This is a genomic window from Streptomyces sp. NPDC001714, from assembly GCF_042892755.1.
GTDB lineage: Bacteria > Actinomycetota > Actinomycetes > Streptomycetales > Streptomycetaceae > Streptomyces.
In genome coordinates, this window is sequence record NZ_JBIAUL010000021.1 from 1 (window position 1) to 57,011 (window position 57,011).

The following is a 57,011-nucleotide window of genomic DNA, read 5'->3' on the forward strand; positions in this document are numbered from 1 at the left end:
GGTTACATTCCGAACCCGGAAGCTAAGCCTCACAGCGCCGATGGTACTGCAGGGGGGACCCTGTGGGAGAGTAGGACACCGCCGAACAATCTTTGGAAGGACCCCTGGTCCCAGCGTTCAGCTGGGACCAGGGGTCCTTTTGTTTTTACAATGCTTGCGGTACCGAAGACAGGAGTCACCATGTCCACCAACTCTCCCGACGACCGACCGGAGCGCGACCAGCGGCGACGGGACAGCGGTGACCGCGGCGAGCGTGGCGGACACCGCGGCGACCGCAACGACCGTGGGGACCGCGGCGGTTACGGTCGGCGCGACGACAACCGCGGTGGTGGTGGCGGCGGTTACGGCCGTCGTGATGACCGCCGTGATGACAACCGTGGTGGCGGCGGCTATGGCCGTCGTGACGACCGTCGTGATGACAACCGTGGCGGTGGTGGCGGCGGTTACGGCCGGCGTGATGACAACCGTGGCGGTAGTGGCGGTGGCGGTTACGGCCGGCGTGACGACACCCGTGGTTCTCGTCCGGGGTTCCAGCGTGATGACCGTGGTGGCGACCGGGGTGGCTATGGGCGTCGTGACGACCGCGATCGCGGTCCTCGTCGTGACGACCGTGGTGAGCGTCCCGCCTTCCGCCGTGACGACCGGCGTGATGACCGTGGTGAGCGTCCCGCTTTCCGGCGTGACGACCGCGACGACCGTGGCGGCTTCCGTCGAGACGACCGCCGTGACGACCGCCGTGATGACAACCGTGGTGGCGGCGGTTACGGCCGGCGTGACGACACCCGTGGTTCTCGTCCGGGGTTCCAGCGTGATGACCGTGGTGGCGACCGGGGTGGCTATGGGCGTCGTGACGACCGCGATCGCGGTCCTCGTCGTGACGACCGTGGTGAGCGTCCCGCCTTCCGCCGTGACGACCGGCGTGATGACCGTGGTGAGCGTCCCGCTTTCCGGCGTGACGACCGGCGTGATGACCGTGGTGAGCGTCCCGCTTTCCGGCGTGACGACCGCCGTGATGACCGTGGTGAGCGTCCCGCCTTCCGGCGTGACGACCGCGACGACCGTGGCGGCTTCCGTCGAGACGACCGCCGTGATGACAACCGTGGTGGCGGCGGTCACGGCCGGCGTGACGACACCCGCGGCGGCGACCGTGACACCCGCGGCGGCTTCCGCGGCCGTGACGACCGCCGTGACGACCGTGGCCGTGGCCCCCGTCGCGACGACAACCGCGGAGGTGGCGGGTACGGCCGTCGGGACGACAGCCGCGGAGGCGGTTACCGCGGCCGTGACGACCGCCGTGATGACAGGCGTGACGACAGGCGCGACGACCGGCGGGGCGGCGGCCGCTTCCGTGACGAGCGGGACCGGGACCGGGACCGTGAGCCGATCAAGCGCCTGCCCATCCCGGAGGACGTCACCGGCGAGGAGATCGACAAGGACGTACGGCAGGAGCTGCAGAGCCTGCCCAAGACGCTCGCGGAGGACGTCGCCAAGAACCTGGTGATGGTCGCCCGGCTCATCGACGACGACCCCGAGGGCGCCTACGGCTACTCCCGGGTGGCCCTGCGGCTGGCCTCCCGTGTCGCCGCCGTCCGGGAGGCGGCCGGGTTCGCCGCGTACGCGAACCAGAAGTACTCCGAGGCGCTTGCCGAGTTCCGGGCCGCCCGGCGCATGACCGGCACCGTCGACCTGTGGCCGGTGATGGCCGACTGCGAGCGTGGGCTCGGGCGGCCGGAGAAGGCGCTGGACATGGCCGGCGCCCCCGAGGTGCACAAGCTCGACAAGGCCGGCCAGGTCGAGATGCGGCTCGTCGCCGCCGGCGCCCGGCGTGACATGGGGCAGCTGGACGCGGCGATCGTGACGCTGCAGAGCTCCGAGCTGGCCTCCAACTCCGTACAGCCGTGGACCGCACGGCTGCGGTACGCCTACGCCGACGCCCTGCTCGCCGCAGGGCGGGCCGACGAGGCGCGGGAGTGGTTCGCCAAGGCAGTCGAGGCCGACCGGGACGGCAGCACGGACGCCTCCGACCGGCTGGCCGAGCTGGACGGGGTCGAGTTCGTCGACGCTCTGGACGAGGAGGAGCCCGATGAGACCCCGGACGTGACCGAGAGCGAGAGCGAGACCGCGACCGAGATCGTGGCCGGGACCGAGCCCGCCGCCGGGACCGAGCCCGCGGCCGGGACCGTCGCCGAGTCCGAGGACGAGAAGGACTGAGCTCAGCGGCTGAGTGACTGACAGAGGGCAGGCCCCGACCGGGGTCTGCCCTCTCTCTTTCAGACGTCGAGCGCTCGCAGTACCAGTCCCGATGCCGGCTTCGGGCCGAAGGACGTCGACTTGCGGGGCATCGTCACGCCCTGGCGGGCCAGGTCGCGGACGACCTCCTCGCGGACCGGGTGCATGAGGACGGCCGTACCGCCGTCGCGTTCGGCCTTGGCTACCGTCGCCGCCGTGTCGTGGATGTACGCGATGTGCGCGGGCGAGTCCTCGGGGATGCGCCAGACGTGGTCGAGGAGCGTGGCGTGCAGGACGGTGGCGTCCAGGGTGCGCCAGGCGGCCGGACGGTCGTCGGGGATCGTGCGGGCCAGGAGGTCCGGGTCCGGGCGGTCGATGAGGTGGAACGCGCCGTCGCCGGCCAGCAGGAACGCGTTGCCGGCCCAGGCCGCGTCCGCCAGCGCCTCCTGGGCCGCCGACAGGGGAACGTCGAGCCGTCGTACCCGGAACAGGCCCTTGACGTGCTCCAGCGCCTCCGCCACCGGCAGGCCGTGCAGCAGGCGGTGGATGGCGCGGACGCGCAGCGGGTAGCGGGCGGTGTCCACGAGGAGGACCAGGCCGTAGTCCCAGGGGCTGGGAGAGGTGTGCTCCGCGCGTAGACGCAGGTAGGTGGCCCAGCGGTGGTGGCCGTCGGCGATCAGGGCCTGGTGGCGGGCCAGGTCGGACTGGACGAGGGCCAGCTCGGCGGGGTCGGTGATCGACCAGAGGCGGTGGTGGAAGCCGTCCTCCGTGGTGGTGGCGAGGAGCGGGGGGCGGTCGGCGACGGTTTCGATGATCTCGGCGGTCGTGCCGTTGCCCCGGTAGGTGAGCAGGAGGGGTTCGAGGTTCGCCGAGGTGGCGCGCATCAGGGCCGCGCGGTCGGCGACGACCGGGGGCATGACCTCCTCGTGCGGCAGCACCACGCCCTCGGACGGCTCCGAGACCCGCAGGGCGCCGATGATGCCGCGCTGGAGCAGGCCGGTCCCGTCGTGCTGTTCGTAGACGTACAGGCCCGGTTCGGGATCCGCGGCGAGGATGCCCTCGGCCTGCCAGCGGTGCAGGGTGTCGGCCGCCTGTTCGGTTCCGGCGCTGGGGGTACCGGCCTGGGGAAGAATGAGGCGGACGATGTTGTGCGGGTCGGCGGACTGGAGGTGGTGTACTCCGTCGGGGCGTACGACGACGTCGTACGGCGGGGAGGTGACGGCGGCGAGGCTGCCGACCCGGTCGGGGTCGTAGCGAAGGCCTCGGAACGGGGTCAGTTCCAGGCCTCGGCGCTCCGTTGCTTCCGAGTGACCTGCAGTGTTCATCCCGGCATCGTACGTGTGTCAGTGGCGTGCGGGATGATCGATGGTGCAAGGCGGGTCGACGAGAAGTGACGAGGAGCGATGGGGATGAGCCAGGGCGTCAGGACTGGTCCCGAGGGCAGCGGACAGGCCCTGAGCACGGCGTACGACACGGCGCTGCTCGATCTGGACGGGGTGGTGTACGCGGGCGGCAGCGCGATCGCGCACGCCGTGGAGTCGCTGGAGGTCGCCCGCGCGGGCGGCATGCGTCTGGCGTACGTCACCAACAACGCGCTGCGGACACCGGACGCGGTGGCCGACCATCTCACCGAGCTGGGCATCCCGACGGGGGCCGGTGACGTCATCACCTCGGCGCAGGCGGTCGCGCGGCTGATCAGTGAGCAGGTGCCGGCCGGGGCGCGGGTGCTGGTGATCGGCGGGGAGGGGCTGCGGGTCGCGCTGCGGGAGCGGGGGCTCGAACCGGTGGAGTCCGCCGACGACGATCCGGCGGCCGTGGTGCAGGGGTACGGCGGCCTCGACCTGCCCTGGGGGCGGTTCGCCGAGGCGTCGTACGCCGTCGCGCGTGGAGTGCCGTGGTTCGCCTCCAACACGGATCTGACGATCCCGAGCGGGCGTGGGATCGCGCCGGGCAACGGCGCGGCGGTGGCGGTGGTCCGGATCGCGACGGGCGCCGAGCCGCAGGTGGCGGGGAAGCCGCTGCCGCCGATGCACCGGGAGACGATCCTGCGGACGGGTGCGGAGCGGCCGTTGGTGGTCGGGGACCGCCTGGACACCGACATCGAGGGCGCGTTCAACGGCGGGGTCGACTCGCTGCTCGTGCTGACCGGGGTCACCGACGGGCGCCAGTTGCTGGCCGCGCCGCCGCAGCACCGGCCGACCTATGTCGACGCCGACCTGCGCGGGCTGCTCACCGGGCAGCCGGAGGTCACGGCGGACGGCGACGGTTTCCGGTGCGGTGGCTGGACGGCGACGGCGGGTGCCGACCGGCTGGAGCTGGAGGGCGACGGCGAGGCGCTCGACGGGCTGCGGGCGCTGTGCGCGGCGGCCTGGACAGTGGCCGGAGACGGCTCCTGCGAGCTGGACGGAGACAAGTCACTGGCGCGGCTGGGGCTCTGAGGCCCCCGCACGTGAGGGGGGCCTGTCCGGGCCGGCACCGGGGCCCACGGGGACACGGCATCGAGGCCGAATGCGAGGGTAGGCTAACCTAACTACGTGTTGGTCGACAGTCCTCCCGAACAGCGCGCGGAGACCGCCCCCGCGCCCCCGACCCGTCGGGCGATACGGGCCCTCGGGCTCCTTGTCTCCCTCGTGATCCTGCTGCTCGTCGCCCTGGCGAGCATCGCGATCGGGGCGAAAGAGCTGCCGTTGGACCAGGTCTGGCACGGCCTGTTCCACGACACGGGGACGTACGGCGACGTCGTCGTCGACACGCGGCTGTCGCGGACCGTCCTCGGCCTGCTGGCCGGTGCCGCCCTCGGCCTGTCCGGGGCGGTGCTCCAGGCGCTCACCCGCAACCCGCTCGCCGACCCCGGTCTGCTCGGCATCAACGCGGGTGCGTCGGCCGCGGTGGTCACCGCCATCACCTACTTCGGCGTCAGCACCCTGAGCGGCTATGTGTGGTTCGCCTTCTTCGGGGCGGCGGCGGTGGGCGCGCTGGTGTGGTTCCTGGGCGGCAGCCGGGGCGCCACGCCGGTCCGGCTGGCGCTCGCCGGCACGGCGATCAGCGCCGCGCTGTACGGCTACCTCCAGGCCGTGATGATCACGGACGACGCGGCGCTCAACAAGTTGCGTTTCTGGACGGTCGGTTCGCTGGCCTCGGCCTCCAACTCGACGATCCTGCAGGTGCTCCCGTTCCTCGCGGCCGGCACCCTGCTCGCCCTCGGCCTCGCCCGGCCGCTGAACGCGGTGGCGATGGGCGACGACACCGCCCGCGCCCTCGGCGCCAACCTCAACCGGACCCGGGCGCTCGCCATGCTCGCCGCGACCGTGCTGTGCGGCGCGGCCACCGCCGCGTGCGGCCCGATCGCCTTCGTCGGCCTGATGGTCCCGCACGTGGTGCGCTCGTTCACCGGCCCGGACCTGCGCTGGATCCTGCCGTACGCGACGGTCCTGTCGCCCGTGCTGCTGCTCGGCGCCGATGTCGTCGGCCGGGTCGTGGCCCGTCCCGCGGAGCTCCAGGTCGGCATCGTCACCGCGATCATCGGCGGTCCGGTCTTCATTCTTCTCGTACGACGGCGCAGGACGGCCCAACTGTGAGGACCGCTGTGAAAACCGCTGTGAAAACCGCTGTGAAGACCACGCTCACTCTGCGTACCCCCGGCGGCCTCTCGCTGCGGACCGACGTGCGCGCGCTGGTCGTCGTCGTCGCGCTGCTGCTGGTCGCGTGCGCCGCGAGTGTCGTACTGATCGGCACGGGCGACTTCCCGATCTCCCTCGGTGACGTGCTGAAGACGCTGGCCGGGAACGGCACCGCCGGGCAGGACTTCGTCGTCAACGAACTGCGGCTGCCGCGGGTCCTGGTCGGTCTGCTGGTCGGTGCCTCGCTCGGGCTCGGCGGCGCGCTGTTCCAGTCGATCTCCCGCAACCCGCTGGGCAGCCCGGACGTCCTCGGCCTCTCCCAGGGCGCCACCTCCGGCGCGCTCGTCGTCATCGTGCTGCTGTCCGGGACCGCCGCCCAGGTCACCGTCGGCGCGCTGCTCGGCGGACTGGTGACCGGCCTCGCCATCTACCTCCTGGCCTGGAAGCAGGGCGTGCACGGCTACCGGCTGGTCCTGGTCGGCATCGGTGTGTCCGCGGTCGTCACCGCGGTCAACGGCTATCTGCTCACCAAGGCCGACCTGGTCGACGCGACCCGCGCGGTCGTCTGGATGACCGGCTCCCTCGACGGCCGTGACTGGAGCCAGGTCTGGCCGCTGCTCGCGCTGTGCGCGGTCCTCGTGCCGCTGGTCCTCGCCAACGCGCAGGGCCTGCGGATGATGGAGATGGGCGACGACGTGTCGAACGCCCTCGGGGTGCGCGTGGAGCGGGTACGGATGCTGCTGATGGTGGCCGCCGTGCTGCTGACCGCGGCCGCCACCGCCGCCGCCGGGCCCGTCGGCTTCGTGGCCCTCACCGCCCCTCAGCTCGCCCGCCGGCTCACCCGTTCACCCGGCCCCAACCTGGTGCCCTCCCTCTGCATGGGCGCCGCCCTCCTGGTCACCGCCGACTGGGCCTCGCAGCGCGCCTTCGGCGCCGACCAGCTGCCCGTGGGCGTGGTCACCGGTGTTCTCGGCGGTGTCTACCTGCTCTGGCTCCTCGTCACCGAGCGCCGGGCAGGCCGGATATGAGCGCGACCCCCCAGCCGAACCACGCGTCAGCCGGCGAGCCAGACAGCAAGAGGAGCACCGTGAACCGCCTGTCCGCCGAGAACGTCACCCTCGCCTATGACCAGCGCGTCATCGCCGAGCAGCTGTCGGTGGACATCCCCGACAACTCCTTCACGGTGATCGTCGGCCCCAATGCCTGCGGCAAGTCGACGCTGCTGCGCGCGCTGTCCCGGATGCTCAGGCCGAGTGAGGGCCAGGTGCTCCTCGACGGCCAGGTCATCCAGTCGATGCCCGCGAAGAAGGTCGCCCGCACGCTGGGCCTGCTCCCGCAGTCGTCCATCGCGCCCGACGGCATCACCGTCGGCGACCTGGTCGGCCGCGGCCGCTACCCGCACCAGGGCATCCTGCGCCAGTGGTCCGCCGAGGACGAACGGGTCGTCCAGGAGTCGATGGCGCAGACCGGCGTCGCCGAACTCGCCGACCGGTACGTCGACGAACTCTCCGGCGGCCAGCGGCAACGCGTCTGGATCGCCATGGCGCTCGCCCAGCAGACCCCGCTGCTGCTCCTCGACGAGCCGACCACCTACCTGGACATCCAGCACCAGATCGACGTCCTCGACCTGTGCGCCGAACTCCACGAGGAGCAGGGGCGGACGCTGGTCGCCGTGCTGCACGACCTCAACCACGCGGCCCGCTACGCCACCCACCTCATCGCGCTCAAGAGCGGCCGGGTCGTCGCCGAGGGCGCCCCGAACGACATCGTCACCGCCGAGCTGGTCGAGGAGGTCTTCGGGCTGCGCTGCCAGGTCGTCGACGACCCGGAGACGGGGACCCCGCTGGTGGTACCGGCGGCGCGCAAGGCCCGCGTCAGGACGGCGCGGTAGGACGTACGAGACGTGTCAGGAGAGCCGGAGGAGGCAGAGGTGCTAGAGGAGCTTGCGGAGGCGGAACAGGTCCAGCAGGTTCGCGTCCAGCTTCACCCGGCCCGAACCCCAGGCGCCGGCGAAGTTCAGCTCCCCGTCGACCAGGGCCACCAGGTCGTCACCGGCCATGGCGAGTCTGATCTGCGCCTTCTCCCGCGGCGGCCCGGAGAACGTCTCCTCGACCTCGATCCGGCCGCCGGTGAGCCGGCCGGCGAAGGTGACGTCCAGGTCGGTGATGTGGCAGCTCACCGAGCGGTCCATGGCGGCGGCCGCGCGGACGTCGCCCTCGGCGCCGCCCATGCTGTGCGAGAGCTTGTCGAGTGCGGCGCGGCACTCCTCGATCGTGGCCATCGCGATCGACGGTACCCCAGCGCTTCGATGTAGCGTCGGGGCATGACCGACTCTGTGCCCGAAGGCCTGGTGGCGGCCTCGGCGACGGAGGCCGAGGAAGCGGCCGCCGTCGAACCCGAGTACGACCCCGCCGCTCCCGCCCCGCTGAACGTGCCCCGCCCCCCCACCGGCAACGCCGAGGTCGACGCACAGCTCGACCGGCTGGCCGACGCCGACCACCTCGGCACGGACGGGCATCTGGAGGTGTACGAGGATGTACACGGGGGGCTGCGCGACGCGCTGACCGCGCTCGACGCCCGCCCGGGACCTCCGGGCCCCCCGGCGCCCGCGCCGCCGGGCGCCAACCGGGCGCCCGCACCGTCGTACCACCAGAGCAGGAGCTGAACCCACCGTGGCAGGAGTCGCACGTCGCCGTCTGGACGCGGAGCTGGTCCGCCGGAAGCTGGCGCGCTCGCGCGAGCACGCCAGCCAGCTGATCGCCGCCGGGCGGGTCACCGTCGGCAAGGCCGTCGCGACCAAGCCAGCGACCCAGGTGGAGACCGCCGCGGCCATCGTCGTCCAGGCCGACGACAGCGATCCCGAGTACGTGTCGCGGGGCGGCCACAAGCTCGCCGGCGCGCTGGCGGCGTTCGTGCCGCAGGGCCTGGTGGTCGAGGGACGGCGGGCGCTGGACGCCGGTGCGTCGACCGGGGGCTTCACCGATGTGCTGCTGCGCGCGGGGGCCGCGCACGTCGTCGCAGTCGACGTCGGATACGGCCAACTCGCGTGGTCTCTGCAGAGCGATGAACGCGTCACCGTCAAGGACCGTACGAACGTACGCGAGTTGACGCTTGAAGCGATCGATGGGGAGCCTGTGGATCTTGTCGTGGGTGATCTGTCCTTCATCCCGCTCGGGCTGGTGCTGCCGGCCCTGGCGCGGTGCGTGAAGCCGGACGCCGACCTGGTGATGATGGTCAAGCCGCAGTTCGAGGTGGGCAAGGAGAGGCTGGGCAGCGGGGGAGTGGTACGGAGTCCGCAGCTGCGCGCGGAGGCCGTGCGGGGGGTTGCCGAGAAGGCGTGGGAGCTGGGGCTCGGGGTGAACGGTGTCACCGCCAGTCCGCTGCCCGGGCCGTCCGGCAACGTCGAGTACTTTCTGTGGCTGCGGGCCGGCGCACCCCAGTTGGATCCGGCCGACGTTGACCGTGCAGTGGCGGAGGGGCCGCGTTGACACAGAACCGAGCTCGTACTGTTTTCCTGCTGGCCCACACCGGGCGGCCTGCGGCGATCCGCAGCGCCGAACTCGTGGTCAAGGGGCTGCTGGCGGCCGGAGTCGGCGTCCGGGTCCTGGATTTCGAGGCCCGCGACCTGCCGCTGCCCGACGAGGTGGAACTCGTCGAGGAGGCCTCGCCGCACAGCCTCGACGGCTGCGAGCTGCTGATCGTGCTCGGCGGTGACGGGACGCTGTTGCGCGGCGCCGAGTTCGCGCGGGCGTCCGGGGTGCCGATGCTCGGCGTCAACCTCGGGAGCGTCGGGTTCCTCGCGGAGGCCGAGCGGGACGACCTCGACAAGGTCGTGGACCGGGTGGTGACCCGGGCGTACGAGGTCGAGGAACGGATGACCGTCGACGTCGTCGTGCACCGCAACGGCGACATCGTGCACACCGACTGGGCGCTGAACGAGGCGGCCGTGCAGAAGGCGGGCGCCGAGAAGCTCCTCGAAGTGGTGCTGGAGATCGACGGGCGGCCGGTGACCGGGTTCGGCTGCGACGGCATCGTGCTGTCGACGCCGACCGGGTCGACGGCGTACGCGTTCTCCGCGGGCGGGCCGGTGGTGTGGCCGGAGGTGGAGGCGCTGCTGATGGTGCCGATCTCCGCGCACGCGCTGTTCGCGAAGCCGCTGGTGACCTCGCCGGACTCGGTGCTGGCGGTGGAGGTGCTGCCGCACATCCAGCCGGGGGTGCTGTGGTGCGACGGACGCCGGACCGTTGAGCTGCCGCCGGGGGCCCGGGTCGAGGTGCGGCGGGGGGCCGTGCCGGTGCGGCTGGCGCGGCTGCATCACGCGTCGTTCACGGATCGGCTGGTGGCGAAGTTCGCGTTGCCGGTGTCCGGGTGGCGGGGGGCGCCGCACTAGCGGTCCGTGGGGGGTGGCCGGGGAGCTTCGGCGGCTGCGGGTGATTCGTGGCTTGTCGCGCAGTTCCCCGCGCCCCTTCAGGCAGGGACACCCGCCCGAGTGACAAGGGCACCTCGCACTTCTCGGCCCGGACCTCGTAAGGTCTTCCCCGTGCTGGAAGAAATGCGGATACGGTCACTCGGGGTCATCGACGACGCCGTCGTGGAGCTGTCGCCGGGGTTCACCGCCGTCACCGGTGAGACCGGTGCGGGCAAGACCATGGTGGTCACCAGCCTGGGGCTGCTGCTCGGGGGGCGGGCGGATCCCGCGCTCGTGCGGATCGGGTCCGAGAGGGCGGTCGTCGAGGGCCGGGTCACCGTGCCCGCCGGAGCCTCGGCCGCCGTACGGGCCGAGGAGGCCGGCGCCGAGCTGGACGACGGGGCGCTGCTGATCAGCCGTACCGTTTCCGCCGAGGGGCGCTCGCGGGCGCACCTGGGCGGGCGGAGCGTGCCCGTGGGGCTGCTCGCCGAGCTCGCCGACGAGCTGGTGGCCGTGCACGGGCAGACCGACCAGCAGGGGCTGCTGAAGCTGTCCCGGCAGCGGCAGGCCCTCGACCGGTACGCGGGCGACGGGGTCGCCGTGCCGCTGGCCAAGTACGGCGAGGCCTACCGGCGGCTGCGGGCCGTGGCGGTCGAGCTGGAGGAGATCGTCACGCGCGCGCGTGAGCGGGCCCAGGAGGCCGACATGCTCCGCTACGGGCTGGACGAGATCGCGGGTGTGGAGCCGCGGGCCGGCGAGGACGTCGAGCTCGCCGAGGAGGCCGAGCGGCTCGGGCACGCCGAGGCGCTGTCGTCCGCCGCGACCGCCGCGCACGCCGCGCTCGCGGGCAATCCCGAGGACCCCGAGGGCATCGACGCGGCCACCCTCGTCGCGGGTGCCCACCGGGCCCTGGAGGCCGTACGGTCGCACGACCCGGCGCTCTCCGCGCTCGCCGACCGGATCGGCGAGATCGGGATCCTGCTGGGCGATGTGGCGGGCGAGCTGGCCGGGTACGCCGACGACCTGGACGCCGATCCGCTGCGGCTCGCGGCCGTGGAGGAGCGCCGCGCCGCGCTCACGGCGCTCACCCGCAAATACGGTGAGAACATCGATGCGGTGCTGGCGTGGGCCGAGCAGGGCGCCGCGCGGCTCACCGAACTCGACGGCGACGACGAGCGGATCGACGAGCTGACCGCCGAGCGGGACGCCCTGCGGGTCGAACTGGGCGGTCTCGCACAGGCCTTGACCGATGCGCGTACCGAGGCCGCCGAGCGGTTCGCGGCCGCCGTCACCGCCGAGCTGGGCTCCCTCGCGATGCCGCACGCGCGCGTGTCCTTCGCCATCCGGCAGACCGAGGACCCCGAGGGCGTGGAGGTCGGCGGCCGGGCGGTGGCCTACGGCCCGGCGGGCGCCGACGAGGTCGAGCTCCTCCTCGCCCCGCACCCCGGCGCCCCGCCCCGCCCCATCGCCAAGGGCGCGTCCGGCGGTGAGCTGTCCCGCGTGATGCTCGCCGTGGAGGTCGTCTTCGCCGGCACCGACCCGGTCCCGACGTACCTCTTCGACGAGGTCGACGCGGGCGTGGGCGGCAAGGCGGCGGTGGAGATCGGGCGGCGCCTGGCCAAGCTCGCCAGGTCCGCGCAGGTGGTCGTCGTCACCCACCTTCCCCAGGTCGCCGCCTTCGCCGACCGTCAGCTGCTGGTCGAGAAGACCAACGACGGCTCGGTCACCCGGTCGGGAGTGAAGGTGCTGGAGGGCGAGGAGCGGGTACGGGAGCTGTCCCGCATGCTGGCCGGTCAGGAGGACTCGGAGACGGCACGGGCGCACGCCGAGGAACTGCTGGCCACGGCACGGGCGGATCGCTGACGCGGCGCTGACCGCGGGGCGGGTGACGGGGCGTCACCCGCCCCGCGGCCGTTCCCCCCTGCCGGTCGGAAGCTGCCGGCCGCTTCCCCCGCGATGACGTTTTCGTCACCCTCCCGGGTGACACGGTCCGCCGCATTGCCCCGGCCCGCCTCGGTATGTGCCTTCCCGGCGTGTCCGGAACACCCCTGTGTGCTGGCATCCTTGAGGGGGACGCGGTGCCCGGGGGAGGCGCGCGCGGTGATGCCCCCGGCCCCGATACCTTCTGTACGTTCCCTCGTGACCGCCCCACGCCGAACCAGGAGCCCCGGCCGCGTGAGCCCCGTGAGCAGCAACGCACCGCACGGTCAGTCGCCGCTGCGCACCGTGCAGGTGCTCGGCGGCGGCAACGCCGGCAGCAGCGCGCACGTGCGTTCGCTGGCCGCCGGCCTCGTCGCGCGGGGCGTGCGGGTCACGGTCTGCGCCCCCGCCGAGGCCGATCGCGCCTACGGCTTCTCGGGCGTCGGCGCCGACCATGTGCACGTGCCGCGCAGCAGCGACCCGGGATCGGTGGCGGCGCTCCGCGCGGCCTGCACGGACGCCGACCTGGTGCACGCCCACGGGCTGCACGCGTCCTTCCGCGCGGCGCTGGCGCTGAGCGGCCGCAGTACCCCGCTCGTCGTCACCTGGCACAACCGGGCCCATGCCGAGGGCGCCCGGGCGCATCTGCTGAGGATGCTGGAGCGGCGGGTGGTGCGGGCGGCCGCCGTGGTGCTCGGGACCACCTCCGACCTGGTGGACCGGGCCCGCCGTACCGGCGCCCGTGACGCCCGGCTCGCCGCCGTGGCGCTGCCCGGCCTGCGGCGGCCCGTCGACGAGGACGAGGGGGAGCGGCTGCGGCCCAAGGTACGGGCCGAACTCGGCGCCATGGGGCGGCCGTTGCTCATCGCCGTCGGCTCCCTCGACCGGCACCGAGGCTACGACTTCCTGCTGGACGCGACGCGCGCCTGGTGCCGCCTCGATCCCGTACCGCTCGTCGTCATCGCCGGCGAGGGGCCGCTACGCCCTGCGTTGCAGCGGCGGATCGAGGACGAGGAGCTGCCGGTGCGGCTGATCGGGCGCCGCGACGACGTCGCCGAGCTGCTCGCCGCCGCCGATCTGGCGCTGCTGCCCAGCAGTTGGGAGTCCCGCTCCGTCCTCGCGCAGGAGGCCCTGCACGCGCGCGTGCCGCTCGTCGCGACCGCCGTCGGCGGCATCCCCGACCTGGTCGGAGACGCGGCGGAGCTGGTCGCGTACGGCGACGCACGGGCCCTCGCCGACACCGTCGTACGCCTGCTCGACGACCCCGAGCGCTGCGCGGAGCTGCGCGAGCGGGGTGCCCGGCAGGCGGCGAGCTGGCCCACGGAGGACGAGACCGTGGCCCAAGTCCTGAGCGTGTACGACGAGTTGACGCAACCCCGGCCGCTGCCGTGAGGCCGTGAGGCCCTAGGGGGCGTGGCGGCGGGCCCGCAGGGCCAGGTTCAACGCCAGGACCACCTGCGGGTCGTCGAGGTCCGTGCCCAGCAACTCCCCGATGCGGGCGAGGCGGTTGTAGAGGGTCTGCCGGTTGAGGTGGAGTTCACGGGCCGTCTCCGCCTTGCGGCCCGCGTGCGCCAGGTAGCTCTCCAGGGTGGGCAGCAGCGGCGGCTTGGAGCGGTGGTCGTGGTCGCGCAGCGGGCCGATCGCGCGGTCGACGAAGGCCGCCAGGTCGGGGTGGTCGCGCAGCCGCCACAGCAGGAGGTCGATGTCGAGGCGGCGGGCGTCGTACCAGAGCCGGTCGGAGAGGCCCTGGGCCGCGGTCGCCGTCTCGGCCGCGTGCCGCAGGCCCGCCGAGGCCGCCGCCCAGCCGCCGGCCGCGCCGACCACCACGACCGGCGGAGCGGCTCCGGGGCGCTGCATCCCGGCGCGCTCCACCCCCGCCCTGAGCGCCGCCGCGACCCGGTCCGCGACCGTCGTCCGCTCCGCCTCCGAGCGCAGGCCCAGGAGCAGCGGGACACGGCCCTCGACCGGTCGTACACCCAGCAGGACGGGCACGCCCACCGCGGCCAGTTCCTCACCCACCGCGCGGGCCAGCACCGCCCAGCCCCCGCCGGGGGACAGGGAGTCGCCGACCCGCATGACCACCGGCAGCAGCGGGCTGCTACCGGGCTTGAAGCCGAGCACGCGGGCCTGCGCCGGGGCGTCCTCGGCGGTGATCCGGCCCTCGGCGAGGTCGGTCAGGAAGTCGCCGCGCCCGCGCGCCGCCAGCTCCTCCTCCTGGCGGGCCTGCATCAGGACGACGGCCAGGATCCCGGCGGCGCGTTCGGCGGCGATGCGGTGCACGGGCGCGAGCGGCCCACGGACGGGCAGGAGGACCAGCCGGGCGCGCACCGAACCCGTCCCCGGCCCCCCGCCGGGCACGTCCACCAGTACCACCCCGCTCGGCGGCGGCGCATCCTTGTGCTGACCGCGCAGCCCCTCCCACACCTGGAGCGGGTCGGCCCCCGCGGGTCCCGACCCGGCAGCGTACAGGAGCTGGCCGTCGGCGGTCTCCAGGAAGACCGGGTTGCCGCCGAAGTCGGCCAGGATGGCCAGCACCTGGGGGACACCGCCGCCGCCCAGCAGGGCCTCGGTGCAGCGGCGGTGCACCTCCTCGGCGCGCTGCAGGAGGGCGTAGTGGTGGTTGACGATCTCGGTGTGGATCTCCTCCGTCACCGTCACGAACGGCACCTCGCGGTGCAGCACGACGAGCGGCAGCCCGGTCGCCCGGGCGGTGTCGACGAGGGTGGCGGGCAGCCGGGAGAAACGCGCGCCCAGCTCCACCACCAGGGCGGCGATGCCCCGCTCGGCGAGCGTGCGCACGAACGCCCGCTGTTCGGCGGGGCGGGTGCCCAGGCCGTAGCCGGTGGTCAGCAGCAGTTCGCCGCCCTTCAGCAGCGAGGCGATGTTCGGTACCTCGCCCGCGTGCACCCAGCGCACGGTGCGGCTCAGCCGGTCGGCGCCCGCCAGGATCTCCGGGAGCCCGCTGCGGAGCGCGGGCAGCTCCAGTGCCCGCTGCACGGTGATCCCGGCGCCCTGGTTGTCGGGTCCGCTGCCCCTACCGCTGTCCATGGAGCGGACGCTACCTGGGTGAACGCCTTCAGGGCACCTTGCGGGGAGCGCTCCGCTGGAGTGCCGCGACAATGCCGTCTGTCGACCGTGGCGCCGTCGTGGCTGGTCGCGCAGTTCCGCCCCCCAAGCCTTCGGCCGGGGGCACCCCCAGCGCCCCTTTGGGGCGCGGCTCAGAGCGGCCTGATGGTGTGGTTGAAGCGGAAGACGTTGTCGGGGTCCCACCGCCGCTTCACCTTGCCGAGCCGCAGCGCGTTCCCCACGCCCAGACCGGCCCGTACCCGCTCCGGGCCCTCGTCCCCGACGAGGTTCAGGGGGACCGCGCCGGTGGCCCACGGCCGGACCCCGGCACGGACGTCCCGCACCCAGGCGATCGCCCGCTCGTCGTCGGCCGGGTCCGCCCAGATCCCGACGGGGTGCACCACCCAGGCCGCGTCCTGATAGGCCACCGGATACGCAGTCGGCCCCGAGGCGATCGCGCCGCCCATCGGGAACAACAGATGCTGCGAGCGGCTCGGCATCGGCATGCCCTCCGCACAGCCGCACCAGGCGTCCACCGCGTCGTCGGGCAGAGCGGCCAGACACTCGGCCGACCAGTGGTTCCGCAACCCGGACGGAAGGTCGAGCAGACACTGCGCCTCGCTGTACGGCAGCGGTCCGACGGCCTCCGCCTCGTGCGGCAGCGCGAGCAGCGGCGCGGCGACCTTGCACAGGCCCTCCTCGCCGCCCGCGTACGTCACGAGCACGGCGCACACCCGTTCGCCGTCGGCGGCGCGGTACAGGACCGCCCCGCCCACCTCGTCGGGACCGGTGCCGATCACCTCGCGGAAGGCGTGGACGACGTCCGGGCCGGCCGAGACCGGGTACCGCAGCAGCGCGACCGAGAACACCGGCAGCTCGTGCAGCCGGAGCGTGAGCGCGGTGACGACGCCGAAGTTCCCGCCGGCGCCGTGCAGGGCCCAGAACAGCTCCTGGTTCTCGTCGGCGCCGGCGTGGACGCGCTCGCCGTCGGCGGTCACCAGCTCCACGCCCAGCAGACTGTCGACGGCCAGGCCAAAGGCACGGTCCAGCCACCCCGACCCGCCGCCCAGCACGAAGCCGCCGACTCCGGTGGTGGAGGCCCGGGACCCGGTGGTGGCGAGACCGTAGGCCTGGGCCGCCCGGTCCAGACGGCTCATGACGGCCCCGCCCTGCACCCGGACGGCCTCCGTCACCGGGTCGACGGTCACCTCGTCCATCCGGCGCAGATCCACCACGAGCGCGCCCTCGGCGACCGCCGAGCCCGCGACGCTGTGGCCACCGCCGCGGATCGCGATGTGCAGATCCAGCTCCCGCCCGAACCGCACCGCCCGGACCACGTCGGCGTCGTCCGCACACTGGGCGATCACGGCAGGCCGCCGGTCGACCATGCCGTTGAACACGGTCCGGGCCGCGTCGTACCCCGGGTCCCCGGGGGCGAACACGTCGCCGCCCAGATCCTCACGAAGCTCGGCGAGAGCCGTGTGCGCCCTCGACAGGGGAGCCATGGTCACCAGCCTAAGCAGCAGCGCGCCCCAGAGGGTGCTGGGGGAGGAACTGCGCGACCAGCCACCACGTACCCGCAGACCTCCGACGACCGGCGGCGCTACCCCCCGTACGCGCCCGACGCAGTCAGCCGCAGCGCCGTGTCGATCAACGGCACATGACTGAACGCCTGCGGAAAGTTCCCCACCTGCCGCTTCAGTCGCGGATCCCACTCCTCCGCCAGCAGCCCGAGGTCGTTCCGCAGCGCGAGAAGCTTCTCGAACAGCTTGCGGGCCTCGTCGACGCGCCCGATCATCGCGAGGTCGTCGGCCATCCAGAACGAGCACGCCAGGAAGGCCCCCTCGTCGCCGGGCAGGCCGTCCACACCCTCGTCGCCGCCCGCGGTCGGGTAGCGCAGGATGAAGCCGTCCGAGGTGGACAGCTCGCGCTGGATCGCCTCGATGGTGCCGATGACCCGCTTGTCGTCCGGGGGCAGGAAGCCCATCTGGGGGATCAGCAGGAGCGACGCGTCCAGCTCCTGGGAGCCGTACGACTGCGTGAAGGTGTTGCGCTCCTTGTCGTAGCCCCGCTCGCAGACGTCCCGGTGGATGTCGTCGCGCAGCTCCTTCCAGCGCTCCAGCGGGCCGTCCGCGTCCCCGGACTCGATCAGCTTGATGGTGCGGTCGACGGCGACCCAGGCCATCACCTTGGAGTGCACGAAGTGCCGGCGCGGCCCGCGCACCTCCCAGATGCCCTCGTCCGGCTCGTCCCAGTGGTCCTCCAGGTAGCGGATGAGCTTGAGCTGGAGGAGGGAGGCGTAGTCGTTGCGGGCGAGGCCGGTCATGTGGGCCAGGTGCAGGGCCTCGGTGACCTCGCCGTAGACGTCCAGCTGGAGCTGGTGGGCCGCGCCGTTGCCGACCCGGACCGGCGCCGAGTTCTCGTAGCCGGGCAGCCAGTCCAGCTCGGCCTCGCCCAGTTCGCGCTCGCCCGCGATGCCGTACATGATCTGCAGGTTCTCGGGGTCGCCGGCGACCGCGCGCAGCAGCCACTCGCGCCAGGCGCGGGCCTCCTCGCGGTAGCCGGTGCGCAGCAGCGAGGACAGGGTGATGGCCGCGTCGCGGAGCCAGGTGTAGCGGTAGTCCCAGTTGCGGACACCGGCGATGTCCTCCGGGAGGGACGTGGTGGGGGCCGCGACGATGCCGCCCGTGGGGGCGTAGGTCAGGGCCTTCAGCGTGATCAGCGAGCGGATCACGGCCTCGCGGTACGGGCCGTGGTACGTGCAGTGCTCGACCCACTCCCGCCAGAAGTCCTCGGTCGCCTGCAGCGACTGCTCCGGCTCCGGCAGCGCGGGCGGCTGCTTGTGCGAGGGCTCCCAGGAGATCGTGAACGCGATCCGGTCCCCCGGGGCCACCGTGAAGTCCGCGTACGTGGTCAGCGCCTTGCCGTAGGTCTCCGCCGAGGTGTCGAACCACACCGAGTCGGGGCCCGCGACGGCGACCGTACGGCCGTCGTGCTTGTGCACCCAGGGGACGACCCGGCCGTAGGAGAACCGCATCCGCAGCACCGAGCGCATCGGCACCCGGCCGGTGACGCCCTCGACGATGCGGATCAGCTGGGGCGCGCCGTCACGCGGGGGCATGAAGTCGGTGACCCGGACCGTGCCGCGCGGGGTGTCCCACTCGGACTCGAGGATCAGCGAGTCGCCGCGGTAGGTGCGGCGCGCCGCGGTCGGCGGCTGGGAGTCGGCCGCGTGCGCCGGACCGAGGCGCCAGAAGCCGTGTTCCTCGGTGCCGAGCAGACCGGCGAAGATGGCATGCGAGTCGAAGCGGGGCAGGCACAGCCAGTCGACTGTCCCGTCCCGGCAGACCAGGGCAGCGGTCTGCATGTCTCCGATGAGTGCGTAGTCTTCGATGCGCCCGGCCACGTGCAACTCCAGTCGAACGGCCACGTCACCCCCCGGACAAACGGGGGGCTGTCGCTAGTGCGGTCAAGGGGGGTTGTTGTTGTGCGTCGTTGAGCGGTGAAGCAAAGCAGCCCGCCGTGCCCTGAGGCAAAACGACAGTCATAGCTCAACGAACTGCCAAGCTCTCGTTGTTCCGGGAGTTACGGGCGGGGGTGTGCCGTGTTTTCCGGCCGGGCTCGGCAGAGAGTGTCCGAGCAGGATACGACGCACGTAGATGATCTGCGTGCCGCTCCGGGCAACCTGTGTGGGCCGAACGGGTGAGCCCTGGGTGAAAAGCCGGTAAGGGAGGACCCATGTCCGTGCCGACGTGTGTACGGAGCGTGGCCGGAAGCCATCTCTCCGCGGCGCTGATACCCTGGTAGCCCGTGGACCGGTGGGCGCGAATCCCCCGAACCGCAGCGACGGCACCACCCCGGAAACTCCAGGACGGCAGCCGTACCGCATGACAGACCGCGACCACGGGAGCCCCCTCTTGGCCATGCCGCCGAAATCTACGACGACCAAGCACATCTTCGTCACCGGGGGTGTCGCCTCCTCGCTCGGCAAGGGCCTGACGGCCTCCAGCCTGGGCATGCTGCTCAAGGCCCGGGGCCTGCGCGTCGTGATGCAGAAGCTCGACCCGTACCTGAACGTCGACCCGGGCACGATGAACCCCTTCCAGCACGGTGAGGTGTTCGTCACCAACGACGGCGCCGAGACCGACCTGGACATCGGCCACTACGAGCGTTTCCTTGACCGCGACCTGGACGGCTCCGCCAACGTCACCACGGGTCAGGTCTACTCGACGGTGATCGCCAAGGAGCGGCGCGGCGAGTACCTGGGCGACACCGTCCAGGTCATCCCGCACATCACCAACGAGATCAAGCACCGCATCCGCCGCATGGCCACCGACGAGGTCGACGTGGTCATCACCGAGGTCGGCGGCACGGTCGGCGACATCGAGTCGCTGCCGTTCCTGGAGACGGTCCGCCAGGTCCGGCACGAGGTCGGCCGGGACAACGTCTTCGTGGTTCATATTTCGCTCCTGCCCTACATCGGGCCCTCCGGCGAGCTGAAGACCAAGCCCACCCAGCACTCCGTGGCCGCCCTGCGGAACATCGGTATCCAGCCGGACGCGATCGTCCTGCGCTGCGACCGCGAGGTCCCCACCGCGATCAAGCGCAAGATCTCGCTGATGTGCGACGTCGACGAGGCCGCGGTCGTGGCCTGCCCGGACGCCCGCTCGATCTACGACATCCCGAAGACCGTGCACGGCGAGGGCCTGGACGCCTACGTCGTCCGCAAGCTGGACCTGCCGTTCCGGGACGTGGACTGGCGGACCTGGGACGACCTGCTCGACCGCGTCCACAACCCCGACCACGAGATCACCCTCGCGCTGGTCGGCAAGTACATCGACCTGCCCGACGCCTACCTCTCGGTCACCGAGGCGCTGCGCGCCGGCGGCTTCGCCAACAAGGCCCGCGTGAAGATCAAGTGGGTGACGTCGGACGACTGCCGGACCCCGGCCGGCGCGGCGGCCCAGCTCGCCGACGTCGACGGCATCTGCATCCCGGGCGGCTTCGGCGACCGCGGCGTGCTCGGCAAGGTCGGCGCCATCCGCTACGCCCGCGAGAACCGGATCCCGCTGCTCGGCCTCTGCCTCGGCCTGCAGTGCATCGTGATCGAGGCCGCCCGCAACCTGGCCGGCATCCCGGACGCCAACTCCACCGAGTTCGACTCCGCCACCGGCCACCCGGTCATCTCCACCATGGCCGAGCAGCTCGACATCGTGGCCGGCGAGGGCGACATGGGCGGCACCATGCGGCTCGGCATGTACCCGGCCAAGCTGGCCGAGGGCTCCATCGTGCGCGAGGTCTACGACGGCAAGGAGTACGTCGAGGAGCGGCACCGCCACCGCTACGAGGTGAACAACGCCTACCGCGCGGAGCTGGAGAAGAAGGCCGGCATCCAGTTCTCCGGCACCTCCCCGGACGGCAAGCTCGTCGAGTACGTCGAGTACCCGCGCGACGTCCACCCCTACCTGGTCGCCACCCAGGCGCACCCGGAACTGCGCTCCCGCCCGACCCGCCCGCACCCGCTCTTCGCGGGCCTGGTGAAGGCCGCGGTCGCGCGTCAGCAGGGCGCCGTCGAGCAGGAGAATTCGAAGTAACACACCAGTTGTACGGTGGCCGGGGTGCATACCTTCAAAGGTGCGCACCCCGGTTTCTTTTCCGCACGTGGCAGGCGCGTGCGGGCACGTGGAAGGGCGGCACGGCATGACGATCAAGGACACCCCCGAGGAGTGGGAGATCCGGGCGACGGAGACCCCCTTCGTGGGCAACAAGACCTCGGTCCGTACGGACGAGGTGGTCATGCCCGACGGCACGGTGGTCCGTCGCGACTACCAGGTCCACCCCGGCTCGGTCGCCGTCCTGGCCCTCGACGCGGACGACCGCGTGCTGCTCATCCGCCAGTACCGGCACCCGGTCCGGCAGAAGCTCTGGGAGATCCCGGCCGGCCTGCTCGACATCCCCGGCGAGAACCCGCTGCACGCCGCCCAGCGAGAGCTGTACGAGGAGGCGCACGTCAAGGCCGAGGACTGGCGGGTGCTGACCGATCTGTACACCACCCCCGGCGGCTGCGACGAGGCGGTGCGGATCTTCCTCGCCCGCGACCTGTCCGAGGCCGAGGGGGAGCGCTTCGAGACCGAGCACGAGGAGATCGACCTGGAGTACGCGCGCGTGCCGGTCGACGAACTGGTCCGGCTGCTCCTCGCCGGCGATCTGCACAACAACTGCCTCGTGACGGGCGTCCTCTCACTGGTCGCCGCCCGCGGCGGCGACGGCCTCGACGCGCTGCGCCCCGCCGACGCGCCGTGGCCTGCCCGCCCCTTCGAGTCCTGAGCCCGCCCTCCGGGTGTACCGGTGTGACCATCGCCTGATCCGATCGGGCGATGTGCTCGCCGTGCTCCGCCAGGAACGTCCGCGCACGTGAACTAGGCTCGATGCGATTGAGCCGAAACGCCCGAACCGGAGCCCCGGCGGGCCTGCGTGTGCGGTGGGACGGGAGTGTGGCCCGTGACGGATCAGGCGGTGGACACAGGCGGCGTACGGCGGTCGGCGCCCGCGGCCACGGACGACCGGTTCCTGGGCCGTACAAGGGAGTTGAAGGAGCTGCGCGCCGACATCGAGCGCGCGGGCCTGGACACCATCGCCGGCCGCAAGGCCCCCCGCGCCCGGGTCCTGCTGATCGCCGGCAGACCCGGCTCCGGCCGCACCGCCCTCGCCGCGGAACTCGTCCGGCAGGTCGCCCCCGGCTACCCCGACGGGGTGCTGCGCGCCCGCCTCGCCGAGCCCGACGGCACCCCGGTCCCCGTCGAGCGCACCGCGCGCGACCTCCTCACCGCCCTGCGGCTGCCCACCCCGCCCGGCGCCGCCGCGGACGACCTCACCCACGCCCTGCGCACCGCGCTCGCGGGGCGCCGGATGCTGCTCCTCCTCGACGACGCGCCCGGCGCCGAAGAGGTCGACGTCCTGCTCCCCGACAGCCCGAACTGCCTGGCCGTCGTCGTCTCCGGCGGCCCGCTCACCGGGATCTCGGACGTCCGCCCCTGCACCCTGGGCGGCCTTGACACCAAGTCGGCCGTGGAACTGCTCAGCCGGTACACCGGCTCGGTCCGGATCACCGTCGACCCCCGGTCCGCCGAGTCGCTGGTCGAGGTGTGCCAGGGGCAGCCCGCCGCCCTCGTCCTGGCCGGCGGCTGGCTCGCCGCCCGCCCCCAGGCGGCCGTCTCCGACCTGGCCAAACGGCTGCACGCGGAGCCGGACGACGGCACCGCCCCGGCCCGGCTCTTCCGGTTCGTGCACGACCAGCTGCCGGACCGGTCCGCGCGGATACTGCGCCTGCTCAGCCTGGCCCCTGCGGGCCTGGCCGACCCGCACACCGCCTCCGCCCTGGCCGGCTGCTCGGTCGACACCGCCCGCACCACCCTGGACGAGCTGGTCCGCTTCGGCCTGCTGCACCTTCTGGACACCCCGCTGCCCCAGTACGAGGTCCCCGGCTGGCTGCACCCGCTGCTGCGGATGCAGGCCGAGAGCCAGGATCGGACCGGGGAGCTCCAGCTGGCCCGCGCCCGGATGCTGGAGCGCACGGTGCGGCTGCTGCAGTCCTGCCGGGCGATCACCGAGACCGACAACCCGCAGGCCCGCGAGAAGCTCCAGGCCCTGCCCCGGGAGCTGCGCTTCCCCACCCCCCGGGCCGCCGCCGACTGGCTGTGCGTCCGGCGTCCGGCCCTGCTGGCCGCCGCCCGCGCGGCGGTCGCCGACGGTGAGCTCGACACGCTGGCCCGCCGCCTGATGGCGCAGCTGGTCAAGGCCATGGTGGCGCACCTCGGCACCCAGGCCGCGGCCCCCGACCTGTACGGCATCCACGGGCTCGTCCTCGATGTGGCCCGGCGTCGAGAGCTGCCCCGTGAGCAGGCCGCCGCGCTGCTGAACCTCGGCGACCTGGACGCGCAGACCGGGCGTACGGCGGACGCGCTGGTGCGATATCGGTCTGCTTTGGACGCCGGACGCAGAGCAAATGACCCGTACGCAACCGGGCGCGCAATGGAATCCGTAGGTGGCACGTACCAGGAGCTGGGGGACTACGACCGGGCCGCCGACTGGTTCGGCCGCGCCCTCGCCGAACGCCTGGCCCGCGGCGAGCGGGCCGAGGCGGCCCGGCTCTACGGCCGTATCGCCGGCGCGCACACCTACGCGGGCCGGTACGGCGAGGCGCTCCGGGCGTGGCGGGCGGCTGTTTCCGGCCACCGCAAGAACGGTGATGTCCCCGCGCAGGCAAGAGCGTTGAGCGAGTTGGCCCGGGTCCAGGAGTACGCGGGACGGCCCGAGGAGTCGCTGCGCACCTGCCAGGAGGCGGTCGAGTGGGCGCGCCGCGCCGAGGACACCCGGCTCCAGGCGGCGCTCCAGCTGCGGCTCGCCGACACGCTGGAACGCCTCGGCGACTCCACCGCCGCGAGCCTGCACCGCTCGGCCGCCGAGCGCATGCTGGGTGAGGAGCCCTGGGGCCCGCTGGAGCCCCCGGACCCGGACTCCGACCCGGAACACGGTGCTAACGCCTACGAAATCCGTAGTGCATCCGGCGAAGATTGATGCAATGAAAGGCTAGACAGTCGGAACGCCTTCATTAAACTGGCTCTGCCGCCGGTTCTTCCGCGGTGTCTCCTGGTATGCCGTCGCATGCCGGGTATGTGCGTCTATGCCCCCACACCCTCTGAGCCAAGGACCGTGATCGACGTGAAGGTCGGCATCCCCCGCGAGGTCAAGAACAACGAGTTCCGGGTGGCCATCACCCCGGCCGGCGTGCACGAGCTGGTGCGCCACGGCCACCAGGTCGTCATCGAGCGCGGCGCCGGTGTCGGCTCGTCGATCCCGGACGACGAGTACATCGCCGCCGGCGCCACGATCCTGGACACCGCCGACGAGGTGTGGGCCACCGCCGACCTGCTGCTGAAGGTCAAGGAGCCGATCGCGGAGGAGTACCACCGTCTCCGCAAGGACCAGACCCTCTTCACCTACCTGCACCTGGCCGCCTCCAAGGAGTGCACCGACGCCCTCCTGGAGTCCGGCACCACGGCGATCGCCTACGAGACCGTCGAGCTGCCCAGCCGCGCGCTCCCGCTGCTCGCGCCCATGTCCGAGGTGGCGGGCCGGCTCGCCCCGCAGGTCGGCGCCTACCACCTGATGCGCGCCGCCGGCGGCCGTGGCGTCCTGCCCGGCGGTGTCCCGGGTGTGCTGCCCGCCAAGGCCGTCGTCATCGGCGGCGGTGTCTCCGGCTGGAACGCCGTCCAGATCGCCATCGGCATGGGCTTCGACGTGACCCTGCTCGACCGCGACATCAACAAGCTGCGCGAGGCCGACCGGATCTTCGGCACCAAGGTCAAGGCCGTCATGTCCAACGCCTTCGAGCTGGAGAAGGCCTGCCTGGAGGCCGACCTCGTGGTCGGCGCGGTGCTCATCCCGGGCGCCAAGGCCCCGAAGCTCGTCACCAACGAGCTGGTCTCCCGGATGAAGCCGGGAAGTGTCCTTGTCGACATCGCGATCGACCAGGGCGGCTGCTTCGAGGACTCCCGTCCCACCACGCACGCCGAGCCGACCTTCAAGGTCCACGAGTCGGTCTTCTACTGCGTCGCCAACATGCCCGGCGCGGTGCCCAACACCTCCACCTACGCGCTCACCAACGCGACGCTCCCGTACATCGTCTCGCTCGCGGACAACGGCTGGGTCGAGGCACTGCGCCGCGACGCCGCGCTCGCCAAGGGCCTCAACACGCATGACGGCAAGGTCGTCTACAAGGAGGTCGCCGAGGCGCACGGCCTGGAGCACGTGGACCTCGACACGCTCATCGGCTGAGCCGGCCCGGACCGGCAAGTCACCTTTTCGTAAAGGCGATACGTCAACAAGCCGCGTCAATCGCGCCCAACCGGCCGGACCTTGCCCGACAAGGTCCGGCCGGATGTGTGTATGGTCACTTTGCGACTTGCGGTCAACTCGCCTCGAACGTAACCCTTCGACCGATTCGCACACCGGTGAAACCTGCTGTGCGACGGCCGTACGCCCTTGACAGCGGGATGTTTCATTGCCGACACATCCTGCCGGGTCCGGCGGATTGTGTTGCTGCGAACACCCGACACGCCATAGAGTCGCCAACCGTCGGCATAGTGCCACGCTGACCTGTCTAGAAGTTTCCTGGTCACCAAGGAGGTAAGACGACTTGTGAATGAGTCGACATTTTCTCCCGGGGGTGGTCAACCAGGAATGCCGGTACGGGACCAGGGTCCCGCGGGGTTCGAGGCTGTCGGCTCCGTCGCGGTGCGTACCTTCGCAGCAGCCCGGAGTCCGCTGACCACGCGGACAGCACACCAGAGCATGGATGGCCATCACGTGAACGCCATGGCCGGCGACGGAAGTGGCGCGCCCCACAACCAATTCGCCGACTACGACGAACTGCCCGACGGGCACTTCTACGACCCCGACGCCGAGTACGAGCCCGATCCGGAGTACGCGGCCACGCTCGCGCCCGACGCGGCCCGCCAGCGCCGCGAGCGCGTCGGCCCGACCGGGCGCCCACTCCCGTACTTCCCGATCCCGGGCCCGGTGACCAGTCACGGCCCCGCGACGATCATCGCGATGTGCAACCAGAAGGGCGGCGTCGGCAAGACCACGTCGACCATCAACCTGGGTGCCGCGCTCGCGGAGTACGGCCGGCGGGTGCTGCTCGTGGACTTCGACCCGCAGGGCGCGCTGTCGGTCGGTCTCGGCGTCAACCCGATGGAGCTCGACCTCACCGTCTACAACCTGCTCATGGAGCGGGGCATGGCGGCCGACGAGGTCCTCCTGAAGACCGCGGTCCCCAACATGGACCTGCTGCCCTCCAACATCGACCTGTCGGCCGCCGAGGTCCAGCTGGTCTCCGAGGTGGCCCGTGAGTCGACGCTGCAGCGCGCCCTGAAGCCGCTGATGCCCGACTACGACTACATCGTGATCGACTGTCAGCCCTCGCTCGGCCTGCTCACGGTCAACGCGCTGACGGCGGCTCACAAGGTGATCGTGCCGCTGGAGTGCGAGTTCTTCGCCCTGCGTGGTGTCGCCCTGCTGACCGAGACCATCGAGAAGGTCCAGGAGCGGCTCAACCCGGAGCTGGAGCTCGACGGCATCCTCGCCACCATGTACGACTCCCGCACCGTGCACAGCCGTGAGGTGCTCGCGCGGGTCGTCGAGGCGTTCGACGACCACGTCTACCACACGGTCATCGGCCGCACGGTCCGCTTCCCGGAGACCACGGTCGCCGGCGAGCCGATCACCACGTACGCCTCCAACTCCGTCGGTGCCGCCGCCTATCGCCAGCTCGCCAGGGAGGTGCTCGCCCGGTGTCACGCCGAGTGAGTCTGCCCGGGGCCGACGAACTGTTCCGTACGACCGGGGGGATGGCGCTGCAGCCGTCCACTCCCAGGCGCCCGGCCAACGGCGAGGCCCGGGTGCCGGCTCCCGCGACTCCCGTGGGGGAGAACGACGACGCGGCGGCCGAGGCCGCCGAGGACGCACCCCAGTCGGTGCCCGTGCAGGGCGGCGACGGGGAGGGCGCGGAGCACGTGGCGGCGGAGGCCGAGCCGGCCGACGCCGGGGAGTCCCGCAACCGCGGGGCGTCGGCCACGGTGGCGCCCTCCGGCCCACGCCGGCAGGGGGCGCAGGAAGGTTCTGGCGCCGACGCCCAGGCCCAGCCGCGCAAGCGCGGGGGCCGGGCGCCCGCCCGGCGGCCCAGCGGGCGCGAGCGGCACGACGAGAAGATCACCGTGTACGTCTCCGCCGAGGAGCTGATGGACCTGGAGCACGCCCGTCTCGTGCTCCGGGGCGAGCACGGGCTGGCCGTGGACCGGGGCCGGATCGTCCGCGAGGCGGTCGCCGTGGTCCTGGCCGACCTGGAGTCCCGTGGGGACGCGAGCATCCTCGTACGACGGCTGCGGGGTCGGTAGTCGGCCGAGTGGGCGGTAAGCGGTAGCCTGCGACGGCTATGACCTCGAACGACGTTCCCGCTTCCGGCCCCGGCGCCGGCCGCAGGCGTGCGCTGGGGAGGGGGCCGGGGGTCTCGCCTCCGGCGCCGGAAGCGGTGCCGTCGGTGGACGAGGGGCCGGTGCCGGCCGAGGTCGAGGCTCCGGCCGAGGCCGGTGGGGCGTCGTGCCCACCCTCTCCCCCTCTCGACTTCGCTCGAGCGGGGGGACCCCCGTCGCCCAGCGGAACGCCTGCCCACAACGCCGACGAGCCCGAAGAAGCGCCCGGCGCTGTCGAACCCCGGCCCCCCGGCGCCGAGGAGCCGCAAGACGTTCCCGACGGTGTCTTCAAGGTCCGGCTCGCGAACTTCGAGGGGCCCTTCGACCTCCTCCTCCAGCTGATCTCCAAGCACAAGCTGGACGTCACCGAGGTCGCGCTCTCCAAGGTGACCGACGAGTTCATGGCGCACATCCGGGCCATGGGGCCGGACTGGGACCTGGACCAGACCACCGAGTTCCTCGTCGTCGCGGCCACGCTGCTCGACCTGAAGGCCGCCCGGCTGCTGCCCGCCGCCGAGGTCGAGGACGAGGCCGACCTGGCGCTGCTCGAGGCGCGGGACCTGCTGTTCGCGCGGCTGCTGCAGTACCGGGCGTACAAACAGATCGCCGACATCTTCAACCGGCGCCTGGACGACGAGGCCCGCCGCTGGCCCCGTACCGTCGGCCTGGAACCGCATCTCGCCGAGCTGCTGCCCGAGGTCGTCATCAGCATCGGTCCCGAGGGGTTCGCCAAGCTCGCGGTCAAGGCGATGCAGCCCAAGCCCAAGCCGCAGGTGTACGTCGACCACATCCACGCCCCGCTGGTCAGCGTGCAGGAGCAGGCCGGGATCGTGGTGGCGCGGCTGCGGGAGCTGGGGGAGGCCAGCTTCCGGGTGCTCGTCGAGGACACCGACAACACGCTGACCGTCGTCGCCCGTTTCCTGGCGCTCCTCGAGCTGTACCGGGAGAAGGCCGTCGCCCTCGACCAGGAGACCGCCCTCGGGGACCTGATCGTGCGGTGGACCGGCGGGGACGGGGGGACCCAGCCGACGGTGACCGACGAATTCGACCGGCCGCCCGAGCCGCCCAAGGAGGAGAAGGCGTGAGTGAGGAGACCACCGAGCTGCCGGCGGGGCTGCGGCCCGTCGCCGAGCTCGACCTCAAGCCGGCCCTGGAGGCGGTGCTCATGGTCGTGGACGAGCCCGCCACCGCCGAGCACCTGTCCAAGCTCCTGGAGCGGCCGAAGCAGACGATCACGAAGGCGCTGCGGGCGCTGGCCGAGGAGTACACCGCGCAGGGCCGCGGCTTCGAGCTGCGGTTCGTCGCGGGCGGCTGGCGCTTCTACACCCGCGGCGAGTACGCGCCCGCCGTCGAGCGGCTGGTCCTGGAGGGGCAGACCGCCCGGCTGACCCAGGCCGCCCTGGAGACCCTCGCGGTCGTCGCGTACCGGCAGCCGGTGAGCCGCAGCCGGGTCTCCGTCGTCCGCGGGGTCAACTGCGACGGTGTGATGCGCACCCTGCTGCAGCGCGGTCTGGTCGAGGAGGCGGGCGCGGAACCCGAAACAGGTGCGATCCTGTACAGGACGACGAACTACTTCCTGGAGCGGATGGGCCTGCGCGGCCTGGACGAGCTCCCGGAGCTCGCGCCCTTCCTCCCGGAGGCGGAGGCGATCGAGGCCGAGACCCAGGAGGGCGTACCGTCGTTCGACCCGGACGCACCCGATGCGCCGGGTGCAGACGCAGACGACTAGACGGAACTTTGATGCGAAGCAGCAGCGGCAGGAACAGCAGCGGAAACAACGGCGGGAGCCGTGGTGGCAACAGCGGCGGCCGCGGCGGGAGCAGCGGTGGCCGCGGTAACTACCGCGGCGCCGGGAACGCCCGCGACGACAAGCAGGGCGTCGGCCGGCCGAAGAAGCCGCGTCCGGAGGAGCGGCGTTACGACGTGGGCCCCGGCGCCACCCAGGACGGCCCGAAGTCGGGCCGCGGCGCCTCGGCGCGCGGCGGCGCCAAGGGCGGCCCCCGGCAGGGGCAGGGCACCGGGCGCGGCCGGACGGCTCCGGCGAGCTCGCGTGAGTACGACGCCCGCGCCGAGGAGCGCAACCGCGAGCGGTACGCGGGCAAGAAGGACGTCAAGCTCCCCAAGACCTTCCCGGGCGCCGAGCAGGAGGGCGAGCGTCTGCAGAAGGTCCTCGCCCGCGCGGGCTACGGCTCCCGGCGCGCCTGCGAGGAGCTGATCGAACAGGCCAGGGTCGAGGTCAACGGCGAGATCGTCCTGGAGCAGGGCAAGCGGGTCGACCCGGAGAAGGACGAGGTCAGGGTCGACGGGCTGACCGTGGCCACGCAGTCGTACCAGTTCTTCTCGCTGAACAAGCCGGCCGGTGTGGTCTCCACCATGGAGGACCCGGACGGCCGGCAGTGCCTCGGCGACTACGTCACCAACCGGGAGACCCGGCTCTTCCACGTGGGGCGGCTCGACACCGAGACCGAGGGCGTCATCCTGCTCACCAACCACGGCGAGCTGGCGCACCGGCTGACCCACCCCAAGTACGGCGTGAAGAAGACCTACCTCGCGCACATCGTGGGCCCCATCCCGCGCGACCTCGGCAAGAAGCTCAAGGACGGCATCCAGCTGGAGGACGGGTACGCGCGCGCGGACCACTTCCGGGTCGTCGAGCAGACCGGCAAGAACTACCTGGTCGAGGTCACCCTGCACGAGGGCCGCAAGCACATCGTGCGCCGGATGCTGGCGGAGGCCGGCTTCCCGGTCGACAAGCTGGTGCGGGTCGCCTTCGGGCCGATCACCCTCGGCGACCAGAAGTCGGGCTGGCTGCGCCGCCTGTCCAACACCGAGGTCGGGATGCTCATGAAGGAAGTCGACCTCTAGACCCTTCCAGGGCCGCACGACCCCGTAGGGGGGCGTGTGCGGCTCTCTGGCGGCCGGTCCCGGGCACTCCGGGACCGGCCGCTGTCATATCCGTGAACGGGGCTCCAGTGGCCACTGAGGGCCTGCGGGTGGGTGGCGGGCAACGCGGAGGGGTTGCCTGATGGCCCGCACGCTCTTTATAGTCGTGGCGACTATTAGTTGCATCGATCACGGAGGGGGTGGACGGGCACATGCAGGGCTACGACAAGTACGCCTTCGAACCCTTCGCCGTCACCGTCGACCTCGCCGTCCTCACCCTCCGCGCCGGCGCCCTGCACGTGCTGCTCGTCGAGCGCGGACAGGAGCCGTACGCCGGACAGTGGGCGCTGCCCGGCGGCTTCCTGCTGCCGCGGGAGTCGGCCGAGACGGCGGCCCGGCGGGAACTCGCCGAGGAGACCGGACTGTCGGACGTCTCCGGACTGCATCTGGAGCAACTGCGCACCTACAGCGAGCCGGAGCGCGACCCGAGGATGCGGGTCGTCTCCGTCGCCTTCGCCGCGCTGCTGCCCGACGCCCCCGAGCCGCACGGCGGCGGTGACGCGGCCCAGGCGCGCTGGCTGCCGTACGACCCGGCCCGGCCGCTCGCCTTCGACCACGACCGCATCCTGGCCGACGCCCACGAACGGGTCGGCGCGAAGCTGGAGTACAGCTGTCTCGCCACCGCCTTCTGCCCGCCCGAGTTCACGCTCGGCGAGCTGCAGCACGTCTACGAGACCGTGTGGGGCGTCACGCTGGACCGCCCCAACTTCCGCCGCAAGGTGCTCGCCACCCCCGGCTTCGTCGAACCCGTCCCGGGCGCCGCCCGGCTGACCGGCGGCCGCGGCAAACCGGCCGCCCTCTACCGCGCGGGCACCGCCACCGCGCTGCACCCGCCCCTGCTCCGCCCGTCCCGGGAAGGACGCCCCGCATGACCGCGAACATCGGCGACAAACGCGCCGCCACCGGCTCCCTGATCGGCCTCGCCCTCGGGGACGCGCTCGGTTTCCCCACCGAGTTCAACGACGTGCCCTCGATCCTCGCCAAGTTCGGGCCCTGGCGGGAGATGGGGCTGCCCCGGCCGGCCATCGTCTCGGACGACACCCAGATGACCCTCGCGGTGGGACACGCGGTGCGCACCGCGATGGACCGCGGGGTACTCGCGCCCAAGCGGCTGGAGCGGCCGCTGCGCGAGGAGTTCGTGAACTGGTACCAGTCGCCCGCGAACAACCGGGCGCCCGGCCGGACCTGCCTGCGCGCCTGCAACCTCCTGAAGGAGGAGGGGCGCCTCTGGCAGGACGCCAGCCAGATCGACTCCAAGGGCTGCGGCGCCAACATGCGGGTCGCGCCGATGGGGCTCGCGCCGGGGCTGAGCGACGAACAGCGTGCCGGAGCCGCCCAGTTGCAGTCCGGGCTCACCCACGGCCACCCCACCGCCCTGGCCGCCTCCGACCTCACCGCGCGTGCCGTGCACCTGCTCGCGCAGGGGACCGAACCGGACCGGCTCGTCGGGCAGTTGCGGTCGTACGCCCACGAGAACCGCGCCCGCTACCACCACACCTGGCTCGGCGACCTGTGGACCCGCAGCCACGACGCGTCCCCCGAGGAGTTCATCGCGCGCGGCTGGGACGAGTGCCTGGAGATCCTCGACCGGCTGGAGGAGGCGGTGCGCACCGCCTCGCCGGAGGCCGACCCGTGCCTGGCCACCGGCGCCGGCTGGATCGCCGAGGAGGCCCTGGCCACCGGTCTGCTCTGCTTCCTGCTCTTCCCCGGCGAGCCGCTGCTCGCGCTGCGCCGGGCCGCCTGCTCCTCCGGCGACTCGGACTCGATCGCCTGCCTGACCGGGGCGTTCGCGGGTGCCTGGCTGGGCGCGGACGCCTGGCCGACCGAGTGGGCCGACCGGATCGAGTACGGGGGTGACCTGCTGACCCTGGGCGCGCTCTGGGACGCTTGAGGGCATGATCGACGCCCTTGATCCGAACCTCGACCTGGCACCCGTCGTCGCGGAACAGCCCGACCCCCTGCTGTTCGCGACCGTCTCCGGGGCGCACCTGTACGGCTTCCCGTCCCGGGACTCCGACCTGGACCTGCGGGGCGTCCATCTGCTGCCCGCCGCCGACCTGGTCGGGCTGCGCGAGCCGGAGGAGACCCGCTCGAAGACCTGGGTGCGCTACGGCGTCGAGATGGACCTCGTCACCCACGACCTGCGCAAGTTCGCCCGGCTGATGCTGCGCCGCAACGGCTATGTGCTGGAGCAGCTCCTGTCGCCGCTCGTCGCGCACACCGGCGACACGCACCGCGAGCTGGCCGCGCTCGCGCCGGGCGTGCTCACCAGCCACCACGCCCACCACTACCGGGGGTTCGCGGTCACCCAGTGGCGGCTGTTCGAGAAGACCGGCGAACTCAAACCGCTGCTCTACACCTTCCGGGTGCTGCTCACCGGCATCCACCTGATGCGCAGCGGCGAGGTGCAGGCCCATCTGCCCACGCTCCTCGGCGAGGTGCCCGAGGCCCCCGCCCACCTGCCCGAGCTGATCGCCGCCAAGGCCGAGCAGGAGCACGGCAGGGCCGCCGTCGAGGACGCGCGCGTGGCGGCCGATGTCGAGCGGCTGCACGTCCTGCTCGACGAGGCGCAGAACGGTTCAGCGCTGCCCGACGCGCCCAGCGCGTACGACGCCCTGCACGACCTGGTGATCCGCGTGCGTCTGGAGGGCTGAGTCCCGGCGCACCCGGAAGAGGAAGTCGGCCACGCGCGCGTGGTCCGGTTCCGCGGGGAGCGGGGTGCCGGGCAGGGCGCGCTCGGTCTCCGCGGCGAGCCGGGCCATCCGGGACTCGACCTCCGTCCAGGAGATCTCGCCCCGCTTCACCGCCAGGAACTCCGCGCGCCGGTCGCCGACGTCGATCACCAGGTCGCCGGTCCGCAGCAGGTCGCGGGCGCTCGTCAGCAGCCGCAGCAGATGCATCGCGTGCTTCCAGCGCGGGGCACCGTGCGTCCGGACGTCGGCGTCGAGCTTGCGGCGCTGGCCGAGGGCATAGCGGGTGAAGGTGTCGTAGGCGCGCCGGGAGAGGAACGCACCGCGCAGGGCGAGCAGTTCGCGGCCCGTGTCGTCGAGGTGTTCGACCAGCGGCGAGTGCAGGCACTCCAGGATGTTCGGATTGGCCCGCAGCGCCAGCTCGCAGAACCGCTCCAGCTCCCAGGAGAACCGTTCCTCGCCCGGCCCGTCGACATGCGTGGGCGGCTTCTCGAAGCCCCAGAACAGGGGAGTGGGGGCGAGGAACACACCCCGGCGGTCGGTGTCGCTCTCCTCGGTGGCCAGGCCGAAGGCCCGCGACCCCATGACACAGGCGTAGATCGTGTGGTCGCGTACCAGGTCCTCGGGCTGCATGCCCGGGAGCGTACGTGGCCGGTCAGCCCAGGGTGATCGAATTTCCGCTCACCGTGATCGACTCGGCCGGCAGCGGCCGCGGCGCCGGGCCGTGGGCGACCGAACCGTCGGCGATGTGGAACTTGCTGCCGTGACAGGGGCAGTCGATGGTGCCGTCCGCCACCCGGTTCACGGTGCAGCCCATGTGCGTGCAGATCGCCGAGAAGGCCTTGAACTCGCCCTTCGTCGGCTGGGTCACCACGATCTTCTGGTCCTTGAAGATCGTGCCGCCGCCCTCCGGGATCTCACTCGTCTGCGCCAGCGCCTTCCCCGCGGCCGCGCTCGCCGACCCGGAGGCGGACGATCCGGCGGTGGGCGACGCCGACGAGCCGGGCGTCTCGGACGCGCTGGGCGTCTCGGACGTGCTGGAGGAGCCGTTGCCGTTGTTGTTGCCGCAACCCACGCAGGTCGCGGCGAGCGCCGCGGTACCCGTCGTGAGCACGGTGCGCCGAGTGGAGCCGTCGGTCATGTCGTCACCCCGAACGTGCGGAAGAACCTGAAGGCGGACGCCGGCCGGACGAGCGTGAGCACGGCGAACACCAGCCCACCGACGATCGGCAGCAGCCGGCCAGGGAGTCGCTCCGAGCGGAGCAGCAGCATCTTGGCACTGAAAACACCGAAAGAGGGCGCACCGCACAGGGTGGTTCACCCCAAGTAGCGGAATGGGGTCATACGCGTGACATTGGGGCCATGGCAGGCGATGACCTCGAAAACATACTCGGCAGCCTCCTGGGCGACGACGGCGCCGGCGCCGGGATGCTGACCACGCTGATCGGCGCGATGAGCCACGGCCAGGGCGGCGGTTCGCTGGGCGGGCTCCTGGAGACCCTCGCGAAGTCCGGCCCGACCGTCCCGAAGGACCTGGAGCGTCTCAGCGGGCGGGCGCGGCGCACGGGCGCGGCGGCGGTCTGACTAGGCTGGACGGACCAAGAGGCCGACGTCAGAACAGGAGCAGTGCCGTGGCGGTACGAGCGGTCCGGGGGGCCGTCCAGCTGGAGCGGGACGAGGCCGGTCACATGGACCAGCAGGTCGGAGTGCTGCTCACGGCCATCCTGGAGCGGAACGGCCTGACCGCCGACGACCTGATCAGCATCTGGTTCACGGCCACTCCCGACCTGCACAGCGACTTCCCGGCGGCCGCCGCGCGCAAGCTCGGCATCGTCGACGTGCCGCTGATCTGCGCCCAGGAGCTGGACATCGCGGGCGCCATGCCCCGCGTCGTACGGATACTGGCGCACATCGAGTCCGACCGGCCCCGCGCCGACATCAACCACGTCTACCTCGGCGCCGCGGCCGCCCTGCGCAAGGACATCGCCCAGTGAGGACCGCGCTCGTCATCGGTACCGGTCTCATCGGTACGTCCGCCGCGCTCGCTCTCGCCCAGCGGGGCGTCGTCGTCCACCTCGCCGACCACGACCCCGAGCAGGCCCGTACCGCGGCCGCGCTCGGCGCGGGCACCGACGGGCCGCCCGACGGCCCGGTCGACCTGGCGATCGTCGCCGCCCCGCCCGCCCACGTCGCCCCCGTCCTCGCGGACGCGATGAGCAGGGGCCTGGCCCGCGGCTACGCCGACGTGGCCAGCGTCAAGGGCGGCCCGCGCCGGGAGCTGGAGGCGAAGGGCCTGGACCTGTCGTCGTACATCGGGACGCACCCCATGGCGGGCCGGGAGAAGTCCGGGCCGCTGGCGGCCACCGCCGACCTCTTCGAGGGCCGGCCCTGGGTGCTCACCCCGACCCGGGACACCGACACCGAGGTGCTGAACCTCGCCCTGGAGCTGGTCTCGCACTGCCGGGCCCTGCCGGTCGTCATGGACGCCGACGCCCACGACCGCGCGGTGGCCCTGGTCTCCCACATGCCCCACCTGGTCTCCAGCATGGTCGCGGCCCGCCTGGAGCACGCCGACGAGTCGGCCGTACGGCTGTGCGGACAGGGCATCAGGGACGTGACCCGGATCGCCGCCTCCGACCCCGGGATGTGGATCGACATCCTCTCCGCGAACCCCGGCCCGGTCGCCGACCTGCTCGCGGACGTCTCCGCCGACCTCGACGAGACGGTCAGCGCCCTGCGCGCCCTGCAGTCCTCGGAGGAGGCCGAGCGGCGCGCGGGCGGGGCCGGCATCGAGGACGTGCTGCGCCGCGGCAACGCCGGCCAGGTGCGGGTCCCCGGCAAGCACGGCTCGGCGCCGCGGGTGTACGAGGTCGTGGCGGTGCTCATCGACGACCAGCCCGGTCAGCTGGCCCGGATCTTCGCGGACGCCGGGGCGGCCGGCGTCAACATCGAGGACGTGCGGATCGAGCACGCGACCGGTCAGCAGGCCGGTCACGTCCAGCTCTGGGTGGAGCCGAAGGCGGTGCCCGTGCTCACGTCGGCGCTGCGGGACCGGGGCTGGGCGCTGCGGCAGTAGCGCTGGAAGCGGCGGTCCCGGGGGCCGGTAACCTTGTGCGGGGCGCACCGCCGCCCGCACACCACCCACCACCCTGCACCCGGAAGGTGTCCACCCGTGGAAAACGGCGCCGTAAAGCCCGTGATTGTCGCGATCGACGGCCCCTCGGGCACCGGCAAGTCGAGCACGTCCAAGGCCGTGGCCGAGCAGCTCGGCCTGAGCTACCTGGACACCGGCGCCCAGTACCGGGCCATCACCTGGTGGATGGTGAACAACGGCATCGACCTCACCGACCCGACCGCGATCGCCGCGGTGGCCGGCAAGCCGGAGATCGTCTCGGGGACCGACCCGGTCAAGCCGACGATCACCGTCGACGGCGTGGACGTCTCCGGCCCGATCCGCACCGAGGAGGTCACCTCCAAGGTCAGCGCGGTCAGCGCGGTACCGGAGGTGCGCACCAGGATCAGCGAGCTGCAGCGGTCGCTGGCCCGCGCCGCCGCGCACGGCATCGTCGTCGAGGGCCGCGACATCGGTACCACCGTGCTGCCCGACGCCGACCTGAAGGTCTTCCTCACCGCCTCCCCGGAGGCCCGCGCGGCCCGCCGCAGCGGCGAGCTCAAGGGCGCCGACGTCCACGCCACCCGCGAGGCCCTGGTCAAGCGCGACGCCGCCGACTCGACCCGCAAGACCTCGCCGCTCGCCAAGGCCGGCGACGCGGTCGAGGTGGACACCACCGAGCTGACGCTGGCCCAGGTCATCGAGTGCGTCGTCACCCTCGTCGAGGAGAAGCGGGCCGGGGAGTGAGCCTTCCGTCGCAGCGGGGCGCCGAGACCGGGCGCCGCATCGGGGTCGGCCTGATGTACGGGCTGTGGAAGCCGCGCGTGCTCGGCGCCTGGAAGGTGCCCGCGCAGGGCCCGGCGATCCTCGCCGTGAACCACTCCCACAACATCGACGGCCCGATGGTCATGGGCGTGGCGCCCCGGCCGACGCACTTCCTCATCAAGAAGGAGGCGTTCGTCGGCCCGCTCGACCCGTTCCTGACCCGGATCGGGCAGCTGAAGGTGGACCGTCAGACCACCGACCGCACGGCGGTCACCCGGGCGCTCGGCGTCCTGGAGGCCGGGGGAGTGCTCGGCATATTCCCCGAGGGCAGCCGCGGCGACGGCGACTTCGCCGCGCTCCGCGCGGGTCTCGCCTACTTCGCGGTGCGCTCCGGGGCGCCGATCGTCCCGGTGGCCGTGCTGGGAAGCTCCGAGCGGCAGGGACGGTTGATAAAGGGGCTGCCCCCGCTGCGCTCCCGCGTCGACGTCGTCTTCGGCGACTCCTTCGAGGCGGGCGACGGCACCGGCCGCCGCACCCGCAAGGCCCTGGACGAGGCCACCGAGCGCATCCAGAAGCAGCTCGCCGGCCACCTGGAAAACGCCAGACGTCTGACCGGACGCTAGGCGAGACTTAGTAGTGGACCAGCCCTTTCTGCGTCGGCCGGTCCACCGATCACCACGATGAACGACGAGGTACGGACTTCATGAACGACCACATCCAGCCCGGCGACTCGGCTGAGCACGAGTACGACCACGGGGCGCTCGGTGACACCGAGTACGCGGAGTTCATGGAGCTCGCCGCCGAAGAGGGCTTCGACATCGAGGACGTCGAGGGTGCCATCGAGGCGGCAGGCCACGGCCCGCTGCCCGTCCTCGCCGTCGTCGGCCGTCCCAACGTCGGCAAGTCGACTCTGGTCAACCGGATCATCGGCCGCCGCGAGGCCGTCGTCGAGGACAAGCCCGGTGTCACCCGGGACCGCGTGACCTACGAGGCCGAGTGGGCCGGCCGCCGCTTCAAGGTCGTCGACACCGGCGGCTGGGAGCAGGACGTCCTCGGCATCGACGCCTCGGTGGCGGCCCAGGCCGAGTACGCGATCGAGGCGGCCGACGCGGTCGTCTTCGTCGTCGACGCCAAGGTCGGCGCGACCGACACCGACGAGGCGGTCGTACGGCTGCTGCGCAAGGCCGGCAAGCCGGTCGTGCTGGCCGCCAACAAGGTCGACGGCCCCAGCGGCGAGGCCGACGCCGCCTACCTCTGGTCCCTCGGCCTCGGCGAGCCGCACCCGGTCTCCGCCCTGCACGGCCGCGGCACCGGCGACATGCTCGACGCCGTCCTGGAGGCGCTGCCCGAGGCGCCCGAGCAGACCTTCGGCGGCCCCGGTGTCGGCGGCCCGCGCCGGATCGCCCTCATCGGCCGCCCGAACGTCGGCAAGTCCTCCCTCCTCAACAAGGTGGCGGGCGAGGAGCGCGTCGTCGTCAACGAGCTGGCCGGCACCACCCGTGACCCGGTCGACGAGCTCATCGAACTCGGCGGGGTCACCTGGAAGTTCGTCGACACCGCCGGTATCCGCAAGCGCGTCCACCTCCAGCAGGGCGCCGACTACTACGCCTCGCTGCGGACCGCGGCCGCGGTCGAGAAGGCCGAGCTCGCGGTCATCCTGCTCGACGCCTCCGAGAACATCTCGGTGCAGGACCAGCGGATCGTCACCATGGCCGTCGAGGCGGGCCGCGCCGTCGTCCTCGCCTTCAACAAGTGGGACACCCTCGACGAGGAGCGCCGCTACTACCTGGAGCGCGAGATCGAGACCGAGCTCGGCCAGGTCGCCTGGGCACCCCGCGTCAACGTCTCGGCCCGCACCGGCCGCCACATGGAGAAGCTGGTCCCCGCCATCGAGACCGCTCTCGCCGGCTGGGAGACCCGCGTCCCCACCGGACGCCTCAACGCCTTCCTCGGCGAGTTGGTCTCGGCCCACCCGCACCCGGTCCGGGGCGGCAAGCAGCCGCGCATCCTGTTCGGCACCCAGGCCGGTACCAAGCCGCCGCGGTTCGTCCTGTTCGCCTCCGGCTTCATCGAGGCGGGCTACCGCCGCTTCATCGAGCGCCGGCTGCGCGAGGAGTTCGGCTTCGAGGGCACGCCGATCCATATCTCCGTGCGGGTGCGCGAGAAGCGCGGCGCGAAGAAGAAGTAGGGACACAGAGGAGAGGGGCGGCCACCGGACCCGGTGGCCGCCCCTCTCCCCTGTGTCACATCCCCCGGCGCGGAGCCGGCGGAAGCGCCACCGGGACGGGCGCCATCCCGGCCTCCTGGGACCGCCCGAGCGTCCCGATCCGCTGCCACTGCGGCTGCTGCGGCTGCCCGCCACCGCTCCGGGCGCTGTAGGCACCGGCGCTGTACGCGCTGTACGAGTTCCCTCCGTACGAGCCCAGCCCGTGGGTGCCGGTACTGAACGGGGCGTTCCCGAAGGCGACGAACCCCAGGGACTCCTCCCCGCTGCGATCGCCCGGCAGCGTACGGAAGGCCTTGACCCACTCCGTGTACAGCGAGTCGTAGATCGGCGTGGCCGAGAGCCCGCCCTGGGCCTCCTGGGCCACCCGAGCAGCGGGAATGGCGGAGAAGGACGGCCGGTGGTGAGGAAGGTCGTATGCGTGCACGTATGTCCAAACGACCGGAATCTTGAAGAGATGCGGTTCGTCGTTTGCTTTTAGGGGCGCGGCCCGCCGTTCGGCACAGGGCTGTCGAGCGCCCGGTAAGGGGCGCTGGGGGTACCCCCGGCCGAAGGCTGGGGAAGAACTGCGCGAGCAACCAGACACGACCCGCAGCCGCCCACTTGGCGCAGCCCCTCACACGTCAGGTGCCCCTCAAACCCCCGCAAGCGGCAGCGCCGCCGCCACCAGCTGCCCGTTCGCCGCCGCCTTGTCGATCGCGTCGCGCAGCAGGTCCTCCCGCGGCTGCCGTCCGATCGACCCGACCGGCGCCGCGAACATCAGCACCTGCTGGTGCTTGTTGGCGGCCGCCCGCCACCCGTCGGTCACCTGCAGCGGCTGATGCGCCTGCCACCACGCCACCGGCTGCCCGCCCGTCGGCCCCGGCTGCAGCACCGCGTGCAGCTGACCCACCGCCAGCAGGACCGACCACCCGTGCAGCACCGGCGGTACCGCGGTCAGCTCCGGCACCGGCATGAAGCCCTGCTCGATGAGGAGCGGCAGGAAGTCGTCGCCCACCCCGTCCGTGCCGGGCCGCACGATCGGCGAGGTCGGCTCCACGACCAGCGCGGGGTGCAACTCCCCGGCGATCAGCACGAGTCCGCTGGTCACCCCGAGCACCGCCTGCTCGGGCACGGCCTTCTGCGACCCGCCGCCGGGCGCGCTGTCGCCGCTGATGGAGCGGACCGCGCCCTGCAACTGCTCCTCGGTGACCTGGACGACCTGCGAGGGCAGGCAGGTGGCGTGGGCGAAGGCGAGGACGGCGGTCTCGTCGCCGATGAACAGGACCGTGCTGGTGCGCTCCTGTTCGGAGTCGCCCGGGGTGCGGCAGGACGTGCAGTCGTAACTGCCTGGGGCGTTGTCTCCGGCGAGCAGCCGGTCGGCTTCTTCGTCGCCGATCTCGGCGCGTACCTCGTCGCTGACGTCGAGCATGCGCGGCACGGTGGCTCCCTCGGGATGCGGTACGTGAAGGCCCGGGTGGCTCCCGGTCCGTGAGCCCCCGGGGTCGCGGGCTCATGAAGAAGACAACGGGTGATCTGTGGTGGGGGTCACGCATGGGGAGGATCGGGATCGAACCATCCGCTGCACAGGGTCACTCCTCGTGCGGAATCCGGCACTCCCCGTCAACTCTTCGCAAGTCAAAGGAGTTTGACGCGGTGAAGTGAATCACAGATCCGTCGAACCCGTGGTCGACAAATCACGAAATCCCGGAATGTAGTGGGTGGCCGAAAATCGCCGCTACCCAAGGTAACACCGAACTGGCCTGGCCTGACGGGGAGTTGGTTGATTTCGGGCGTTCCCGATCTCTAGATTCCTCCGCCGTGTGCAGCGAGCACCGCTCGGGTACGTCCGCCGGCCGGCACCAGGCAGAGCACCACCGCAGTACCGGCCGCGGCGGACGGGGCGAGCGCGAGGAACCGCGTCCATTGCGCGGGGACCGCGTCCCGCCTGGGGGACCCCGGGTACGTGGAGAGGGAAATACATGTCCGAGTGTGCCGATACCACCCGTGAGACCGCCGCGAACAAGAACGGCTCCCGCAAGGGCCGTACGACGGCAGCCCTGGCCGGAGCGGCGCTGCTCGCCCCGCTGGGCCTGCTGGCCGCCACCGGCAACGCCGCGGCGGCGGACAACGGAGTGTGGGACCGCATCGCCCGGTGCGAGAGCGGCGGCAACTGGCACATCAACACCGGCAACGGCTACTACGGCGGACTCCAGTTCTCCGCCTCCACCTGGCGCGCGTACGGCGGCACCGCCTACGCGGCGACGGCCGACCAGGCCTCCAGGGAAGCGCAGATCGCCGTCGCCACCAAGGTCCAGCACGCCCAGGGCTGGGGCGCGTGGCCGGTCTGCTCGGGGCGGGCCGGGGCGACCGGTTCGGCGCCCGAGAGCGCCTCGGTGACCACGAAGAGCAGCACGGAGTCGGCGACGAAGTCGACGAAGTCCTCGACCACCCGGAAGCCGGCCCCCGCGGTGAAGGCGCCGCAGCGCTCGACGGCCGGCACCGGCCGCACCTCGGCCAAGGGTGACTACACCGTCCGCGAGGGCGACACCCTGAGCCAGATCGCCGAGCGGCACGGCACCACCTGGCAGCGCCTCTACGCCGCCAACAAGGCCGTCATCGGTGGCGACCCGAACCTGATCGTGCCCGGGCAGCGCCTCGCGCTCTGACGCGAGTCCCTGCCCCGCACCACCGTGTCCCGCCCGGTCCGACCGGGTGGGACACGGTGCGTTTTGTGGGGGCATGTACATGCTCCGAATGGGGGCGCGTGCTCGTATGTGAGGGCGATTCATGCGCGGACGGCACGCTCCGAGTTCAGGTTGCCGCACCCCCGGTCCTACCCGCGCGGTACGGGGGTTCTGTGCCGAAGCGGTGAATCTCTTATGCGGTGTCAGCTTCGGTGCGGGCCGTCGGAATCGGAATGGAATGCACGCGCGGGAGTGCCCTGGTTCCCCGCTTCCGGTTCTTTCCGGCGGCTTTTCGGAAGACCCTACCGGCATCGGGGAATTACGCTCGAATGCGCCAGGAAGACGCATGGAACCGCTCGTACGTGTGACGGAGTTCGATTGAAACGCGTGTCGTGGTTCTGTGACAGAAGTGTGACCGGAGGTGGACGTGGGACTTCGGCTTCCGTCTCCGCCGGAAGCGGCCTAGCGTGGGCCGCATGGCACCGGACACCGCTCCGCCGACGGAGCCCCAGGACAGCCCGCAAGGGTACGTAGGCCGCGACGCGGGCGACGCGGAACGGCTCGCCCGGCAGCGGGGATGGACCACGGTGCGCTCGCTGCCGCCGGGCGCGATCATCACCATGGAGTACCGGACGGGCCGGCTCAACTTCGAGGTACGGGACGGCGTGGTGGCGCGCGCCTGGAAGGGCTGACCGTCCGACGGCGAAGGCCCCGGTTCCCGTACTGCGGGAACCGGGGCCTTCGCCGTGCCGGGGCCGGTTGTGCGTACCTGGACCCCGCTGTCGCCTCCGTACGGCCGTCAGCCGCCCGTCAGCGGGCGGGCCGCCTGGGCCGCGGTGCCGCGCGGCTGCCGCTCGGGGTGCTGCGGGCGGCGGCTGCCCACCGGGGTCACCGGGGTGCGCTCCGAGCGGGCGGTGTGCGGACCGGGCGCCAGGTGGATCGGGGCCCTGGGCGGGCGGGCCAGGGAGACCGGCTCGGGCTCCGGCGCCGCCTGGTCGACGGGCACCGGGCGCGGCTTGAGGACCACGGGCACCGGGACGGGCGCGGGCACCGTGCCGCCGCGGCGGGCGCGCCAGCGGTCGCGCAGGTCGAAGAGCCAGGTCTCGGCGCGGGCGATGAACGGCTCGCACCACGGCAGCGCCAGCAGGATCAGCAGCCCCGCGGCCCAGCCCAGCAACACGTCGCTCAGCCAGTGCGTACCGAGGTAGACGGTGGACATGCCGACGCCGAGGGAGGTGACCGCCGAGGCGGCGGAGAGCCAGCGGCGGGCTCTCGGGGTGGAGGCCAGATATGCCAGAATTCCCCAGGTCACCACCGCGTTGGCGGTGTGTCCGCTGGGGAATATATCGCCGCCCAGGCCCATCTCGTTCGAGCCGATGACGGTCGCGTAGTGCGGTCCGAGTCGCCCCATGCCGAGCTTCGCGGCGCCGACCGTGATGTTGAGCAGGAGCAGTGAGGCGCCGAGCGTGAGCAGCGGGCGCAGGGTGTGTTGCCGCCACGAGCGCCAGCCCAGCCAGGCCGCGACCATCACGGCGGTCGGGCCGCGCTGGCCGAGGACGACGTAGTAGTCGACGAACCAGTGGATTCCCGACCACTGCTGGTACGGCCGGAAGAACATGACCTGCCAGTCGAGCCGGACCAGCCAGGACGTGATCACGACGGCCCACACGATCGCCAGGTAGAAGGCGAGGGTCGCGGTGAACAACACGACCCGGTGCCGGCTCATCTTCGGCACATCAATGTGGGCCGGCCGTTCCGGCTCACGGTCCAGCCTGGCGAACACCCGGTCCAGACGGGTGAGGTTTCGTTCGGTACGCACCCAATCGACGTTACAGCGAGTGAGCTCTGTTCCCGGTCGAAACAGCGGCTTTGTGATGACGATGTGATGTGGGAAACCTCTCAGGAGGTCTCCGAATTCTAAGGATTCCGTAATCCTCGGCGGGTCTGCCCTTCAATTCCTTTGATCATGCCGGGTCGCCGTTTTATGGCACTTATGAATTCGTTAACCAAAGCATGGGGTGGAATTCTCCCGCTGCTCATCGGGGTCATCGGAACGATCATGGAGGTCCGGAGCCGTTCAGCCAGAACGCGCCATAGATCGCCGAGGCCACTGCCACACCCGCCGTGACCAGCGCCGATCTGCTGGTGCGCAGTCGGGCGAGGGCCCGGGCGAGCGGCAGCAGCACCGGGAAGGCCGGCATCAGCAGCCGCGGCTTGGATCCGAAGTAGCTCGACGCGCACAGCGCGAGCACGAGGACGACACCCGTGTAGACCAGCAGGGGGAGCGGTTGCCGCTGCCGGACGCCGATCACGTAGAGCCACAGCAGCAGGCCGACACCGAGGATCAAACCCGCTCCGGCCAGAGCGGACGGAAATGACGTGAACTTGTCGACGACGAAGCGCGCGAACGCATAGCCGCCGTCGAAGCCGTTGCGCCAGCCCGCCTGGACGTCCAGGTAGCCGAGCGGGCCCCGGCCGGTGCGGTGGCCGACCCACAGGACATAGGCGGCGGTCCCCGCGGGGGCGAGCAGTATGCCGAGGGCGCGGCGCCAGGCGGGGGCGCCGGGGGTGGTGGTGACGTGGGGGGCGCGTGTTGCCTGTGGCGCGCCGGTTGCCTGCCGCTCGCGCCGGGCGCGAGCGGCGCCGGACGCCTCGGGGGCGCGTTCGTCGAGATGCGCGCCGTCCGGCTGATCCGTACCACCATCCCGCGCGCCCGTGCCTCGATCCCGCACGAACGAGACCACCCCCGCCGTCCATACCGCCGCCACCACGGCGAGCCCCACCGGCCGGGTCAGCCCCGCCAGCGCAGCCAGCACCCCGGCGGTCACCCAGCGGCCGGTGAGCACCGCGTACAGCGACCACGCGGCCAGCGCCGTGAACAACGACTCGCTGTACGCCATCGACTGCACGATCCCGACGGGCAGGACGGCCCACACCAGCACCGCGCAGACCCCCACCCGCCGGCCGTACACGACGTCCGTGACCGCGAAGATCCCCCAGGCCGCGGCGAGCGAGGCGAGCAGGCTCACCGTGAAGCCGGCGTCGGCGTACGACAGCGGCGCGAGCGCGTGCAGCAGGCGCTCCAGCCAGGGCAGCAGCGGGAAGAAGGCCAGGTTGGAGTGGACGTCGCCGTTCGGCAGCCGGACCTCGTAGCCGTAGCCCAGTTCGGCGACCCGCGTGTACCACAGCGAGTCCCAGCGCGCCGTCAACAAGGTGTACGCGCTCTTGCCCCGTCCCGCGCTCCACCCGGCCAGCACGACCAGGCCGAGGGCGCGCACGGCCGCGTACCCGAGCAGGGCCGGCGCCGCCCGGCGCAGGGCGGGGGCGCGCGGTGCCGCCACGGGCGTTTCAAGATCGGTCACGGGCTCGATTATCGACGGGGCCCGGAACCGCGGGGAACGCGCGGGCGTGGTGCGGAGCGGGGGCAGTGGCGTACGCCACATGAGTTCTCCGGAGCGTGTGAGAGGTCCGCCACGTGCCCCCGGAACGAACTCGCGTACGCTGACATGTCACTCGCGTTCGTATGCGCGGGCCGGAGACCCCGCTCCTCTCCGGCCGTACGACGGGGAGTCCCCACCCCGCCGGTCCGCCGCACGCGAGGGACCATCTGGGAGGTACGTACATGTCCGGGACGACCACGGCCGCCGTACGACCGCGCCGTCGTGCGGTGTCCAGGGCCGGTGCCAACCGCTGGGTCGTCCTCGTCGTCCTCTGCGTCAGCCTGCTGCTGGTCGCCCTCGACGCGACCGTGCTGCACGTCGCGGTGCCCGCGGTCACCGAGGACCTCAAGCCCGGCGCCATGGAGCTGCTCTGGATCGTCGACGTCTACCCGCTGGTCTGCGCCTCGCTGCTGATCCTGTTCGGCACGCTCGGCGACCGGGTGGGCCGGCGGCGCGTCCTGCTCCTCGGCTACGCCCTGTTCGGCATCGCCTCCGCGGCGGCCGCCCTCGCGCCGAGCGCGGCGGCGCTGATCGGGGCCCGGGCACTGCTCGGCGTCGGCGGTGCGATGATCATGCCGGCGACCCTCTCCATCCTGCGGCAGGTCTTCCCCGACCGCCGTGAGCGGGCCCTCGCCATCGGCATCTGGAGCGCGGTCGCCGCGGTCGGCGCCGCCGTCGGCCCCCTCCTCGGCGGCTTCCTCCTCGAACACTTCTGGTGGGGCTCCGTCTTCCTGGTCAACATCCCGCTGATGCTGGTCAGCCTTCCGGTGGGGCGTCTCCTCCTCCCCGAGTCCCGCGGCGACCGCGACGGCCCCTGGGACGTGGTCGGCGCGCTGATGGCGGCGGTCGGCCTGTTCGGCGTGGTGTTCGCCGTGAAGCGCCTCGGCGGCGGCGAGCCGGCGGGCAGTGTGCTGACAGTGGTGCCGCTCGTGCTCGGCGCGCTGCTGCTGGTGTTCTTCGTACGACGGCAACGGCGGCGGACGTTCCCGCTGGTGGACCTGAAGATGTTCGCGCGGCCGGCGTTCTCCACGGCGGTGGGCTGCATCGTGCTGGCGATGCTGGCGCTGGTGGGTCTCGAGCTGATCGCCGCGCAGTACCTGCAACTGGTGCTGGGCCTCTCGCCGCTGCAGACGGGGCTACGACTGCTGCCGCTGACGCTCGCCGCGATGGCGGCGGGGCTGGCCGGGGCGCGGATGCTCCGGCGCTTCGGCCCGCGCCGGATGGTGTGCTTCGGCTTCTGCCTGACCGCGGCGGCGGTGCTCACGCTGACGGCGATGGGCGGGACGGACAACGCGGGCTTGCTGCTCCTCGGCTTCCTGCTGCTCGGGTTCGGCCTGGAGACCACGCTGTTCGGGGCGTACGAGTCGATGCTGAGCGAGGCGCCGGCGGCGCAGGCAGGCGGGGCGGCGGCGATCGGCGAGACGTCGTACCAGCTGGGTGCCGGGATCGGGATCGCGCTCCTCGGCAGCGTGATGAACGCGGCGTACGCGCCGGGGCTGGCCGGGGTGCCGGGGGTGCCGGCGTCGGCGTCGGCCGCGGCGGGGCATTCGCTGGGGGAGGCGTACGACGTCGCCGGACGGCTGGGTGGGGCGGCCGGGGCGGCGTTGCGCCGGGCGGCGCGGGACTCCTATGTGCACGGGTTGCATGTGACGTTGCTGGTGAGTGCGGGGCTGCTGTTGCTGGGGGCGGTGATGGCACTGCGCCTGCCGCGCGCCATGCACTGCGAGGACATCGCGGCGTCGGTGGACCTCCCCGCCCCCAGGGAACCCGAACGCTCCCGCGTCTCGGCGTAGCCCGTGCGGGTCAGGGCCTTCTCCCACCCGCGCACCGCCCGTGCGGGTCGGGGGAGGGGTTTGCCGACCTGTGGGGGTGGTGCGTCGTTGGCGGGTGCGGGTCAGGGCTTTTCCCACCCGCGCACCGCCCGTGCGGGTTGGGGGAGGGGTGGGGCGACCTGTGGGGGTGGTTCGCCGTTGGCGGCTTCGGATGCGGGTGCGGGGCTGCGTACTGCCTTTGCGGAGGGGGGTCTGCCCGCGGTCGCCGAGGGTGGGTGTTCACGTGACCCGCGCGGGTGGTGTGTGGGTGGGGGAACAGGGAGACTGTGCCTAAGCTGGTGTAACTAGCGGTGCTAGTTTTGGGAGGGTTCTGATGTCCGCGTCCGTGAAGTTGCCTCCGTTCGATGCCGGTGACCCGCTCGGGATCGACGATCTTCTGGAGCCGGAGGATCTCGCCGTACGGGAGACCGTGCGGAGCTGGGCGGCGGATCGGGTGCTGCCGTTCGTCGCCGAGTGGTACGAGAGCGGGGAGCTGCCCGGCATCAGGGAGCTCGCCAAGGAGCTCGGGTCGATCGGGGCGCTCGGGATGTCGCTCAGCGGGTACGGCTGCGCCGGGGCGTCCGCCGTGCAGTACGGGCTCGCCTGCCTGGAGCTGGAGGCCGCCGACTCGGGCATTCGGTCGCTCGTGTCCGTGCAGGGGTCGCTCGCCATGTACGCCATTTACCGGTTTGGGAGTGAGGAGCAGAAGCAGCGGTGGCTGCCGGCTATGGCCGCCGGTGACGTCATCGGGTGCTTCGGGCTCACCGAACCCGATCACGGGTCCGACCCGGCCGCCATGCGGACGTACGCCCGGCGCGACGCCGGCGGCGACTGGGTGCTCGACGGGCGGAAGATGTGGATCACCAACGGGTCGGTGGCGGGCGTCGCCGTCGTGTGGGCGCAGACGGAGAACGGGATCCGGGGGTTCGTCGTGCCCACGGACACGCCCGGGTTCTCCGCGCCGGAGATCAAGCACAAGTGGTCGCTGCGGGCCAGTGTCACCAGCGAGCTGGTGCTGGACGACGTGCGGCTGCCCGCCGATGCCGTGCTGCCCGAGGTCACCGGGCTCAAGGGGCCGCTCAGCTGTCTCTCGCACGCCCGGTACGGGATCGTGTGGGGCGCCATGGGCGCGGCACGCACCTGCTTCGAGACCGCCGTCGACTACGCGAAGTCACGGGAGCAGTTCGGTCGGCCCATCGGCGGCTTCCAGCTCACCCAGGCCAAACTCGCCGACATGGCGGTCGAACTGCACAAGGGAATCCTGCTCGCCCATCACCTGGGGCGGCGGATGGATGCCGGTCGCCTGCGTCCCGAGCAGGTCAGCTTCGGCAAGCTCAACAACGTACGCGAGGCCATCGAGATCTGCCGTACCGCGCGGACGATCCTCGGGGCGAACGGGATCTCGCTGGAGTACCCCGTGATGCGGCACGCGACCAACCTCGAATCGGTGCTCACCTACGAGGGCACCGTCGAGATGCACCAGCTGGTGCTGGGCAAGGCCCTCACCGGACTCGACGCCTTCCGGTGAACCCCGCGCGGGGGCAGGGCCGGTGAGCGGCCCTGCCTCAGCTCTGGTTGAAGAAGCCGTCCTCGCGGCGCCTGGCCGGCTCACCGCTGACGATCTCGGTGTTCGCGGGGGTCAGCAGGAACACCCGGTTGGCGACCCGCTCGATCGTGCCGCGCAGACCGAAGGTCAGCCCGGCCGCGAAGTCGACCACGCGCTTGGCGTCGCCCGGCTCCATGCCCGTGAGGTTCACGATGACCGGCACGCCCTCGCGGAACAGCTCGCCGATCGCGCGGGCGTCCCGGAAGCTGTCCGGGGTGACCGTGCCGATCCGGCGGCCCTTCTCCTCGGCGGTGTCCGTGGCCACCTTGACCCGGGGGTCGGTGACCCAGGCATCCCCGGGCTGCTCGGTCCCTTCGGAGTAGTCGTCGTCGTAGTAACGCTCGTCATCGTTGTCGTCGACGAGGCCGAGCCAGGCACTCGCCTTGCGTACCGATCCCATGGACGCCTCCTCTCACAGCGGTCTTTCTTGCTTCCGCATCCCTATGGTCGTCCATGATGCGGATGTCGCGCCAAGTGGATAGACGCCGCACGGGGGGTTTGTGACGGTACTGGTGCAGAGCCAAAACGTCGAGAGCCCAGGTACCCCAAGGGCGGTAGCTCACACGGCTGCTGACTGAGAGTGAAATATGATTGTTCCCGGCGTACGGGTGATGAACGGTGCGTCCGGGTGAACGGGCCGAGGCGGTTCGGGGCGTCTTCGGAGCGCCTCGGGAGTGCCTCGGGAGTGCCCTCCGGGGCTCTTCGGATTGTCTTCGGGGTGGTCGGAGCGCGCGGTCGGCCAGCCGCGCGGCGGGGAGAAAGTCCTGGTGGGCGCAGTACTTGTGGCGGCCGGGGCGCGGTCGGGCCGGGGTCCGGGACGCGCCCGCCGCGGTGATCGAGGGCGGTCCGTGCGGATCACAGCGGCCATCACCGGCTTCCGTGAACGGGTCTGACAGTGGCTCAGGGGGCGTCGTCCGGCACGGATGCGGCGGCGGGTGACGTCAACCCGCGTACGTGTCCGTCACCGTATACGGACGCGCGGCGCCGGGGCGGTCGCCTCGGGATTCACCTTGATCCTGTTTCCGTGACGTAAAACAAAAACATGATCGGGTGATCGCTGCCCGGAGAGGTTCGTTGGCCGGAGCGCAGAACCATTTCTCCCCCTCCGGTTCTGCGCATCCATCAACTCGCCTCATCATTAAGGCACTTCCCTGCAAGCAGCCACCATTCGCACCAGGCTCCCGAGGATCCTGGTCCTGGCCCTCGCCGTCCTGCTGACGCTGCTGGGCGTCGCGGCCACAGAGCAGGTCTCCGTCTGTCGCAACGCCTCCGCCACCGCGGCCGACGCCCGGCTGGAGATCACACTGCAGGGCCTGATCCACGAACTTTGGAACGAACGCGGTCTCGCCACCGGACAGGTGGGCGGCGTCAAGGAGTTCGCGGGCAAGCTGCCCGCGCGGCGCAAGGCCACCGACACCGCCCGCGACCGGCTCGACCAGGCGCTCCGGGGCCGTGATGACAACGCGGCCGGCTCGGTGCGCGAGTCCCTCGGACGGCTCGGCGTGACGTGCCGGTGCTGGAGTGCGATGCGCGGGAGCGGGGGGCGGTGCGGGATGTGCTGGGGGCGTTGATGGACCGGGTGATCGGGGTGAGGTCCCGACCCAGGAGGAGGGTGATGGCTGCACGCTGGTCGCCGTGGGGGCGCGGGTCGGGTGGCGAGTGCTGGTTGTGTGTGGTTGCTCGCGCAGTTCCCCGCGCCCCTTAGGGGCGCGGGGAAGCGGCGTCGGTTTTCGAGGGGAGGGGATGCGTGTGAAGGCGAAGGGAGAACGTGAAGAGTCCCCGCCGGCCGCGGGGCGTGCAGGGGGTCAGCTCAACAGGAGGAGGACCACACGCGACCGAAGTCGATGTGGGAGCGCTTGACCAGCCACTGCTGTGGATGCATGGGCCAAGTGGAACAGGTCTCCGGTTTTCCGTCAACTGACCTGAGACGCGCTGCTCACACTCTGGACACCCTTGACAGTGAGGGGAAACGGCACCGTAGAGTCGACGGACGGCCCTGCTGAGGGGCTCGGCCGTAAGAGCGCCGTACTCCGGCGTTCCGTGTGAAGGCACCCGCACCCCCGTGTGCGCGTCCACCGTGTTCGATTGATCCGCCACGGAGCCTTCGCATGTCTTCCGAGACCCTTGCCAGAACCGCCACCGTTTCCGTCCCCTGCATACCCGGGCCCGAGGCCGCCCGATGAGGCCCCAGCTGGTGATCGTGGGAGCCGGGCCGCGGGGGACCGGACTCCTGGAGCGGATCGCCGCCAACGCGCCCGAGCTGTACGCCGGTTCGGGCCTCGACATCCATCTGGTCGACCCGTATCCGCCGGGCGCCGGGCGCATCTGGCGGGCCGCCCAGTCGCCGCTGCTGTGGATGAACTCGCACGCCGAGGACGTCACCATGTTCACGGACGAGTCGGTGCGGATGGCCGGGCCGGTGCGCGAGGGCCCCACCCTGCACGAGTGGGCGGGCCTGGACGGCCGTACCTTCGCCGACCGGCAGATCCAGGGCCGCTATCTGCGCCACGTCTACGACCGCGCCCTCGCCGACCTGCCGGACGGCATCACCGTCCACCACCACCCGCGCCGGGCCCTGCGGGTCAGCGGGCCGCGCGAGGGCCGCCAGCAGGTCTGGCTGGAGGACCGGCCGCGCCCGCTCCTCGCCGACCTCGTCGTCCTCGCCCTCGGCCACCTGGACGCCGAACTCGACCCGGAACAGGCCGCGTTGGCCGAATACGCCGACGCGCACGGTCTGGTCCACCTGCCGCCCGACTTCACCGCCGACAGCGACCTGTCCGCACTGCGGCCCGGCGAACCGGTGCTCGTGCGGGGGTTCGGGCTCGCCTTCGTCGACCTGATGGTGCTGCTCACCGAGGGGCGGGGCGGACGCTACGACGGCGACACCTACGTGCCGTCCGGGCAGGAGCCGGTGCTGTACGTCGGGTCGCGGCGCGGCGTGCCGTACCACACGAAGATCGGGTACGACTGGACCGGCGAACGCCCGCCGCTGCCCCGCTTCCTCGGCCCCGGCGAGATCGACGGACTGCTCGCCCGGCCCGGGGGCTTCGACTTCCGGCGGGACGTGTGGCCGCTGGTGGCGAAGGAGCTGGGCTTCGCCCACTACCACCGGCTGTTCACCGTCCATCCCGAGCGGACGGCCGTCGCCTGGCGGGACTTCGAGGAGAAGTACGCCGCCGCCGAGGGCGAGGCGGAAGTGCGGGCGCTGGTGGCGGCCGCCGTACCGGATCCGGCCGACCGGCTCGACCTCGCGGCGCTGGACCACCCGCTGGACGGGGTGCGGTACGGGTCGCACGAGGAGTTCCAGGACGGGCTGCGCGGCTACGTCGAGGCGGACCTGGAGCGCCGGCACGATCCCGCGTACAGCCCCGACCTGGCGGTGTTCCTCGGCCTGCTCTCCGTCTACGGGCAGTTGGTGCGGCTCGGCGACATCGGGTCCTGGTGGCACGGGTTCTTCAGCTACCTGGCCTCCGGGCCGCCCGGCCCCCGGCTGCGGCAGATGCTCGCGCTGTCCCGGGCCGGGGTGCTGCGGTTCGTCGGCGCCGGGATGACGGTGACGGCGGCGGACGGGGTGTTCCGGGCGTCCGCCGACACCGTGCCCGGGTTCGCCGTGGAGGCGCGGGCCCTGGTCGAGGCGCGGCTGCCCGAACCCACCGTGGGCCGCGCCCGGAACCCGCTGCTGCGCGGGCTGCCCGCCGACGAGGCCGCCGAGACGGCCGACGGGCTGCTCAGGGTGGACCCCGCCGACGGGCGGATCCTCGACGGGGGCGGGCGGCCGCATCCCCGGCGGTTCGCGCTCGGGCCGTTCACGAACGGCCGTACGCCCGGTGCGTTCACCCGGCCGCGCACCGGAGGGCCCGCGTTCCGGCAGAACGACGCCACGGCGCGCGCGGCCCTCGCCTTCCTGGCCGACCTGGCGGGAGTCGTGTCATGAGCGAACGTCACGGTCGGCGTCCGGCTGTCTCACAGGCTGTCCTACAGGGAGGTTCGTGGTGGTGACCGGCTCGTACGGCCGGGGGCTGCTGCATCTGGCCGCCGCCGTGGATCAGGTCGGCGTGTTCGACGCGGAGCGCTACCTCGAGCTGGTGCGGCTCGCCGAGAGCGGGGGACTGGACTTCGTGACGCTCGACGACCGGGTCGGGTGGCCGGAGACCGACGCGCTCACCGTGCTGGCGCAGGTGGCCCCGGCCACCCGGCGGATCGGGCTGGTGCCGGTGACGACCGCCCCCCAGGCCGCCGTCGCCCACCTCGACCGGGTCAGCCGGGGCCGGGCCGGCCGGTGGAGCGAGGCCCCCGGACCCGCGCCGGAGCAGCCGGTCCGGGTGGCCGACGCCACCGAGCCCGCCGCCCGGCAGGCCGTCGCCCGGTACGCCGACGTCGCCCTGGTGCGGGCCGCGAGCTCCGCGCAGGCCGCTGCCGTACGGGAGGAACTGCGGCAGCAGGCGAAGGAGTTCGGGCGGGAGCCGGAGGCCCTGCGGGTGCTGGTGAGTCTCGTGGTGGATCTGGGCGACGGGGAGCGCGCCGCCGAGCCGGGGCACGGTGGCGGCGGGCCCCGGCAGACCGTGCAGGGGCCGCTGTACCGGGGCGGTCCGGTGGATCTGGCGGAGCTGGTCACCGGCTGGCACGGTGAGGGTGCCACCGACGGCTTCCACCTGGTCCCCGCCGAACCGCGTCGCGACCTGGAGCGGCTGGTCAACGGCACCGTGGCGCTCCTCCAGCACCGCGGTCTGTTCCGCACCTTCTACCCGGGCAGCACCCTGCGCGAGCACCTGGGCCTCGCCCGGCCCGCCGGGCAACTCGCGGCGCCTTGAAATACCTTGCGCATATGAGAGACATGACATGAATGACGACGAAAGCCATGGAAGGGCTGATCGCATGAACGCGGACGCGGCCGGGGACTGGAAGCGCTGGCACGAACACCGCGAGGAGTCGGTGTCGGCGCCGTACGGGCCGCTCGCGCTGGTCGGCAGCTACTGGATCGAGGACCACCCGGACGGGCGGCTCCCGGACGTCCCCGGAACCTGGGCCGTCGACGGGGACGGCGTCCGGCTCACCGCGGCGGCCGCCGACGGCCTGGCCCTGGACGGCGAGCCCTTCGCCGGTGAGGTCCGGCTCGCCGCCGACCCCGAGCCGTCGGCCCGGGTCACGCTCGGCGAGCGCCGGCTGGTCGTCCTGGTCCGCGAGGGCATATGGGGCGTACGGGAGTACGACCCGGCCGCCGGGACCCGCCAGGCCTTCCGGGGCATCGACGCCACCCCGTACGAGCCGCGCTGGTCGGTGCCGGGACGCTTCACGCCGTACGACGACGACCCGCGCACCGTCCGCGTCGGCACCGCCGACGGAGTGGAGCGCGCACTCGTGCTCGCCGGGGAACTCGGCTTCACCGTGGCCGGCCGCGACCTGACGCTCCAGGTCGCCGAGCAGGCCGACGGCCGGCTGTGGGCGGTGTTCGCCGACACCACCAGCGGAGCCGGCAGCTTCCGGTTCAGGTTCCTCTATTCGGCCGCCCCGGCCGCCGACGGCTCCACCACCGTCGACTTCAACCGGGCGCAGCTGCCGCAGTGCGCCTTCGCGGACCACTTCATCTGCCCGTTCCCGCCGCCGGGCAACACGCTGGACCTCGCGGTCGAGGCGGGGGAGCGGAACCTCGCCTGAGGCATTCGACGGACATTCGACAGGGCGTCAACTCGCCCGGACCGCGACAGGATCACACAAAGTCGGCATGGTTCGAACAAGGTCGCGCGGCCGAAAGGCACCCTTGCGGGTACCGGTCGTTCAACCGAATACTCCCCCTCAGCGCTTGTCAGGGGCATTGCGTGTCCGAAATCCGGGCACCACCCACTGGCTGCGCCTCACGGGCCCCGACCCCACGCGGGCCCCCGACTTCCCCTGGGAGGGAACGAAAAGTGAGGATCAAGCGCACGACCCCCCGCAGCGGTATCACGAGACGGACCCGGCTGATCGCCGTGGGCACCGGTTTCCTGGCCGCGGCGGCGCTCGCCGTCCCCACCGCGAGCGCGAGTGACACCCACACCTTCAGCACCACCGAGCTGAAGGCTGTGAACAGCTCCGTCCTGAAGGCGGACGTCCCCGGCACCGCCTGGGCCGTCGACAGCAAGACCAACCGTGTCGTCGTCACCGTCGACTCCACGGTCTCCAACGCCGAGATCGCCAAGATCAAGCGGCAGGCGGGCGTCAACTCCGGCGCGCTCACCATCAAGCACACCCCCGGCACCTTCAAGAAGCTGATCACCGGCGGCGACGCCATCTACGGCGGCGCCTACCGCTGCTCGCTCGGCTTCAACGTGCACAGCGGGAGCACGTACTACTTCCTGACCGCCGGGCACTGCGGTGAGGTGGCCTCGACCTGGTACAGCAACTCCGGCCACACCACGGTCCTGGGCACGAACGTCAGCTACAGCTTCCCCGGCAACGACTTCGCGCTGGTGAAGTACACCAACAGCTCGATCGCGCACCCGAGCGCGGTCGGCAGCCAGACCATCTCCAGCGCGGCCACGCCCAGCGTCGGAACGACGGTGTACCGCCGCGGTTCGACCACCGGCACGCACAGCGGCCGGGTCACCGCGCTCAACGCCACCGTCAACTACGGCAGCGGTGACATCGTCTACGGCCTGATCCAGACCACGGTCTGCGCCGAGGGCGGCGACAGCGGCGGCCCGCTCTACGGCGGTTCCGTCGCCTACGGTCTGACCTCCGGCGGCAGCGGCGACTGCACCTCCGGCGGTACGACCTTCTTCCAGCCGGTCACCGAGGCACTGAGCTACTACGGCGTGAGCGTCGGCTGACGATCCTCCCGGACCGGTTCTCCCGGTGGGCCCCCGTACGCAACCGGCGTGCGGGGGCTCCCTTTTGACGGGGTGCCGGAGTTACCGTCGAAGGACCATTGGAGTCACCCCCTGGGGGTCGGCATGGTCGAGGCGTTGGTGGCGGCCGGAGCCGCTCTCGTGTCCGTCGGAGCGGTCTACGCCCTGGCCGCGGCACGGGTCGTCAGACAGTACGAGCGGGGCGTGGTGTTCCGCCTCGGCCGACTGCGACCGGAGGTGCGCGAGCCCGGGTTCACCATGATCGTCCCGTTCGTGGACCGGCTCCAGAAGGTCAACATGCAGATCGTCACGATGCCCGTGCCCGCGCAGGAGGGCATCACCCGGGACAACGTGACCGTACGCGTCGACGCCGTCGTCTACTTCAAGGTGACCGCGCCCGCCGAGGCGGTCGTCCGGGTCGAGGACTACCGGTTCGCGGTCTCGCAGATGGCGCAGACCTCACTCCGCTCCATCATCGGCAAGAGCGAGCTGGACGACCTGCTGTCCAACCGGGAAAAGCTCAACCAGGGCCTGGAGCTGATGATCGACAGCCCGGCCGTGGAGTGGGGCGTCACCATCGACCGGGTCGAGATCAAGGACGTCTCGCTGCCCGAGACCATGAAGCGGTCCATGGCCCGGCAGGCCGAGGCCGACCGGGAGCGCCGGGCCCGCGTCATCAACGCCGACGCCGAACTGCAGGCCTCCAAGAAGCTGGCGGAGGCCGCCAAGGAGATGTCGGAGCAGCCCGCCGCGCTCCAGCTGCGGCTGCTGCAGACGGTGGTGGCGGTCGCCGCCGAGAAGAACTCGACGCTGGTGCTGCCGTTCCCGGTGGAGCTGCTGAGATTCCTGGAGCGGGCCCAGCAGCAACTGCCCCCTGCGGGCGGGGCCGATGGTGCCGCCGGGGCGGCAGGGGCGGATTCCGGCCAGGGATAGCGGAGGCCGGCCGGGCGCGGACGTCACTGTCCGCCGTACCTTCCTCGCACGTGGTGTTTGCAGTGCGAATCCTCCTGGGGTGACGGGCGACTGTGAAGGGTGCGCACACGGGGGGCGCACAACATCCGCGCACGCGAGACCTGAAGTCGACCTTGTGTGCTCCCTGTGGGGCTCGGAATAGTGGGCGGCCGTCAACCAGCCTTCCGGCCCTCGAGGTCCCCACAACCTTGCGGGCCGACCCCCCACAGGAGGACATGAGTTGAAGCACCGACGCATACCCCGGCGCCGGGCGGCGCTCGCCGGCGCGGGTGTCGCCGCGCTCGTCGCCGCCGGAGTGACCTTCCAGAGTGCGAACGCGAGCGAACCCGCCAAGGCCGCCGCCGTACCGCAGATCCTGTCCGCCCCGGCGGCCGGAAAGCTCGCCTCGACGCTCGCCGCCGACCTCGGCACCGACGCGGCGGGCACCTACTACGACGCCCGGTCGAAGAACCTCGTCGTCAATGTGCTCGACGACACCGCCGCCAAGGCCGTCGAGGCGGCCGGGGCCAAGGCGAGACTCGTCGCCAACTCCCTCGCCGAACTCGAGGGCGCACGCACCACCCTGAAGCAGGACGCGAGCATCCCCGGCACTTCGTGGGCGACCGACCCGGTCGGCAACAAGGTCGTCGTCACCGCCGACAGGACGGTCACCGGGGCCGAGCTGGCCAAACTCACCAAGGTCG

General features: G+C 72.1%; 52 protein-coding genes, 1 rRNA gene and 1 pseudogene (1 of these 54 running past the window's edge). 40 read left to right on the top strand and 14 right to left on the bottom strand.

The features are described from left to right. Positions 1 to 87, top strand: a 5S ribosomal RNA gene (rrf, locus tag ACFY0P_RS40615); the annotation flags it as partial. Between the two features lie 30 nt (positions 88 to 117). Here rrf and ACFY0P_RS40620 read toward each other — a convergent pair. Further along, the gene (locus ACFY0P_RS40620; protein WP_388925898.1) at positions 118 to 1,116 is read right to left on the bottom strand and encodes a hypothetical protein; all 999 of its coding nucleotides are present in this window, start codon (positions 1,114 to 1,116) and stop codon (positions 118 to 120) included. A 276-nt stretch (positions 1,117 to 1,392) separates the two neighbouring features. Here ACFY0P_RS40620 and ACFY0P_RS40625 point away from each other — a divergent pair, with 276 nt between their 5' ends. After that, positions 1,393 to 2,211: a tetratricopeptide repeat protein gene (locus tag ACFY0P_RS40625; protein WP_388925878.1), complete on the top strand. Its 819-nt coding sequence runs from the start codon at positions 1,393 to 1,395 to the stop codon at positions 2,209 to 2,211. Positions 2,212 to 2,270: 59 nt separating this feature from the next. On the opposite strand, the gene ACFY0P_RS40630 is transcribed toward ACFY0P_RS40625, so the two are convergent. Further along, positions 2,271 to 3,554 carry a DUF1015 domain-containing protein gene (locus ACFY0P_RS40630; RefSeq protein WP_388925425.1) on the bottom strand — a complete coding sequence of 428 codons (1,284 nt, stop codon included), beginning with the start codon at positions 3,552 to 3,554 and terminating at the stop codon, positions 2,271 to 2,273. A gap of 84 nt (positions 3,555 to 3,638) precedes the next feature. On the opposite strand from ACFY0P_RS40630, the gene ACFY0P_RS40635 reads away from it, so the two are divergent. The 4 genes from ACFY0P_RS40635 (at position 3,639) to ACFY0P_RS40650 (ending at position 7,740) form a co-directional block, all read left to right on the top strand. Further along, complete coding sequence (locus ACFY0P_RS40635; protein WP_388925428.1) at positions 3,639 to 4,667, top strand: HAD hydrolase-like protein; 1,029 nt, start codon at positions 3,639 to 3,641, stop codon at positions 4,665 to 4,667. A 96-nt stretch (positions 4,668 to 4,763) separates the two neighbouring features. Then, positions 4,764 to 5,807, top strand: coding sequence for a FecCD family ABC transporter permease (locus ACFY0P_RS40640; protein WP_388925431.1), 1,044 nt, complete (start codon positions 4,764 to 4,766; stop codon positions 5,805 to 5,807). Positions 5,808 to 5,839: 32 nt separating this feature from the next. Continuing rightward, entirely contained in the window at positions 5,840 to 6,877 is a 1,038-nt protein-coding gene (locus tag ACFY0P_RS40645) for a FecCD family ABC transporter permease (RefSeq protein ID WP_388925434.1), read from the top strand. Then, positions 6,874 to 7,740: an ABC transporter ATP-binding protein gene (locus ACFY0P_RS40650; protein ID WP_388925437.1), complete on the top strand. Its 867-nt coding sequence runs from the start codon at positions 6,874 to 6,876 to the stop codon at positions 7,738 to 7,740. Before ACFY0P_RS40645 ends, ACFY0P_RS40650 begins: the two co-directional genes overlap by 4 nt. 42 nt (positions 7,741 to 7,782) lie before the next feature. Here ACFY0P_RS40650 and ACFY0P_RS40655 read toward each other — a convergent pair whose 3' ends face one another. Beyond that, on the bottom strand, positions 7,783 to 8,130 hold the full coding sequence (locus ACFY0P_RS40655; protein WP_388925440.1) for a sterol-binding protein: 348 nt from the start codon (positions 8,128 to 8,130) through the stop codon (positions 7,783 to 7,785). 42 nt (positions 8,131 to 8,172) lie between these two features. Here ACFY0P_RS40655 and ACFY0P_RS40660 point away from each other — a divergent pair, with 42 nt between their 5' ends. From ACFY0P_RS40660 to ACFY0P_RS40680, 5 genes are all read left to right on the top strand, one after another. Further along, positions 8,173 to 8,514 (top strand): hypothetical protein, encoded by a 342-nt coding sequence (locus ACFY0P_RS40660; RefSeq protein ID WP_388925443.1) that lies wholly within the window; start codon positions 8,173 to 8,175, stop codon positions 8,512 to 8,514. Between the two features lie 7 nt (positions 8,515 to 8,521). Then, positions 8,522 to 9,337, top strand: coding sequence for a TlyA family RNA methyltransferase (locus ACFY0P_RS40665; protein WP_388925446.1), 816 nt, complete (start codon positions 8,522 to 8,524; stop codon positions 9,335 to 9,337). After that, positions 9,334 to 10,239, top strand: a complete 906-nt coding sequence (locus tag ACFY0P_RS40670; protein WP_388925449.1) for an NAD kinase — start codon at positions 9,334 to 9,336, stop codon at positions 10,237 to 10,239. Before ACFY0P_RS40665 ends, ACFY0P_RS40670 begins: the two co-directional genes overlap by 4 nt. A gap of 162 nt (positions 10,240 to 10,401) precedes the next feature. Further along, positions 10,402 to 12,120 carry a DNA repair protein RecN gene (recN, locus tag ACFY0P_RS40675; protein WP_388925881.1) on the top strand — a complete coding sequence of 573 codons (1,719 nt, stop codon included), beginning with the start codon at positions 10,402 to 10,404 and terminating at the stop codon, positions 12,118 to 12,120. A gap of 312 nt (positions 12,121 to 12,432) precedes the next feature. Next, positions 12,433 to 13,569 (top strand): glycosyltransferase family 4 protein, encoded by a 1,137-nt coding sequence (locus tag ACFY0P_RS40680; protein ID WP_388925452.1) that lies wholly within the window; start codon positions 12,433 to 12,435, stop codon positions 13,567 to 13,569. A gap of 12 nt (positions 13,570 to 13,581) precedes the next feature. On the opposite strand, the gene ACFY0P_RS40685 is transcribed toward ACFY0P_RS40680, so the two are convergent. The 3 genes from ACFY0P_RS40685 to ACFY0P_RS40695 all read right to left on the bottom strand — a co-directional run bounded on the left by ACFY0P_RS40685 (position 13,582) and on the right by ACFY0P_RS40695 (position 18,649). Beyond that, a complete protein-coding gene (locus ACFY0P_RS40685) occupies positions 13,582 to 15,225 on the bottom strand; it encodes a PucR family transcriptional regulator (RefSeq protein ID WP_388925455.1) in 1,644 nt (547 codons plus the stop codon). A 170-nt stretch (positions 15,226 to 15,395) separates the two neighbouring features. Next, positions 15,396 to 16,748 (bottom strand): FAD-binding oxidoreductase, encoded by a 1,353-nt coding sequence (locus ACFY0P_RS40690; RefSeq protein WP_388925458.1) that lies wholly within the window; start codon positions 16,746 to 16,748, stop codon positions 15,396 to 15,398. Positions 16,749 to 16,846: 98 nt separating this feature from the next. Further along, positions 16,847 to 18,649: a glycoside hydrolase family 15 protein gene (locus tag ACFY0P_RS40695; protein WP_388925884.1), complete on the bottom strand. Its 1,803-nt coding sequence runs from the start codon at positions 18,647 to 18,649 to the stop codon at positions 16,847 to 16,849. A gap of 517 nt (positions 18,650 to 19,166) precedes the next feature. On the opposite strand from ACFY0P_RS40695, the gene ACFY0P_RS40700 reads away from it, so the two are divergent. From ACFY0P_RS40700 to ACFY0P_RS40755, 12 genes are all read left to right on the top strand, one after another. After that, a complete protein-coding gene (locus tag ACFY0P_RS40700) occupies positions 19,167 to 20,837 on the top strand; it encodes a CTP synthase (RefSeq protein ID WP_388925461.1) in 1,671 nt (556 codons plus the stop codon). Positions 20,838 to 20,943: 106 nt separating this feature from the next. After that, complete coding sequence (locus tag ACFY0P_RS40705) at positions 20,944 to 21,570, top strand: NUDIX domain-containing protein (RefSeq protein ID WP_388925464.1); 627 nt, start codon at positions 20,944 to 20,946, stop codon at positions 21,568 to 21,570. 174 nt (positions 21,571 to 21,744) lie between these two features. Next, entirely contained in the window at positions 21,745 to 23,820 is a 2,076-nt protein-coding gene (locus ACFY0P_RS40710) for a tetratricopeptide repeat protein (RefSeq protein WP_388925467.1), read from the top strand. 135 nt (positions 23,821 to 23,955) lie between these two features. Next, positions 23,956 to 25,080: an alanine dehydrogenase gene (gene ald / locus ACFY0P_RS40715; protein ID WP_388925470.1), complete on the top strand. Its 1,125-nt coding sequence runs from the start codon at positions 23,956 to 23,958 to the stop codon at positions 25,078 to 25,080. Positions 25,081 to 25,485: 405 nt separating this feature from the next. Further along, positions 25,486 to 26,613 (top strand): ParA family protein, encoded by a 1,128-nt coding sequence (locus tag ACFY0P_RS40720; RefSeq protein ID WP_388925473.1) that lies wholly within the window; start codon positions 25,486 to 25,488, stop codon positions 26,611 to 26,613. Continuing rightward, the gene (locus ACFY0P_RS40725; RefSeq protein WP_388925476.1) at positions 26,598 to 27,200 is read left to right on the top strand and encodes a hypothetical protein; all 603 of its coding nucleotides are present in this window, start codon (positions 26,598 to 26,600) and stop codon (positions 27,198 to 27,200) included. Before ACFY0P_RS40720 ends, ACFY0P_RS40725 begins: the two co-directional genes overlap by 16 nt. A gap of 38 nt (positions 27,201 to 27,238) precedes the next feature. Further along, the gene (locus ACFY0P_RS40730) at positions 27,239 to 28,360 is read left to right on the top strand and encodes a segregation/condensation protein A (RefSeq protein WP_388925479.1); all 1,122 of its coding nucleotides are present in this window, start codon (positions 27,239 to 27,241) and stop codon (positions 28,358 to 28,360) included. Then, positions 28,357 to 29,004, top strand: a complete 648-nt coding sequence (scpB, locus tag ACFY0P_RS40735; protein ID WP_388925482.1) for an SMC-Scp complex subunit ScpB — start codon at positions 28,357 to 28,359, stop codon at positions 29,002 to 29,004. Before ACFY0P_RS40730 ends, scpB begins: the two co-directional genes overlap by 4 nt. A gap of 11 nt (positions 29,005 to 29,015) precedes the next feature. Continuing rightward, the gene (locus ACFY0P_RS40740; protein WP_388925485.1) at positions 29,016 to 30,140 is read left to right on the top strand and encodes a pseudouridine synthase; all 1,125 of its coding nucleotides are present in this window, start codon (positions 29,016 to 29,018) and stop codon (positions 30,138 to 30,140) included. A gap of 230 nt (positions 30,141 to 30,370) precedes the next feature. Further along, positions 30,371 to 31,090: an NUDIX domain-containing protein gene (locus ACFY0P_RS40745; protein WP_388925489.1), complete on the top strand. Its 720-nt coding sequence runs from the start codon at positions 30,371 to 30,373 to the stop codon at positions 31,088 to 31,090. Then, a complete protein-coding gene (locus ACFY0P_RS40750; RefSeq protein ID WP_388925491.1) occupies positions 31,087 to 32,109 on the top strand; it encodes an ADP-ribosylglycohydrolase family protein in 1,023 nt (340 codons plus the stop codon). Before ACFY0P_RS40745 ends, ACFY0P_RS40750 begins: the two co-directional genes overlap by 4 nt. Positions 32,110 to 32,113: 4 nt before the next feature. Continuing rightward, a complete protein-coding gene (locus ACFY0P_RS40755; RefSeq protein WP_388925493.1) occupies positions 32,114 to 32,872 on the top strand; it encodes a DNA polymerase beta superfamily protein in 759 nt (252 codons plus the stop codon). On the opposite strand, the gene ACFY0P_RS40760 is transcribed toward ACFY0P_RS40755, so the two are convergent. The 3 genes and pseudogenes from ACFY0P_RS40760 to ACFY0P_RS40770 all read right to left on the bottom strand — a co-directional run. After that, on the bottom strand, positions 32,798 to 33,541 hold the full coding sequence (locus tag ACFY0P_RS40760; RefSeq protein ID WP_388925495.1) for a DNA polymerase beta superfamily protein: 744 nt from the start codon (positions 33,539 to 33,541) through the stop codon (positions 32,798 to 32,800). The genes ACFY0P_RS40755 and ACFY0P_RS40760 overlap by 75 nt on opposite strands. A 22-nt stretch (positions 33,542 to 33,563) precedes the next feature. Next, positions 33,564 to 34,049 carry a Rieske (2Fe-2S) protein gene (locus ACFY0P_RS40765; RefSeq protein ID WP_388925498.1) on the bottom strand — a complete coding sequence of 162 codons (486 nt, stop codon included), beginning with the start codon at positions 34,047 to 34,049 and terminating at the stop codon, positions 33,564 to 33,566. Beyond that, positions 34,046 to 34,213, bottom strand: a pseudogene (locus ACFY0P_RS40770) (DUF6529 family protein); the annotation flags it as partial. The gene ACFY0P_RS40765 and the pseudogene ACFY0P_RS40770, both read right to left, overlap by 4 nt. Before the next feature lie 57 nt (positions 34,214 to 34,270). Here ACFY0P_RS40770 and ACFY0P_RS40775 point away from each other — a divergent pair. The 6 genes from ACFY0P_RS40775 to der all read left to right on the top strand — a co-directional run bounded on the left by ACFY0P_RS40775 (position 34,271) and on the right by der (position 38,973). Next, entirely contained in the window at positions 34,271 to 34,492 is a 222-nt protein-coding gene (locus tag ACFY0P_RS40775) for a hypothetical protein (RefSeq protein ID WP_388925501.1), read from the top strand. Between the two features lie 47 nt (positions 34,493 to 34,539). Continuing rightward, positions 34,540 to 34,902, top strand: coding sequence for a chorismate mutase (aroH, locus tag ACFY0P_RS40780; protein WP_388925504.1), 363 nt, complete (start codon positions 34,540 to 34,542; stop codon positions 34,900 to 34,902). Then, complete coding sequence (locus ACFY0P_RS40785; protein ID WP_388925506.1) at positions 34,899 to 35,984, top strand: prephenate dehydrogenase; 1,086 nt, start codon at positions 34,899 to 34,901, stop codon at positions 35,982 to 35,984. The genes aroH and ACFY0P_RS40785 overlap by 4 nt, the downstream gene beginning before the upstream one ends. A 96-nt stretch (positions 35,985 to 36,080) precedes the next feature. Then, positions 36,081 to 36,767, top strand: a complete 687-nt coding sequence (cmk, locus tag ACFY0P_RS40790) for a (d)CMP kinase (protein WP_388925509.1) — start codon at positions 36,081 to 36,083, stop codon at positions 36,765 to 36,767. Continuing rightward, the gene (locus tag ACFY0P_RS40795) at positions 36,725 to 37,408 is read left to right on the top strand and encodes a lysophospholipid acyltransferase family protein (protein ID WP_388925512.1); all 684 of its coding nucleotides are present in this window, start codon (positions 36,725 to 36,727) and stop codon (positions 37,406 to 37,408) included. Before cmk ends, ACFY0P_RS40795 begins: the two co-directional genes overlap by 43 nt. Before the next feature lie 80 nt (positions 37,409 to 37,488). Further along, positions 37,489 to 38,973, top strand: coding sequence for a ribosome biogenesis GTPase Der (gene der / locus ACFY0P_RS40800; RefSeq protein ID WP_388925515.1), 1,485 nt, complete (start codon positions 37,489 to 37,491; stop codon positions 38,971 to 38,973). Positions 38,974 to 39,028: 55 nt separating this feature from the next. Here the strand turns inward: der and ACFY0P_RS40805 are convergent, their stop codons facing one another. Continuing rightward, entirely contained in the window at positions 39,029 to 39,436 is a 408-nt protein-coding gene (locus tag ACFY0P_RS40805; protein ID WP_388925518.1) for a hypothetical protein, read from the bottom strand. Between the two features lie 207 nt (positions 39,437 to 39,643). After that, on the bottom strand, positions 39,644 to 40,429 hold the full coding sequence (locus tag ACFY0P_RS40810) for a hypothetical protein (protein ID WP_388925521.1): 786 nt from the start codon (positions 40,427 to 40,429) through the stop codon (positions 39,644 to 39,646). Positions 40,430 to 40,970: 541 nt separating this feature from the next. Between ACFY0P_RS40810 and ACFY0P_RS40815 the strand changes: the two genes are divergently transcribed. Both ACFY0P_RS40815 and ACFY0P_RS40820 read left to right on the top strand, forming a co-directional pair. Continuing rightward, positions 40,971 to 41,657, top strand: coding sequence for a transglycosylase family protein (locus tag ACFY0P_RS40815; RefSeq protein ID WP_388925524.1), 687 nt, complete (start codon positions 40,971 to 40,973; stop codon positions 41,655 to 41,657). Between the two features lie 494 nt (positions 41,658 to 42,151). Next, positions 42,152 to 42,367: an I78 family peptidase inhibitor gene (locus tag ACFY0P_RS40820; protein WP_362594483.1), complete on the top strand. Its 216-nt coding sequence runs from the start codon at positions 42,152 to 42,154 to the stop codon at positions 42,365 to 42,367. Positions 42,368 to 42,474: 107 nt separating this feature from the next. On the opposite strand, the gene ACFY0P_RS40825 is transcribed toward ACFY0P_RS40820, so the two are convergent. Continuing rightward, positions 42,475 to 43,494 (bottom strand): phosphatase PAP2 family protein, encoded by a 1,020-nt coding sequence (locus ACFY0P_RS40825; protein ID WP_388925527.1) that lies wholly within the window; start codon positions 43,492 to 43,494, stop codon positions 42,475 to 42,477. A gap of 238 nt (positions 43,495 to 43,732) precedes the next feature. Further along, a complete protein-coding gene (locus ACFY0P_RS40830) occupies positions 43,733 to 45,037 on the bottom strand; it encodes a mannosyltransferase family protein (RefSeq protein WP_388925530.1) in 1,305 nt (434 codons plus the stop codon). 260 nt (positions 45,038 to 45,297) lie between these two features. Between ACFY0P_RS40830 and ACFY0P_RS40835 the strand changes: the two genes are divergently transcribed. Both ACFY0P_RS40835 and ACFY0P_RS40840 read left to right on the top strand, forming a co-directional pair. Beyond that, positions 45,298 to 46,908, top strand: a complete 1,611-nt coding sequence (locus tag ACFY0P_RS40835; protein ID WP_388925533.1) for an MFS transporter — start codon at positions 45,298 to 45,300, stop codon at positions 46,906 to 46,908. A 352-nt stretch (positions 46,909 to 47,260) separates the two neighbouring features. Next, positions 47,261 to 48,454: an acyl-CoA dehydrogenase family protein gene (locus ACFY0P_RS40840; protein WP_388925536.1), complete on the top strand. Its 1,194-nt coding sequence runs from the start codon at positions 47,261 to 47,263 to the stop codon at positions 48,452 to 48,454. Between the two features lie 37 nt (positions 48,455 to 48,491). Here the strand turns inward: ACFY0P_RS40840 and ACFY0P_RS40845 are convergent, their stop codons facing one another. Then, complete coding sequence (locus tag ACFY0P_RS40845; protein ID WP_388925539.1) at positions 48,492 to 48,932, bottom strand: cell division protein SepF; 441 nt, start codon at positions 48,930 to 48,932, stop codon at positions 48,492 to 48,494. A 958-nt stretch (positions 48,933 to 49,890) separates the two neighbouring features. Here ACFY0P_RS40845 and ACFY0P_RS40850 point away from each other — a divergent pair. The 7 genes from ACFY0P_RS40850 to ACFY0P_RS40880 all read left to right on the top strand — a co-directional run. Continuing rightward, on the top strand, positions 49,891 to 50,103 hold the full coding sequence (locus ACFY0P_RS40850; protein WP_388925542.1) for a hypothetical protein: 213 nt from the start codon (positions 49,891 to 49,893) through the stop codon (positions 50,101 to 50,103). A gap of 608 nt (positions 50,104 to 50,711) precedes the next feature. Beyond that, positions 50,712 to 52,466, top strand: coding sequence for an FAD/NAD(P)-binding protein (locus tag ACFY0P_RS40855; protein WP_388925544.1), 1,755 nt, complete (start codon positions 50,712 to 50,714; stop codon positions 52,464 to 52,466). A gap of 61 nt (positions 52,467 to 52,527) precedes the next feature. Then, positions 52,528 to 53,343, top strand: a complete 816-nt coding sequence (locus tag ACFY0P_RS40860) for an LLM class flavin-dependent oxidoreductase (protein ID WP_388925887.1) — start codon at positions 52,528 to 52,530, stop codon at positions 53,341 to 53,343. Positions 53,344 to 53,407: 64 nt separating this feature from the next. Then, the gene (locus ACFY0P_RS40865) at positions 53,408 to 54,187 is read left to right on the top strand and encodes a DUF1684 domain-containing protein (protein WP_388925547.1); all 780 of its coding nucleotides are present in this window, start codon (positions 53,408 to 53,410) and stop codon (positions 54,185 to 54,187) included. 251 nt (positions 54,188 to 54,438) lie between these two features. Next, a complete protein-coding gene (locus ACFY0P_RS40870; protein WP_388925550.1) occupies positions 54,439 to 55,338 on the top strand; it encodes a S1 family peptidase in 900 nt (299 codons plus the stop codon). A gap of 123 nt (positions 55,339 to 55,461) precedes the next feature. Further along, positions 55,462 to 56,289, top strand: coding sequence for a slipin family protein (locus ACFY0P_RS40875; protein ID WP_388925553.1), 828 nt, complete (start codon positions 55,462 to 55,464; stop codon positions 56,287 to 56,289). A gap of 259 nt (positions 56,290 to 56,548) precedes the next feature. Continuing rightward, positions 56,549 to 57,011, top strand: the 5' end (the start) of a protein-coding gene (locus tag ACFY0P_RS40880) for a S1 family peptidase (RefSeq protein WP_388925556.1). Its footprint extends 620 nt past the window's final position; the window shows 463 of its 1,083 coding nt (coding positions 1-463); it begins with the start codon at positions 56,549 to 56,551; its stop codon lies off the right edge, out of view.

Coding starts and splice junctions, on each gene's coding strand:
- ACFY0P_RS40720 (WP_388925473.1), top strand. CDS start 25,486: ATGCCGGTACGGGACCAGGGTCCCGCGGGGTTCGAGGCTGTCGGCTCC.
- ACFY0P_RS40760 (WP_388925495.1), bottom strand. CDS start 33,541: ATGCAGCCCGAGGACCTGGTACGCGACCACACGATCTACGCCTGTGTC.
- ACFY0P_RS40700 (WP_388925461.1), top strand. CDS start 19,167: ATGCCGCCGAAATCTACGACGACCAAGCACATCTTCGTCACCGGGGGT.
- ACFY0P_RS40865 (WP_388925547.1), top strand. CDS start 53,408: ATGAACGCGGACGCGGCCGGGGACTGGAAGCGCTGGCACGAACACCGC.
- ACFY0P_RS40815 (WP_388925524.1), top strand. CDS start 40,971: ATGTCCGAGTGTGCCGATACCACCCGTGAGACCGCCGCGAACAAGAAC.
- ACFY0P_RS40855 (WP_388925544.1), top strand. CDS start 50,712: ATGAGGCCCCAGCTGGTGATCGTGGGAGCCGGGCCGCGGGGGACCGGA.
- ACFY0P_RS40685 (WP_388925455.1), bottom strand. CDS start 15,225: ATGGACAGCGGTAGGGGCAGCGGACCCGACAACCAGGGCGCCGGGATC.
- ACFY0P_RS40845 (WP_388925539.1), bottom strand. CDS start 48,932: ATGGGATCGGTACGCAAGGCGAGTGCCTGGCTCGGCCTCGTCGACGAC.
- ACFY0P_RS40730 (WP_388925479.1), top strand. CDS start 27,239: ATGACCTCGAACGACGTTCCCGCTTCCGGCCCCGGCGCCGGCCGCAGG.
- ACFY0P_RS40755 (WP_388925493.1), top strand. CDS start 32,114: ATGATCGACGCCCTTGATCCGAACCTCGACCTGGCACCCGTCGTCGCG.
- ACFY0P_RS40875 (WP_388925553.1), top strand. CDS start 55,462: ATGGTCGAGGCGTTGGTGGCGGCCGGAGCCGCTCTCGTGTCCGTCGGA.
- ACFY0P_RS40635 (WP_388925428.1), top strand. CDS start 3,639: ATGAGCCAGGGCGTCAGGACTGGTCCCGAGGGCAGCGGACAGGCCCTG.
- ACFY0P_RS40630 (WP_388925425.1), bottom strand. CDS start 3,554: ATGAACACTGCAGGTCACTCGGAAGCAACGGAGCGCCGAGGCCTGGAA.
- ACFY0P_RS40840 (WP_388925536.1), top strand. CDS start 47,261: ATGTCCGCGTCCGTGAAGTTGCCTCCGTTCGATGCCGGTGACCCGCTC.
- ACFY0P_RS40660 (WP_388925443.1), top strand. CDS start 8,173: ATGACCGACTCTGTGCCCGAAGGCCTGGTGGCGGCCTCGGCGACGGAG.
- ACFY0P_RS40690 (WP_388925458.1), bottom strand. CDS start 16,748: ATGGCTCCCCTGTCGAGGGCGCACACGGCTCTCGCCGAGCTTCGTGAG.
- ACFY0P_RS40705 (WP_388925464.1), top strand. CDS start 20,944: ATGACGATCAAGGACACCCCCGAGGAGTGGGAGATCCGGGCGACGGAG.
- ACFY0P_RS40820 (WP_362594483.1), top strand. CDS start 42,152: ATGGCACCGGACACCGCTCCGCCGACGGAGCCCCAGGACAGCCCGCAA.
- ACFY0P_RS40745 (WP_388925489.1), top strand. CDS start 30,371: ATGCAGGGCTACGACAAGTACGCCTTCGAACCCTTCGCCGTCACCGTC.
- ACFY0P_RS40765 (WP_388925498.1), bottom strand. CDS start 34,049: ATGACCGACGGCTCCACTCGGCGCACCGTGCTCACGACGGGTACCGCG.
- ACFY0P_RS40655 (WP_388925440.1), bottom strand. CDS start 8,130: ATGGCCACGATCGAGGAGTGCCGCGCCGCACTCGACAAGCTCTCGCAC.
- ACFY0P_RS40650 (WP_388925437.1), top strand. CDS start 6,874: ATGAGCGCGACCCCCCAGCCGAACCACGCGTCAGCCGGCGAGCCAGAC.
- ACFY0P_RS40750 (WP_388925491.1), top strand. CDS start 31,087: ATGACCGCGAACATCGGCGACAAACGCGCCGCCACCGGCTCCCTGATC.
- ACFY0P_RS40775 (WP_388925501.1), top strand. CDS start 34,271: ATGGCAGGCGATGACCTCGAAAACATACTCGGCAGCCTCCTGGGCGAC.
- der (WP_388925515.1), top strand. CDS start 37,489: ATGAACGACCACATCCAGCCCGGCGACTCGGCTGAGCACGAGTACGAC.
- ACFY0P_RS40835 (WP_388925533.1), top strand. CDS start 45,298: ATGTCCGGGACGACCACGGCCGCCGTACGACCGCGCCGTCGTGCGGTG.
- ACFY0P_RS40740 (WP_388925485.1), top strand. CDS start 29,016: ATGCGAAGCAGCAGCGGCAGGAACAGCAGCGGAAACAACGGCGGGAGC.
- recN (WP_388925881.1), top strand. CDS start 10,402: ATGCGGATACGGTCACTCGGGGTCATCGACGACGCCGTCGTGGAGCTG.